Source organism: Pseudomonas sp. G2-4, assembly GCF_030064125.1.
Taxonomy (GTDB): Bacteria; Pseudomonadota; Gammaproteobacteria; order Pseudomonadales; family Pseudomonadaceae; genus Aquipseudomonas.
Map to the genome: position 1 here is coordinate 2054596 of NZ_CP125957.1, position 57047 is coordinate 2111642.

51 protein-coding genes (2 of these 51 only partly in view) are annotated in these 57047 nt (G+C 60.5%); 25 read left to right on the forward strand and 26 right to left on the reverse strand.

Features of this window, described 5'->3' with window-relative positions:
- Nucleotides 1–843 carry the 5' portion of an MATE family efflux transporter gene (locus tag QNH97_RS09140; RefSeq protein ID WP_283556533.1) on the reverse strand. Its footprint begins 555 nt before the window's first position, so the window shows 843 of its 1398 coding nt (coding positions 1–843); it begins with the start codon at nucleotides 841–843; its stop codon lies off the left edge, out of view.
- Nucleotides 844–1192: 349 nt separating this feature from the next.
- On the opposite strand from QNH97_RS09140, the gene pdxB reads away from it, so the two are divergent.
- Entirely contained in the window at nucleotides 1193–2335 is a 1143-nt protein-coding gene (gene pdxB / locus QNH97_RS09145) for a 4-phosphoerythronate dehydrogenase PdxB (protein WP_283556534.1), read from the forward strand.
- A gap of 183 nt (nucleotides 2336–2518) precedes the next feature.
- On the opposite strand, the gene QNH97_RS09150 is transcribed toward pdxB, so the two are convergent.
- Nucleotides 2519–2698, reverse strand: coding sequence for a PA1571 family protein (locus QNH97_RS09150; RefSeq protein WP_283556535.1), 180 nt, complete (start codon nucleotides 2696–2698; stop codon nucleotides 2519–2521).
- 251 nt (nucleotides 2699–2949) lie between these two features.
- Here QNH97_RS09150 and QNH97_RS09155 point away from each other — a divergent pair, with 251 nt between their 5' ends.
- Nucleotides 2950–4731 (forward strand): ABC transporter transmembrane domain-containing protein, encoded by a 1782-nt coding sequence (locus tag QNH97_RS09155; protein WP_283556536.1) that lies wholly within the window; start codon nucleotides 2950–2952, stop codon nucleotides 4729–4731.
- A 173-nt stretch (nucleotides 4732–4904) separates the two neighbouring features.
- Here QNH97_RS09155 and QNH97_RS09160 read toward each other — a convergent pair whose 3' ends face one another.
- Nucleotides 4905–6833 carry a transglycosylase SLT domain-containing protein gene (locus QNH97_RS09160; protein WP_283556537.1) on the reverse strand — a complete coding sequence of 643 codons (1929 nt, stop codon included), beginning with the start codon at nucleotides 6831–6833 and terminating at the stop codon, nucleotides 4905–4907.
- 214 nt (nucleotides 6834–7047) lie between these two features.
- Between QNH97_RS09160 and QNH97_RS09165 the strand changes: the two genes are divergently transcribed.
- The gene (locus QNH97_RS09165) at nucleotides 7048–8961 is read left to right on the forward strand and encodes an ATP-binding cassette domain-containing protein (protein WP_283556538.1); all 1914 of its coding nucleotides are present in this window, start codon (nucleotides 7048–7050) and stop codon (nucleotides 8959–8961) included.
- A gap of 74 nt (nucleotides 8962–9035) precedes the next feature.
- Here QNH97_RS09165 and QNH97_RS09170 read toward each other — a convergent pair whose 3' ends face one another.
- Nucleotides 9036–9476 (reverse strand): universal stress protein, encoded by a 441-nt coding sequence (locus QNH97_RS09170; protein ID WP_283556539.1) that lies wholly within the window; start codon nucleotides 9474–9476, stop codon nucleotides 9036–9038.
- A gap of 102 nt (nucleotides 9477–9578) precedes the next feature.
- Between QNH97_RS09170 and QNH97_RS09175 the strand changes: the two genes are divergently transcribed.
- From QNH97_RS09175 to QNH97_RS09205, 7 genes are all read left to right on the forward strand, one after another.
- Nucleotides 9579–10016 (forward strand): hypothetical protein, encoded by a 438-nt coding sequence (locus QNH97_RS09175; protein WP_283556540.1) that lies wholly within the window; start codon nucleotides 9579–9581, stop codon nucleotides 10014–10016.
- A 488-nt stretch (nucleotides 10017–10504) separates the two neighbouring features.
- Nucleotides 10505–12652, forward strand: a complete 2148-nt coding sequence (gene fadB, locus QNH97_RS09180) for a fatty acid oxidation complex subunit alpha FadB (RefSeq protein ID WP_283556541.1) — start codon at nucleotides 10505–10507, stop codon at nucleotides 12650–12652.
- A 30-nt stretch (nucleotides 12653–12682) separates the two neighbouring features.
- Nucleotides 12683–13858, forward strand: a complete 1176-nt coding sequence (gene fadA / locus QNH97_RS09185; RefSeq protein ID WP_025212747.1) for an acetyl-CoA C-acyltransferase FadA — start codon at nucleotides 12683–12685, stop codon at nucleotides 13856–13858.
- A gap of 108 nt (nucleotides 13859–13966) precedes the next feature.
- The gene (locus tag QNH97_RS09190) at nucleotides 13967–14203 is read left to right on the forward strand and encodes a DUF1653 domain-containing protein (protein ID WP_003199644.1); all 237 of its coding nucleotides are present in this window, start codon (nucleotides 13967–13969) and stop codon (nucleotides 14201–14203) included.
- Nucleotides 14204–14318: 115 nt separating this feature from the next.
- Nucleotides 14319–16931 (forward strand): type I DNA topoisomerase, encoded by a 2613-nt coding sequence (gene topA, locus QNH97_RS09195; protein ID WP_283556542.1) that lies wholly within the window; start codon nucleotides 14319–14321, stop codon nucleotides 16929–16931.
- Between the two features lie 236 nt (nucleotides 16932–17167).
- On the forward strand, nucleotides 17168–17692 hold the full coding sequence (locus QNH97_RS09200; protein WP_283556543.1) for a DUF6586 family protein: 525 nt from the start codon (nucleotides 17168–17170) through the stop codon (nucleotides 17690–17692).
- A gap of 106 nt (nucleotides 17693–17798) precedes the next feature.
- On the forward strand, nucleotides 17799–18032 hold the full coding sequence (locus QNH97_RS09205; RefSeq protein WP_003183419.1) for a hypothetical protein: 234 nt from the start codon (nucleotides 17799–17801) through the stop codon (nucleotides 18030–18032).
- Between the two features lie 70 nt (nucleotides 18033–18102).
- Here the strand turns inward: QNH97_RS09205 and sulA are convergent, their stop codons facing one another.
- Complete coding sequence (gene sulA, locus QNH97_RS09210) at nucleotides 18103–18576, reverse strand: SOS-induced cell division inhibitor SulA (protein WP_283556544.1); 474 nt, start codon at nucleotides 18574–18576, stop codon at nucleotides 18103–18105.
- Between the two features lie 10 nt (nucleotides 18577–18586).
- Nucleotides 18587–19195, reverse strand: coding sequence for a transcriptional repressor LexA (lexA, locus tag QNH97_RS09215; RefSeq protein WP_003199651.1), 609 nt, complete (start codon nucleotides 19193–19195; stop codon nucleotides 18587–18589).
- Between the two features lie 241 nt (nucleotides 19196–19436).
- Between lexA and QNH97_RS09220 the strand changes: the two genes are divergently transcribed.
- From QNH97_RS09220 to QNH97_RS09230, 3 genes are all read left to right on the forward strand, one after another.
- The gene (locus QNH97_RS09220) at nucleotides 19437–20144 is read left to right on the forward strand and encodes a TetR/AcrR family transcriptional regulator (protein ID WP_025212751.1); all 708 of its coding nucleotides are present in this window, start codon (nucleotides 19437–19439) and stop codon (nucleotides 20142–20144) included.
- 174 nt (nucleotides 20145–20318) lie between these two features.
- Nucleotides 20319–21317: a beta-N-acetylhexosaminidase gene (gene nagZ / locus QNH97_RS09225; RefSeq protein WP_283557449.1), complete on the forward strand. Its 999-nt coding sequence runs from the start codon at nucleotides 20319–20321 to the stop codon at nucleotides 21315–21317.
- A gap of 11 nt (nucleotides 21318–21328) precedes the next feature.
- Nucleotides 21329–22069 carry an S-methyl-5'-thioinosine phosphorylase gene (locus QNH97_RS09230; RefSeq protein ID WP_283556545.1) on the forward strand — a complete coding sequence of 247 codons (741 nt, stop codon included), beginning with the start codon at nucleotides 21329–21331 and terminating at the stop codon, nucleotides 22067–22069.
- 338 nt (nucleotides 22070–22407) lie between these two features.
- On the opposite strand, the gene QNH97_RS09235 is transcribed toward QNH97_RS09230, so the two are convergent.
- From QNH97_RS09235 to mfd, 3 genes are read right to left on the reverse strand one after another with little or no spacing between them, the layout of a single operon-like run.
- On the reverse strand, nucleotides 22408–25101 hold the full coding sequence (locus QNH97_RS09235; RefSeq protein ID WP_283556546.1) for a DEAD/DEAH box helicase: 2694 nt from the start codon (nucleotides 25099–25101) through the stop codon (nucleotides 22408–22410).
- 11 nt (nucleotides 25102–25112) lie between these two features.
- The gene (locus QNH97_RS09240; protein WP_283556547.1) at nucleotides 25113–25679 is read right to left on the reverse strand and encodes a CsiV family protein; all 567 of its coding nucleotides are present in this window, start codon (nucleotides 25677–25679) and stop codon (nucleotides 25113–25115) included.
- A 10-nt stretch (nucleotides 25680–25689) separates the two neighbouring features.
- The gene (gene mfd, locus QNH97_RS09245) at nucleotides 25690–29139 is read right to left on the reverse strand and encodes a transcription-repair coupling factor (RefSeq protein WP_283556548.1); all 3450 of its coding nucleotides are present in this window, start codon (nucleotides 29137–29139) and stop codon (nucleotides 25690–25692) included.
- A gap of 168 nt (nucleotides 29140–29307) precedes the next feature.
- Between mfd and QNH97_RS09250 the strand changes: the two genes are divergently transcribed.
- Nucleotides 29308–30771: a glyceraldehyde-3-phosphate dehydrogenase gene (locus tag QNH97_RS09250; protein WP_283556549.1), complete on the forward strand. Its 1464-nt coding sequence runs from the start codon at nucleotides 29308–29310 to the stop codon at nucleotides 30769–30771.
- Nucleotides 30772–30937: 166 nt separating this feature from the next.
- On the opposite strand, the gene QNH97_RS09255 is transcribed toward QNH97_RS09250, so the two are convergent.
- Nucleotides 30938–32236: an MFS transporter gene (locus QNH97_RS09255; RefSeq protein ID WP_283556550.1), complete on the reverse strand. Its 1299-nt coding sequence runs from the start codon at nucleotides 32234–32236 to the stop codon at nucleotides 30938–30940.
- Between the two features lie 160 nt (nucleotides 32237–32396).
- Here QNH97_RS09255 and QNH97_RS09260 point away from each other — a divergent pair, with 160 nt between their 5' ends.
- Complete coding sequence (locus QNH97_RS09260; RefSeq protein WP_283557450.1) at nucleotides 32397–33386, forward strand: FAD:protein FMN transferase; 990 nt, start codon at nucleotides 32397–32399, stop codon at nucleotides 33384–33386.
- 358 nt (nucleotides 33387–33744) lie between these two features.
- Nucleotides 33745–35139 carry a Si-specific NAD(P)(+) transhydrogenase gene (gene sthA, locus QNH97_RS09265; protein ID WP_283556551.1) on the forward strand — a complete coding sequence of 465 codons (1395 nt, stop codon included), beginning with the start codon at nucleotides 33745–33747 and terminating at the stop codon, nucleotides 35137–35139.
- Between the two features lie 42 nt (nucleotides 35140–35181).
- Here the strand turns inward: sthA and QNH97_RS09270 are convergent, their stop codons facing one another.
- Together QNH97_RS09270 and QNH97_RS09275 are read right to left on the reverse strand one after the other, a co-directional pair.
- Complete coding sequence (locus QNH97_RS09270) at nucleotides 35182–35904, reverse strand: glycerophosphodiester phosphodiesterase (RefSeq protein WP_283556552.1); 723 nt, start codon at nucleotides 35902–35904, stop codon at nucleotides 35182–35184.
- Nucleotides 35901–36497 (reverse strand): PilZ domain-containing protein, encoded by a 597-nt coding sequence (locus tag QNH97_RS09275; protein WP_283556553.1) that lies wholly within the window; start codon nucleotides 36495–36497, stop codon nucleotides 35901–35903. The genes QNH97_RS09270 and QNH97_RS09275 overlap by 4 nt, the downstream gene beginning before the upstream one ends.
- A gap of 94 nt (nucleotides 36498–36591) precedes the next feature.
- On the opposite strand from QNH97_RS09275, the gene QNH97_RS09280 reads away from it, so the two are divergent.
- The 3 genes from QNH97_RS09280 to QNH97_RS09290 all read left to right on the forward strand — a co-directional run bounded on the left by QNH97_RS09280 (nucleotide 36592) and on the right by QNH97_RS09290 (nucleotide 39841).
- Nucleotides 36592–37842: a lipoprotein-releasing ABC transporter permease subunit gene (locus tag QNH97_RS09280; RefSeq protein ID WP_283556554.1), complete on the forward strand. Its 1251-nt coding sequence runs from the start codon at nucleotides 36592–36594 to the stop codon at nucleotides 37840–37842.
- Nucleotides 37843–37849: 7 nt separating this feature from the next.
- Nucleotides 37850–38533: a lipoprotein-releasing ABC transporter ATP-binding protein LolD gene (gene lolD / locus QNH97_RS09285; protein ID WP_185045809.1), complete on the forward strand. Its 684-nt coding sequence runs from the start codon at nucleotides 37850–37852 to the stop codon at nucleotides 38531–38533.
- A gap of 63 nt (nucleotides 38534–38596) precedes the next feature.
- Nucleotides 38597–39841: a lipoprotein-releasing ABC transporter permease subunit gene (locus tag QNH97_RS09290; RefSeq protein WP_283556555.1), complete on the forward strand. Its 1245-nt coding sequence runs from the start codon at nucleotides 38597–38599 to the stop codon at nucleotides 39839–39841.
- Nucleotides 39842–40004: 163 nt separating this feature from the next.
- On the opposite strand, the gene QNH97_RS09295 is transcribed toward QNH97_RS09290, so the two are convergent.
- Both QNH97_RS09295 and QNH97_RS09300 read right to left on the reverse strand, forming a co-directional pair.
- Nucleotides 40005–41363, reverse strand: coding sequence for a heavy metal sensor histidine kinase (locus QNH97_RS09295; protein WP_283556556.1), 1359 nt, complete (start codon nucleotides 41361–41363; stop codon nucleotides 40005–40007).
- Entirely contained in the window at nucleotides 41360–42040 is a 681-nt protein-coding gene (locus QNH97_RS09300) for a heavy metal response regulator transcription factor (RefSeq protein ID WP_025212766.1), read from the reverse strand. The genes QNH97_RS09295 and QNH97_RS09300 overlap by 4 nt, the downstream gene beginning before the upstream one ends.
- A gap of 152 nt (nucleotides 42041–42192) precedes the next feature.
- On the opposite strand from QNH97_RS09300, the gene copI reads away from it, so the two are divergent.
- Nucleotides 42193–42714, forward strand: a complete 522-nt coding sequence (gene copI, locus QNH97_RS09305) for a copper-resistant cuproprotein CopI (RefSeq protein WP_283556557.1) — start codon at nucleotides 42193–42195, stop codon at nucleotides 42712–42714.
- 61 nt (nucleotides 42715–42775) lie between these two features.
- Nucleotides 42776–43606, forward strand: a complete 831-nt coding sequence (gene queF / locus QNH97_RS09310; protein ID WP_283556558.1) for an NADPH-dependent 7-cyano-7-deazaguanine reductase QueF — start codon at nucleotides 42776–42778, stop codon at nucleotides 43604–43606.
- Nucleotides 43607–43747: 141 nt separating this feature from the next.
- On the opposite strand, the gene QNH97_RS09315 is transcribed toward queF, so the two are convergent.
- Nucleotides 43748–44011, reverse strand: a complete 264-nt coding sequence (locus QNH97_RS09315; RefSeq protein WP_283556559.1) for a DUF4404 family protein — start codon at nucleotides 44009–44011, stop codon at nucleotides 43748–43750.
- A gap of 109 nt (nucleotides 44012–44120) precedes the next feature.
- On the reverse strand, nucleotides 44121–44741 hold the full coding sequence (gene pcrP, locus QNH97_RS09320) for an HAD superfamily inactivated hydrolase PcrP (RefSeq protein ID WP_283556560.1): 621 nt from the start codon (nucleotides 44739–44741) through the stop codon (nucleotides 44121–44123).
- A 204-nt stretch (nucleotides 44742–44945) separates the two neighbouring features.
- Between pcrP and QNH97_RS09325 the strand changes: the two genes are divergently transcribed.
- The 3 genes from QNH97_RS09325 (at nucleotide 44946) to rssC (ending at nucleotide 47643) form a co-directional block, all read left to right on the forward strand.
- Nucleotides 44946–45635, forward strand: a complete 690-nt coding sequence (locus QNH97_RS09325) for an MlaA family lipoprotein (RefSeq protein WP_283556561.1) — start codon at nucleotides 44946–44948, stop codon at nucleotides 45633–45635.
- Nucleotides 45636–45979: 344 nt separating this feature from the next.
- Nucleotides 45980–47161 (forward strand): two-component system response regulator RssB, encoded by a 1182-nt coding sequence (rssB, locus tag QNH97_RS09330; RefSeq protein ID WP_283556562.1) that lies wholly within the window; start codon nucleotides 45980–45982, stop codon nucleotides 47159–47161.
- A complete protein-coding gene (gene rssC, locus QNH97_RS09335; RefSeq protein ID WP_025212773.1) occupies nucleotides 47161–47643 on the forward strand; it encodes an anti-sigma factor antagonist RssC in 483 nt (160 codons plus the stop codon). Before rssB ends, rssC begins: the two co-directional genes overlap by 1 nt.
- Nucleotides 47644–47860: 217 nt before the next feature.
- Here rssC and tal read toward each other — a convergent pair whose 3' ends face one another.
- Nucleotides 47861–48787 carry a transaldolase gene (gene tal / locus QNH97_RS09340; protein ID WP_283556563.1) on the reverse strand — a complete coding sequence of 309 codons (927 nt, stop codon included), beginning with the start codon at nucleotides 48785–48787 and terminating at the stop codon, nucleotides 47861–47863.
- Between the two features lie 178 nt (nucleotides 48788–48965).
- On the reverse strand, nucleotides 48966–49976 hold the full coding sequence (gene dusA, locus QNH97_RS09345; protein WP_283557451.1) for a tRNA dihydrouridine(20/20a) synthase DusA: 1011 nt from the start codon (nucleotides 49974–49976) through the stop codon (nucleotides 48966–48968).
- Between the two features lie 103 nt (nucleotides 49977–50079).
- Here dusA and QNH97_RS09350 point away from each other — a divergent pair, with 103 nt between their 5' ends.
- Nucleotides 50080–51231 (forward strand): site-specific integrase, encoded by a 1152-nt coding sequence (locus QNH97_RS09350; protein ID WP_283556564.1) that lies wholly within the window; start codon nucleotides 50080–50082, stop codon nucleotides 51229–51231.
- Here the strand turns inward: QNH97_RS09350 and QNH97_RS09355 are convergent.
- From QNH97_RS09355 to QNH97_RS09395, 8 genes are all read right to left on the reverse strand, one after another.
- Nucleotides 51206–51481, reverse strand: a complete 276-nt coding sequence (locus QNH97_RS09355) for a pyocin activator PrtN family protein (RefSeq protein ID WP_024778225.1) — start codon at nucleotides 51479–51481, stop codon at nucleotides 51206–51208. The two genes, QNH97_RS09350 and QNH97_RS09355, sit on opposite strands and share 26 nt — an antisense overlap.
- Nucleotides 51482–51736: 255 nt before the next feature.
- On the reverse strand, nucleotides 51737–53728 hold the full coding sequence (locus QNH97_RS09360) for a DNA cytosine methyltransferase (protein ID WP_283556565.1): 1992 nt from the start codon (nucleotides 53726–53728) through the stop codon (nucleotides 51737–51739).
- Nucleotides 53721–54110, reverse strand: a complete 390-nt coding sequence (locus QNH97_RS09365) for a hypothetical protein (protein ID WP_283556566.1) — start codon at nucleotides 54108–54110, stop codon at nucleotides 53721–53723. Before QNH97_RS09365 ends, QNH97_RS09360 begins: the two co-directional genes overlap by 8 nt.
- A 272-nt stretch (nucleotides 54111–54382) precedes the next feature.
- A complete protein-coding gene (locus QNH97_RS09375; RefSeq protein WP_283556568.1) occupies nucleotides 54383–54985 on the reverse strand; it encodes a Mu-Gp12 family protein in 603 nt (200 codons plus the stop codon).
- A 2-nt stretch (nucleotides 54986–54987) separates the two neighbouring features.
- Nucleotides 54988–55251: a hypothetical protein gene (locus tag QNH97_RS09380; RefSeq protein ID WP_283556569.1), complete on the reverse strand. Its 264-nt coding sequence runs from the start codon at nucleotides 55249–55251 to the stop codon at nucleotides 54988–54990.
- Between the two features lie 58 nt (nucleotides 55252–55309).
- Nucleotides 55310–55621 carry a hypothetical protein gene (locus tag QNH97_RS09385; protein ID WP_283556570.1) on the reverse strand — a complete coding sequence of 104 codons (312 nt, stop codon included), beginning with the start codon at nucleotides 55619–55621 and terminating at the stop codon, nucleotides 55310–55312.
- 57 nt (nucleotides 55622–55678) lie between these two features.
- Nucleotides 55679–55885 (reverse strand): hypothetical protein, encoded by a 207-nt coding sequence (locus QNH97_RS09390; protein ID WP_283556571.1) that lies wholly within the window; start codon nucleotides 55883–55885, stop codon nucleotides 55679–55681.
- Nucleotides 55886–55915: 30 nt separating this feature from the next.
- On the reverse strand, nucleotides 55916–57047 hold the 3' end of the coding sequence (locus QNH97_RS09395; protein WP_283556572.1) for a toprim domain-containing protein. The gene runs 1583 nt beyond the window's last position; 1132 of the gene's 2715 nt are visible here — the last part of the coding sequence; its start codon lies beyond the right edge, outside the window; the stop codon is at nucleotides 55916–55918.

Sequence of the window (57047 nt, forward strand, 5' to 3'; positions counted from 1 at the left end):
CACGACCGTGGCGCCGAGGCTGCCGATCAGCAGGGCAATTACCGCAAAAATACTCGACTCGGCGAACACCGCGATGCCAATCGGCAGGCCGATGCCCAGCAGGCGCTTGATGACGGTCCAGTGTGGCCAGTCGAAACGGCTGAACAACCGGCTCGATTGATAGACCGGTGCCCAACAGGCCCAACCCGCCATGCCCAGGGCCATGAACCACATCACGATGGCCGTGGCCCAGCCGCAACCGACGCCGCCCATGGCCGGCACGCCGAGGTGGCCGTAGATGAAGATGTAATTGAGTGGAATGTTCAGTGCCAATCCGCACAAGCCCAGGACCATGGCCGGTCGCGTACGACCCAGGCCGTCGCTGAAGCAGCGCAGCACGTGATACAGCGCCACCGCCGGCAGGCCGGTGCCGATACCTCGCAGGTATTCCATGCACGGACCGATCAGTTCCGGGTCGACCTTCATGATGTGCAGGATCGGCTCGGCACTGAACAGTGCCAGCGTTGCGATCAATCCGACCACCAGCGCCAGCCACAGTGCCTGGCGCACCAACGGACCGATCTGGTCGAACGTACCGGCGCCGAAGCGCTGGGCGACTTTCGGAGTCGTGGCCAGCAACGTGCCAGTCATCAACAGGAACACCGGCACCCAGATCGAGTTGCCCAACGCCACTGCCGCCAGATCCCGTGGGCCGACGCGCCCCGCCATCACGGCGTCGACAAAACCCATGGCAGTAGTCGCCAGTTGCGCCACCATGATTGGCAACGCCAAGGCCAGCAGCGTCCTGAGCTCCAGACGAACCCGAGCCGGGCGGGAGAGGGGGGTGTCGATAACAGGATTCACAGGCGAAACGTCCAAAAAAATAAGCGCGAGGCGGCGGATTCTACCCCTTGACGCAGCGGTCAGGAAAAAACCTCTGTTGTGGATTTGTAATCGAGCTCTCCGTGTGTTCAGCCTGGACTGTTTGGACTGTTTGGACTGTTTGGACTGTTTGGGCCGGAGACAGGGTGACCTGTGGCGAGGGAGCTTGCTCCCGCTCGGCTGCGCAGCAGTCGTCGCTCTTTGGATTGGGGTTGCTTCGCAACCCAGCGGGAGCAAGCTCCCTCGCCACAACATCGTTCACTGAAGTAATGCGCTGGCCCATCGAGGCGCGTAGCGCCTACACTGCCTACCCCGCCAAAGGAGCTCTGCCATGCTGATCGTCGCTGACGAAAACATCCCCCTGCTTGATGCGTTTTTCCAAGGTTTCGGCGAAATCCGCCGGGTGCCCGGGCGGGGTATCGACCGGGCGATGGTCGAGCAGGCCGACGTGCTGCTGGTGCGCTCGGTGAGCCAGGTCAATCGGGCGCTGCTGGAAGGCAGCAAGGTGCGCTTCGTCGGCACCTGCACCATTGGCACCGATCACCTGGACCTCGATTATTTCGCCGAGGCCGGCATCCGCTGGGCCAGTGCGCCGGGCTGCAATGCCCGTGGCGTGGTGGACTATGTGCTGGGCAGCCTGATGACCCTGGCTGAAATCGAAGGCGCGGACCTCCAGCAGCGGACCTTCGGCGTGGTGGGGGCCGGTCAGGTGGGCGGGCGGTTGATCGAGGTGCTCAAGGGGCTTGGCTGGACCGTGAAGGTCTGCGATCCGCCACGCCAGGTCGCCGAGGGTGGCGAGTATGTGAGCCTGGAGCAGATCATCGAGCAGTGCGATGTGATCAGCCTGCACACACCGTTGACCCGCGACGGTGAACACCCGACCTGGCACCTGTTCGATGAAGAACGCCTGAACCAGCTCAAGCCCGGCTCCTGGTTGATCAACGCGGCCCGAGGCCCGGTGATCGATAATGCCGCGCTGCGCGAGGTGCTGCTGGAGCGAGAGGACTTGCAAGCGGTGCTGGATGTCTGGGAGCAGGAGCCCACCGTGGATGTGGACCTGGCCGACCTGTGTGTGGTCGCCACGCCGCACATTGCCGGCTACAGCCTTGATGGTCGCCAGCGCGGCACGGCGCAGATCTACGAGGCCTTGTGCGCTTTCCTGGAACGACCGGTTGAAGTACGCCTGAGTGACCTGCTGCCCCGGCCCTGGCTGGCGGGCATCACCCTGGACGCCGAAACCGACCCGGCCTGGGCCCTGGCGGCGCTGTGCCGGAGCGTGTACGACCCACGTCGCGACGACGCGGATTTTCGTCGCAGCCTGGTGGGAACGGTCAGTGAGCAACGCAGTGCGTTTGATGCCCTGCGCAAGCACTATCCGCCGCGCCGGGAAATCGACAGCTTGAAGGTGCGTATCGAAGGGGCGTCCGCGACCTTGCAACAGATCGTGACGGCGCTCGGTGCCACCGCGGTTTAGGCAAGGCTGTTGTGGCGAGGGAGCTTGCTCCCGCTCGGCTGCGCAGCAGTCGTCGCTTCTGCGCCCTCAGGAATAGGGGTTGCTTCGCAACCCAGCGGGAGCAAGCTCCCTCGCCACAGGTTTCTGTCTGGCAGGCATAAAAAACCCGACATCAACGTCGGGTCCAATTGAAGACGGGCTGTATCACTTTTGTTCGACAGGTTTGACCAGGCGTTTCTCCAGCTCGCTGCACGCCTTCTGGATCATGTCTTCAGTGATCGGGACTTCGCGCCCTTGGGCATCGATAAACGAGCAGCCCAGGGATTGGTCCGGTTGCGTGCGGATCACTTGAATCTTGTCGTCGCTGCTGTGTTGCAAGGACATGGCCTGTCTCCTCATCAGGTTGTGCGCCTACTTTAATGTCGCCAGGTGACCGAGCCATGACACTCCTTGTAGGTTCATGGCGACACCTCCACTCAATCAGAAACACAGTTGCGTTTCCAGCCAGACTTTAGACCGATAACATCTATACGCTAGTCGCTGCGGTCATATTTAACCTGACTCATTCTGATTCAACCCTGGTTGCGTTGCGTTTCGGTGCCGCTGGCCGGTCTTTTTTCCTGTTGTTCTATCGGATGCTCCTGATGCTTTCTTCCCAGCAACGCCGTGCCATACGCCTGGCCAGCGGTTTCATCGCCCCTTATCGCAAGCAGGTCATCGGCGCTTTACTGGCCCTGATTGTTACCGCTGGCATTACCTTGTCCATGGGGCAAGGCATCCGATTGTTGGTGGACCAGGGGTTCATGACCCGCTCACCGCACCTGCTCAATCAATCCATCGGCCTGTTCATGGTGCTGGTGGTGGGACTGGCGATCGGTACGTTTGCCCGTTTCTACCTGGTGTCGTGGATCGGCGAACGGGTGGTGGCCGATATCCGACGGCAGGTCTTCAACCATTTGGTGTACTTGCATCCCGGCTTCTACGAAAACAACCGCAGTTCGGAAATACAGTCGCGGCTGACCACCGATACAACCCTGTTGCAGTCGGTGATCGGTTCGTCGTTGTCGCTGTTTCTGCGTAATGCCTTGATGGTCGTTGGCGGCATCGTGTTGCTATTCATCACCAACCCCAAGCTGACCAGCATCGTTGTGATTGCATTGCCGTTGGTGCTGGCGCCGATCCTGATCTTCGGCCGGAGGGTGCGCAGCCTGTCGCGACAGAGCCAGGACCGCATCGCCGACGTTGGCAGCTACGTCTCCGAAACCCTCGGCCAGATCAAGACCGTGCAGGCCTACAATCATCAGGTTCAGGATGAACAGCGTTTTTCCGTGACGGTGGAGCAGGCCTTCGACACTGCCCGCAAGCGTATCGCTCAAAGGGCCTGGCTGATCACGCTGGTGATCGTGCTGGTGCTGGGAGCGGTGGGGGTCATGCTCTGGGTCGGCGGTATGGATGTGATCGCCGGGCGGATCTCCGGCGGTGAACTGGCGGCTTTTGTTTTCTACAGCCTGATCGTTGGCAGTGCCTTTGGCACCCTGAGCGAAGTGATCGGTGAGTTGCAACGCGCGGCTGGTGCGGCGGAGCGCATCGCCGAGTTGCTGCGTTCGGAGAACATCATCCAACCGCCGCTTTCAGGCCTGGTGACGTTGCCGGAGCGGGTTCGCGGCGATTTGCGCCTTGAAGGCGTGCGTTTCTCCTATCCGTCCCGACCGGAAAGCTATGCGGTCGACGGTCTTGACCTGACCATTCGCGCCGGTGAAACCCTCGCCCTGGTCGGACCTTCCGGCGCCGGCAAATCAACGGTGTATGACCTGCTGCTGCGTTTCTACGATCCGGCGCAAGGGCAGATTCTCATCGACGACGTGCCGCTGACCCAACTCGATCCGCTGGACCTGCGCCGCCATTTCGCCCTGGTCTCGCAAAACCCCGCGCTGTTTTTCGGTACGGTCGAAGAGAACATTCGCTATGGCAATCCTGACGCGACTTCCGAGCAGGTGCGCGAAGCCGCGCAGATCGCCCACGCCCACGACTTCATCGAAAAAATGCCCGATGGCTACCAGACCCACCTGGGCGATGGCGGCCTGGGGCTATCCGGCGGCCAGCGCCAACGCCTGGCCATCGCCCGGGCTTTGTTGGTGGACGCGCCGATCCTGCTGCTGGACGAAGCCACCAGTGCCCTCGATGCGCAAAGCGAACACCTGATCCAGCAGGCCCTGCCCAGCCTGATGAAAAACCGCACCACCCTGGTCATCGCCCATCGCCTGGCCACGGTGAAAAACGCCGACCGGATCGCAGTGATGGACCAGGGCAAAGTGGTCGCCGTGGGCACCCACCAGGAACTGGTCGCCAGCAATGCGCTGTATGCGCGGTTGGCGGCGTTGCAGTTCAATGTGGGGCTGGAGGCGACAACTGACTAATACAGCGTCCACATGGGATGTTCAGTGGATAAGGATTTTGTGTTTGATGCAGGCCCCTGTGGGAGCGAGCTTGCTCGCGATAGCGGTGAGTCAGTTTGCATTCATGTTGCAGGTTCCGACGCCATCGCGCGCAAGCTCGCTCCCACAGGAAGAGGGCTTTGTGGGAGAGTTAATCACTGATCATCAAAGTACCGCTCATGCCAGTCCACCAGCGGCTGTGGCGAGTTGAGCTTCTGGCCGTAGATCACCGAGTATGACAACACGTTCTGTACGTATTGGCGGGTTTCGTCGAAGGGAATGCTCTCGACCCAGACGTCGAAGCTCAAATGATCGGCGCCCCGCAGCCACTGGCGCACGCGACCGGGGCCGGCGTTGTAGGCAGCGGAGGCCAGGACGCGGTTGCCGTTGAACTGACTGTGGACCTGGCTCAGGTAGGCCGCGCCGAGCTGGATGTTCTTGTCCGGGTTCAACACTTGCTGCGGCGATGCCAGGGGAATGCTGAACTTGCGCGCGGTTTCCTTGGCGGTGCCGGGCATCAGTTGCATCAGGCCGGTGGCGCCGACGCCGGAGCGGGCGTCGTCCATGAAGGCGCTTTCCTGGCGGGTGATGGCGAACACCCAGCTTGAATGCAGGCCACGAACCTTGGCTTCGCGCACCAGGGTGTCGCGGTGGGCCATCGGGAAACGGATGTCCAGGTCATCCCAGTACTTGGCCTGGCTGATGGTGCGGATCGCCGGGAAATACCACTTCAGGTCGTAGGCCAATTTCGCCTGGGCGACCATTTCGTCCCGGTTGAAATGCCGGCTGACGTGATACCACTCGCGGCGTCCGTCAACAATCTCCCCACGGGCGTGAAACTCCAGCGCGCGGCGGATACCGGGCGTGTTGCGTACTTTGTTGATCAGCGCCTGGCTCATCACCAGCGGCTTGTTGACGAGCGAGTACGGCGACTGGGAGCGGTCGGCGGCCAGGAATCCATAGAAGTCCCGCTCACGGGCCAGATGCTTGTAGAGCGTCAGTGCCTCGGGGTTTTGCGGCTGAGCCAGTTCCAGCGTACGGGCCTGCCAGTAACGCCAACGGTTGGTGCTGGCCAGCGTCTCGGGCAGGCGGCGGGTCAGTTGGTAGGCGTCGTCCCAGCGGGCCAGGCGCAGCAACAGGCGCAAACGCCATTCAGAAACAGTGTCGTCCCGCAGTTCCGGATCGTATTTGGTCATCACGTCCAAGGCGCGACTGTCGAAGCGCTTGGCCAGGGTCAGGCCGATTTCCCGGGCAATCGCGACTTTTTCATCCCGGGAGAAATGCATGGTGCTAGCGTAGCCGTCCAGCAGCGCCATGGCTTTTTCTGGATCCTGGCGCGCCAGGCGGCGCAGGCCGAGGCTGACGATATCGGACATAGGTTCATCGGCGGGGGTGAAGCGCGAAGGCTGGTTGAGCAGTTCGGGCTTCTGCGCCACGTCCACCAGTAATTTGCCACGAGGAGCGAGGGTGGTCAGGCCGCTGGCCAGACTGTTGGCCAACGGGTAATTGCGCGCCTGGGCAGCCAGTTTGGCGCGCTCCCAGCGTTTTTGTTCGGTCAACTGGCCTTGGGAGGCCCACAGGCCGAACAGCGCGTCACACGCTGTCGGCTGGGACTTGCCGGTAAGCCAGAGTTTTTCGGTGTTGGCGTAGCCTTCGGCCTTAAGACCATGGCTGAGCTGGTACTGGGCGTTGAGGCAGTCCAGTTCGGTGAAATTGAGCTTGGGGTCGTAGTACTTGACGAACGTCGCCCAGTCGCCGCGCTCGGCCAACCACCGCAGCCAGCGTAGTTTCATCCAGTTGGCCTGGGGCAGGTCACCGTGTTCGGCGAGGAACTTCTCGATTTCGGCGTTGCTGGCGCTCTTGAGGCGAGCGGTCAGTTCGTCGTAGGCCAGATAGGGCTCCAGAGGATAATCGCGCAAGGCCTGGCTGTAGCGAAAATAGGGGCCGGAATCACCCTTGGCCAAGGCACGCTTGGCCTCATTGTAATACTGACGTTGGGTGGAGATGTCCACCGCCTGAGCGGATTGAACGGCAGTGGCACACACGAAAAGACAAGATAAAACACTAAAAAGGCGACTGCGCATGATACGTCCGGGCAGAAAAAAACATGACAAGCCCAAGGGTTAACCCAGGGTAACTGTCTGTAGCTTAGCCTTTTGCCAGCAACCGGCGAAAGCTTTGCGGGTCCACCGGTGCAAGTTCGCAACATTTGTTGTGCAGAGTGCTTCCTTGGCGAAATTGGCGGACTCTTGAAGCCTCATCTCAGGTAGAATGCGCGCCCGGTTTTTGGAGAAGCTCATGACCCTGCTCAAATTCAGCGATGTGTCCCTTGCTTTCGGCGCTATGCCGTTGTTGGACAAGGTGTCCTGGCAGATCGCCCGTGGTGAGCGGGTGTGCATCATCGGCCGTAACGGCACTGGCAAGTCGAGCATGATGAAGCTGGTCAAGGGCGATCAGAAGCCCGATGACGGCTCGGTCTGGCGCGCACCAGGCCTGAAAATCGGCGAGTTGCCCCAGGAACTGCCGGTGGCCGACGAGCGGACCGTGTTCGACGTGGTTGCCGAAGGCCTGGACGGTGTCGGCGCGCTGCTGGCCGAGTATCACCACCTGAGCCAGAACATCGTCACCGACGCTGACCTGGACAAGTTGATGCACGTGCAGCACGACCTTGAAGCCCGTGATGGCTGGCGGTTGCAGCAACTGGTCGACAGCACCCTGAGCCGCCTGCAACTGCCGGCCGACAAGACCCTCGCCGAGTTGTCCGGCGGCTGGCGTCGTCGCGTCCTGCTGGCCCAGGCCCTGGTGTCCGAGCCGGACCTTTTGCTGCTCGACGAACCGACCAACCACTTGGACATTGGCGCTATCGCCTGGCTTGAAGAGGCCTTGAAGGATTTCCAGGGCGCAGTACTGTTCATCACCCACGACCGTTCTTTCCTGCAGAACCTGGCAACGCGCATCCTCGAACTGGACCGCGGCGGCCTGATCGACTGGAACGGCGACTACGCCAGCTTCCTGGTGCACAAGGAAGCGGCGCTGGCTGCGGAAGAAACCGCTAACGCGCTGTTCGATAAGAAGCTGGCCCAGGAAGAAGTCTGGATTCGCCAGGGCATCAAGGCTCGTCGCACCCGTAACGAAGGCCGCGTGCGGGCGCTCAAGGCCTTGCGCATGGAACGCAGCGAGCGTCGCGAGCGCACCGGCAAGGCCAACATTCAGTTGGATACTGCTGACAAGTCCGGCAAGCAGGTGATGGTTCTTGAAAACGTGAGTTTCGCGCACCCTGGCGGCCCGTTCCTGATCAAGGACTTTTCCATGGTGCTGCAGCGTGGTGATCGCATTGGTCTGTTGGGTGCCAACGGTACCGGCAAGACCACCTTGCTCAAGCTGATGCTCGGCGGCCTGGTGCCGACCAACGGCAAGGTGGAAGAGGGCACGAAGATCGACGTTGCCTACTTCGACCAGTTGCGCCATCAGTTGGACCTGGAAAAGACCGTGATCGACAACGTGGCTGAAGGCCGCGACTTTATCGATATCGATGGTCAGAGCCGCCACGTACTGAGCTATCTGGGCGATTTCCTGTTCAGCCCCCAGCGCGCTCGTACGCCAGTCAAGGCGCTGTCCGGCGGCGAGCGTGCCCGCCTGTTGCTGGCCAAGCTGTTCAGCAAACCGGCGAACCTGCTGGTGCTCGACGAACCGACCAACGACCTGGACGTGGAAACCCTCGAATTGCTGGAAGAGGTGTTGTTGACGTTCAACGGCACCGTGCTGATGGTCAGTCACGACCGGGCATTCCTCGATAACGTGGTCACCAGTACCCTGGTGTTCGAAGGCGAAGGCCTGGTGCGCGAATACGTCGGTGGCTATCAGGACTGGCTGCGCCAGGGCGGTTCGCCGCGTCTACTGGGCGTGACCGAGAGCAAGTCTGGCAAGGCCGACCTGAATTCGGCGGTGGTCAAGGCCGAGCCGGCCCCGGTTGTCGCAGCAGCGGCGCCGGCGAAGAAAAAGCTCAGCTACAAGCTGCAACGCGAACTGGAAGCGCTGCCGGGCGATATCGACGCCAAGGAAAAGCAGATCGCAGCGGTAGAAGCCGAAATGGCCGACGCCGGGTTCTACCAGCGGCCTGCTGCCGAAACTGCCAAGGTCATCGCGCAGTTGGAGCAGTTGCAAGCCGAGCTGGATGCACTGGTTGAGCGCTGGGCTGAACTGGACGCTTGAACCCGCACGCTCACTGAACCTGTGGCGAGGGAGCAAGCTCCCTCGCCACAGGTTCAGTGAGCTCCTTCGGTGAATTAGCTGCGCTTGACCAGGTGCACCGCCAGTACATCGCAAGGCGCGCCATGCAGCACGTCGTTGGCGGTCGAGCCCAGTAGCAACGCCAGGCCATGGCGGCCATGACTGCCGACGACGATCAGGTCACAACCCTGTTCCTTGGCCAAGTGATGGATCTCCTGGCGCGGTTGACCGTAGGTCAGATGGCAGTTCTCCTTTTTCAGGTCCGGGTACTTCACGATCAATCGGTCAAGGCGTTCCTTGGCTTGATCGAATTGCTGTTGCTGCAGCTGGGAAAGGTCCATCGGCACATCACCACCAAAGGCCATGGCCATCGGCTCGACGATATGCACCAGCGACAGCTTGGTGTCTCTGCCGTCGCACAGGGCGCGAGCGCGTTTGACGACGGGATCGCATTCTTCGGTGAGGTCTACGGCGACCAGGACGTTTGTGTAGTACATGGAAAGCACTCCAGAGAATTGCGATACGGTAAGTATGGCTGGTTTCAAGCGCATTGATGGCAGGGTGGCTCAATGGGCTCATCAGAATTCGGGAGTACAGATATGACGGTCTGGATAGTGGTGTCAATCCTGTTAGTGGTGTTAAGCCCTTTGGCATGGTTGCGGCCGTCCCGTGTTCAGAGTGGTCGCATGGCCCTGCGCATGGAGGCGCGACGCCTGGGGCTGGCCATGCAACTGGCGCCGCAGGAGTGGCCACACTGGCTCGGCCAGCAGCCGCCAAACCCCTGTGCCCAGTACCACCGGCCTCGCCGTGGCAAGCAACCGGCCGTGTGGAGTTACTGGCAAACTGCGCCGGGGGTGTGGGTCAACCAGTGGCGGGAAGTCTGCCAGGATGAGTCCCTGCTCAATCATTTCGAAAAATTGCCGGCCAACGTCTACAAAATCGAAGCCGACCGGCAAATGATCGCCTTGTACTGGGGCGAAAAGGGCGAAGCCAGTGTTTTGCAGGACATTACCAATGTGCTGAAGGCGTTGGCCTGAGGCGTAAAAAAGCCCGACAGTCTCATCGGGCGGGTTGGCCAGGCAGGCCGGTAATCAATCTCATGTCAGGGCGTGCGTTCGTAACGTCCTCTGTTCCCGAATATTCAATCGCGCTCCCGACAGCGTAGTCGGCTGGATCCGGTGTGTCTGGAATTAGGGCGATTTTTCTAATTATTGATTCTATGAATAGCTGCTCATGCGGTGCCGTGTTGCGGATCCGTACGGTACGGAAATGACCGTAAAGTCGCGTTCAAGCCCCTGTTTAGGGCGATTGACAATTGTCGGAAATTCCGTGAAGGTGACGTACCCAAATCAAACGGGCGTATGAATTGAGCGTTTGTATTTTCAGAATGCTCCTACAGAACCCGACTATCGCGTTGACGGGTGTGCCTGGCGGATTGGCGTAGCATCGACGGTAACGTCAATGCCGAACCAGCAGCCAGCGTCCAACGTGTACTGTTCAGCTTCCATATCGTGGAGATCAGTTGATGATTTACGAAGGTAAAGCCATCACGGTTAAGGCTCTTGAAAGTGGCATCGTCGAACTGAAGTTCGATCTCAAGGGTGAGTCCGTCAACAAGTTCAACCGTCTAACCCTGAATGAATTGCGTCAGGCAGTGGACACTATCAAGGCAGATGCTTCGATCAAGGGTGTGATCGTCAGCAGCGGCAAGGACGTCTTCATCGTCGGCGCCGACATCACCGAATTCGTCGATAACTTCAAGCTGCCCGATGCCGAACTGATCGCTGGCAACCTCGAAGCCAACCGTATTTTCAGCGACTTCGAAGACCTCAACGTACCGACCGTCGCGGCCATCAACGGTATCGCCCTGGGCGGCGGCCTGGAAATGTGCCTGGCGGCGGACTACCGCGTCATGTCCACCGTCGCCAAGATCGGCCTGCCGGAAGTCAAGCTGGGCATCTACCCAGGCTTCGGCGGTACCGTGCGCCTGCCGCGCCTGATCGGTGCCGACAACGCTATCGAGTGGATTGCCGCCGGCAAGGAAAACCGCGCTGAAGATGCGCTGAAAGTCGGCGCGGTGGATGCCGTGGTCGAGCCTGGCAAACTCCAGGAAGCGGCCCTTGAAATGATCAAGCGCGCCATCAGCGGCGAGTTTGACTACAAGGCCAAGCGTCAGCCGAAGCTGGAGAAGCTCAAGCTCAACGCGATTGAGCAAATGATGGCCTTCGAGACCGCCAAGGGTTTCGTCGCCGGTCAGGCAGGCCCGAACTACCCGGCACCGGTCGAAGCGATCAAGACCATCCAGAAAGCCGCGAACTTCGGTCGCGACAAGGCACTGGAAGTCGAGGCCACCGGCTTCGTCAAGCTGGCCAAGACCTCGGCAGCACAAAGCCTGATCGGTCTGTTCCTCAATGACCAGGAACTGAAGAAAAAGGCCAAGGCCTACGACGAAATCGCCCGTGACGTGAAGCAGGCCGCCGTGCTCGGTGCCGGCATCATGGGTGGCGGTATCGCCTACCAGTCGGCGTCCAAGGGCACGCCGATCCTGATGAAAGACATCAACGAACACGGCATCGAGCAGGGCCTGGCCGAAGCCGCCAAGCTGCTGGTTGGTCGCGTCGATAAAGGTCGCATGACCGCGGCGAAGATGGCCGAAGTGCTCAACGGCATCCGTCCGACCCTGTCCTACGGCGATTTCGGCCATGTCGACCTGGTGGTCGAAGCTGTGGTCGAGAACCCTAAGGTCAAGCAAGCGGTGCTGGCTGAAGTCGAAGATAAGGTCAAAGAGGACACCATCCTCGCCTCGAACACCTCGACCATCTCCATTTCGCTGCTGGCCAAGGCCCTCAAGCGTCCGGAAAACTTCGTCGGCATGCACTTCTTCAACCCGGTGCACATGATGCCGTTGGTGGAAGTGATCCGTGGCGAGAAGTCCAGCGAACTGGCCGTAGCCACCACCGTTGCCTACGCCAAGAAAATGGGCAAGAACCCAATTGTCGTCAACGACTGCCCGGGCTTTTTGGTCAACCGTGTGCTGTTCCCATACTTCGGCGGTTTCGCCAAGCTGGTCAGCGCTGGCGTCGACTTCGTGCGCATCGACAAGATCATGGAAAAATTCGGCTGGCCGATGGGCCCGGCGTACCTGATGGACGTGGTCGGCATCGACACCGGCCACCACGGTCGCGACGTCATGGCTGAAGGCTTCCCGGACCGCATGAAAGACGACCGCCGTTCGGCTGTCGACGTGCTCTACGAAGCCAAGCGCCTGGGCCAGAAGAACGGCAAGGGCTTCTACGCCTACGAGACCGACAAACGCGGCAAGCAGAAGAAAGTCGCCGATTCGTCGGTGCTGGAAGTGCTCAAGCCGATCGTCTACGAACAGCGCGAAGTCACCGACGAGGACATCATCAACTGGATGATGATCCCACTGTGCCTCGAGACCGTGCGTTGCCTGGAAGACGGCATTGTCGAAACCGCCGCCGAAGCCGACATGGGTCTGGTCTACGGTATCGGTTTCCCTCCATTCCGTGGCGGTGCGCTGCGCTACATCGATTCGATCGGTGTGGCCGAGTTCGTTGCCCTGGCTGACCAGTACGCTGATTTGGGCGCGCTGTACCACCCGACCGCGAAGCTGCGTGAAATGGCCAAGAACGGCCAGAGCTTCTTCGGTTAAGCGCCCAACGACTAGAGCGAGAGAACATTTATGAGCTTGAATCCTAGAGACGTCGTGATTGTCGACTTCGGTCGTACGCCGATGGGCCGCTCCAAGGGCGGCATGCACCGCAACACCCGCGCCGAAGACATGTCGGCGCACCTGATCAGCAAGCTGCTGGAACGCAACGTCAAGGTCGACCCAAACGAAGTCGAGGACGTGATCTGGGGCTGTGTGAACCAGACCCTGGAGCAGGGCTGGAACATCGCCCGCATGGCCTCGCTGATGACCCAGATTCCCCACACGGCGGCCGGCCAGACCGTCAGCCGCCTGTGCGGTTCGTCCATGAGCGCGCTGCACACCGCCGCCCAGGCGATCATGACTGGCAACGGTGACGTGTTTGTCGTCGGCGGTGTCGAGCACATGGGCCACGTGAGCATGATGCACGGTGTCGATCCGAACCCGCACATGTCGCTGTACGCGGCGAAAGCCTCGGGCATGATGGGCCTGACCGCGGAAATGCTCGGCAAAATGCACGGCATCACCCGCGAACAGCAGGACGCCTTCGGCGTGCGCTCCCACCAGCTCGCCCACAAGGCGACCGTGGAGGGTAAGTTCAAGGATGAGATCATCCCGATGCAGGGCTACGACGAGAACGGCTTCCTGAAGCTGTTCGACTACGACGAAACCATTCGTCCGGAAACCACCCTGGAAAGCCTGGCGGCCCTCAAGCCGGCCTTCAATCCGAAGGGCGGCACCGTGACAGCCGGGACTTCGTCGCAGATCACCGACGGTGCCTCGTGCATGATCGTGATGTCGGCCCAGCGTGCCCAGGACCTGGGCATCCAGCCGATGGCGGTGATTCGTTCGATGGCGGTGGCGGGTGTGGACCCGGCGATCATGGGCTATGGTCCAGTACCGGCCACGCAGAAAGCCTTGAAGCGTGCAGGCCTGAGCATTTCCGATATCGACTTCTTCGAGCTCAACGAAGCTTTCGCCGCACAGGCCCTGCCCGTGCTGAAAGATTTGAAAGTGCTCGACAAGATGAACGAGAAGGTTAACCTGCACGGCGGCGCGATCGCCCTGGGTCACCCGTTCGGTTGCTCCGGTGCGCGTATCTCTGGCACCCTGCTCAACGTCATGAAGCAGAACGGCGGCACTTTTGGGGTGTCCACCATGTGCATTGGTCTCGGCCAAGGCATCGCCACTGTCTTCGAACGCGTCTAAGCGTTACGTCGATGGAAGCCGGGGCCAAGTGCCCCGGTTTTTGTTTTTCTGGGTTTAGTAAGAAAAATTTTGTTTTTATTTTGGAAAGATTTCAGTGAGGGCCAAAGCATGCCGATACAACCTGGGCTCTACCAACATTACAAAGGTCCGCAGTACCGTGTATTCAGCATTGCACGGCACTCCGAGACCGAGGAAGAAGTGGTCTTCTATCAAGCCCTGTATGGCGATTACGGCTTTTGGGTGCGTCCCTTGAGCATGTTCGAGGAGTCCGTCGAGGTTGACGGAGAACAGGTGCCACGCTTTGCTTTGGTGCAGGCCGAGGAGAGCATTTTTTCCAAGCCTTGAGGCCAACATGCGGGTAACCCTGCGCTTGACCTCACCCTGCAGCCACTATATATAGCGGTGCCGCGTCAGGCGCCAACCGCCTTTCACTTTTTAGAATTCAGGAATTTTCTGATCCATGGGCAAATCGCTGGTCATTGTGGAATCCCCGGCTAAGGCCAAGACCATCAACAAGTATCTGGGCAACCAATACGTGGTGAAGTCGAGTATCGGCCATATCCGAGACCTGCCCACCAGCGGTTCGGCTAGCGCCAGCAAGGAGCCAGCCGCCAAGCGCGGCAAGGCTGCTGCCGGTGAAGCGCCGGCGCTGTCGCCGAAAGACAAGGCGCGCAAGCAGCTGGTCTCACGCATGGGGGTCGATCCGGAACACGGCTGGAAGGCCAAGTACGAGATCCTTCCAGGCAAGGAAAAGGTCATCGAAGAGCTGCGCCGGCTCGCCAAGGATGCCGACACCATCTATCTCGCGACGGACTTGGACCGCGAAGGGGAAGCCATTGCCTGGCACCTGCGCGAAGCCATTGGTGGGGATGACAGCCGCTACAAGCGCGTGGTGTTCAACGAAATCACCAAAAAGGCCATCCAGGAAGCCTTTTCCCAACCAGGCGAGCTGGACATCGATCGGGTCAACGCCCAACAGGCGCGTCGTTTCCTTGACCGCGTGGTGGGCTACATGGTCTCGCCACTGCTGTGGGCCAAGATCGCCCGCGGCCTGTCGGCTGGTCGTGTGCAGTCGGTTGCGGTGAAGTTGGTGGTGGAGCGTGAGCGGGAGATCCGCGCGTTCATCCCTGAAGAGTACTGGGAAGTCCACGCCGACCTCGGCACCGCGAAGGGCGCCACCGTGCGCTTCGACGTGGCCCGGGAGAAGGGCGAGGCCTTCAAGCCGCTCAACGAAGCCCAGGCCATGGCCGCGCTGGAGAAGCTCAAGGCTTCCAGCTACAGCATCGTCAAGCGCGAAGATAAACCGACCAGCAGCAAACCGTCGGCGCCGTTCATTACTTCTACCTTGCAACAGGCTGCGAGCAACCGCCTGGGCTTTGGCGTGAAGAAAACCATGATGATGGCCCAGCGTCTGTACGAAGCCGGCTACATCACTTATATGCGTACCGACTCGACCAATCTCTCGGTCGATGCCGTGGCGATGGCGCGCAGTTATATAGAAAGCGAGTTCGGCAAGAAATACCTGCCGGAAACGCCGAACGTCTACAGCAGTAAAGCCGGCGCGCAAGAGGCGCACGAAGCGATTCGTCCGTCCGACGCCAACACCGAGCCAAGTAAATTGTCTGGCATGGAGCGCGATGCCGAGCGTCTCTATGAACTGATCTGGCGCCAGTTCCTGGCTTGCCAGATGCTGCCGGCGCAATACCTGTCGACCACGGTCAGCGTCGGTGCCGGCGACTTCGAGCTGCGTGCCAAGGGCCGCATCCTGAAGTTCGACGGCTACACTCGCGTCATGCCGCAAATCACTAAGCCTGGGGACGACGACGTCCTGCCGGACATGGCCCAGGGCGACGTGATGAAGCTGATCAAGCTTGATCCGACGCAGCACTTCACCAAGCCGCCGGCTCGTTATTCGGAAGCCAGCCTGGTCAAGGAAATGGAAAAGCGTGGCATCGGTCGTCCTTCGACCTACGCGGCGATCATTTCCACCATCCAGGATCGCGGCTACGTGGCGCTGCACAACCGTCGGTTCTATTCGGAAAAGATGGGTGACATTGTTACCGAGCGTTTGTCCGAGAGCTTCTCGAACCTGATGGACTACGGCTTCACCGCCGGTATGGAAGAGAACCTCGACGATGTGGCCCAGGGTGAGCGGGACTGGAAAAACGTCCTCGACGAGTTCTACGGCGACTTCAAGAAAAAACTCGAAGTGGCCGAAAGCCCGGACAACGGCATGCGGGCCAACCAGCCGGTCATGACCGACATTCCGTGCTTGACCTGCGGGCGTCCAATGCAGATCCGTACCGCCTCGACCGGTGTATTCCTCGGTTGCTCGGGCTACAGCCTGCCACCCAAGGAGCGCTGCAAGGCGACGGTCAACCTGGTGCCCGGCGATGAAATCGCAGCCGACGACGAGGGCGAATCGGAATCCCTGGTTTTGCGCGGCAAGCATCGCTGCCCGATCTGCAGCACGGCGATGGATGCTTACCTGTTGGATGAAAAGCGCAAGCTGCACATCTGCGGTAACAACCCAGATTGTGCCGGTTACGAGATCGAAGAGGGCACCTACCGCATCAAGGGCTATGAAGGCCCGAGCCTGGAATGCGACAAGTGTGGCAGCGAGATGCAGCTCAAGACCGGTCGTTTCGGCAAGTTCTTCGGTTGCACCAATCCAACCTGCAAGAACACCCGCAAACTGCTCAAGAGCGGTGATGCGGCGCCGCCGAAGATGGATCCGGTGAAGATGCCGGAGCTCAAGTGCGAGAAGGTCAATGACACCTACATCTTGCGCGACGGTGCGTCTGGCCTGTTCCTGGCGGCCAGTCAGTTCCCGAAAAACCGCGAGACCCGTGCACCATTGGTGATGGAAATCCTTCCGCATAAGAGCGAGATCGATCCGAAGTACCATTTCCTCTGTGAGGCACCGCAAAAAGACCCGGAAGGTCGCCCAGCGGTGATTCGCTACAGCCGCAAGACCAAGGAGCAGTACGTGCAGACCGAAGTCGACGGCAAGCCTACCGGCTGGAAGGCGTACTACGATGGCGGTAAATGGACGGTCGAGGACAAGCGCTGATCGCCAGGGCTTGTCTGGAGGGCGGGGTTGAGGCTCTTGTGGCGAGGGAGCTTGCTCCCGCTGGCGGCGCAGCCGCCCTCTACAATCGCTAAATCCGCATAGACCTAACAAAAGGCCGCATGACAACCCAAGGGTTTTCATGCGGCCTTTTTGTTTTTGGCTTGCAGTGGCCTCGGTTGATCCACGACACTGTCGCCCTTGCGTGAAGCTTTTATTTCGTTGGGGAGAATGCCGTCATGGCCCACGAACTCTACACCCGCACCAATCAGAAAATCTATTTCGCCGGCCTGTCGCTCGAAGCGCTCGCCAGGGCGGAGGATGGGCGTGCGATGAATTCCCCGGCGCTGATCCAGGCAGGGCGCGAATCAGCGCTGTTTCATCTGTACGGTGCGTTGTTGGGGCTGTGCCATGAAATTGCGGGCTTCTATCGTCTGCCACAAGCGAATGCGCCACGGGCCGAGCTGCTGTTGACCCGCGAAGTGCTGGATACCATTGCCATTCCTGAGTTGGCCGAGATGGTCGAACTGGCCCACAACCCGGAAACCTGGCTGGCCCAGTTGCTGGCAGCCCACGCGGCGCTGTTCCAACCGCCACGGGCTCCTCGAAAGCCTAAGGGCGACGTGACTCAACCGTTGATCGTTGCGGTCAACCTGGATGAGCAAGACCCCGAGCAGGAGCTGAGCCAGGAAGAGCTGGAGAGCTGGCGTCAGAACCTGAAAAGTCTGGCGATTCGCTTTCGCGAAGGTTTGAACGAGTGCTGAATTTTCCTTCAGTCCGGTCTGTTTGTTGATAACGCTTGGTCAAGATCCCGAGCGAAGCCTGGCCGATGACTATATAATCCTCGCCTTTCGTGGAGAACAGACTTTTATGCCTACGTCCTTTCTAGAAATTGTCGAACTTCCTGATGGCCGCATCGAGCTGCGCAGGGCTGAGGACGAAGGTTCTCTGGTTACCCTGAACTTCTCCGAAGATGCCAAGGTATTCCTCCAGGGCCAACACGTCGAAGTCGCGAAGGCGATGCTGAGCGTGGGCGTTCAGATGGCGGGTCGCCTGGTTGAAGGCGAATTCAACAAGGAAGAGGGGCCGCGGGTTCTTCATTGATTCCGTCTGTCGCTTTTTTGGAAGATAGTGTGAATGGCCGGCTTCTCTGCCCTGGAGAAGCCCTGCGTTTTTAGCCCAATCGAATATTCAGGCTTTGTGCGTCCCCGGTGCGAGCGGCGCTGATCAATTGTTGCCGTGCGGTCGCGGTTAACGGATTGAGCCAGCTGACCACCGTATGACTGCGGCCCAGACGCAAGGCTTCACAAGTCAGTTGTTGGGCGCTTTGGCTGCCCCGTGGTTGCAGCAGCAGGATGCGCTCACGGTTCAGGCCGGCGTCCCGCAGCCAGGCCTGGGTAACGCTGGCCGGCGGTGCGATCAGGGTCAACCAGCGAGCGTCCTGGTCCTGGCTGAGCTCTCGCAGAATCGGCGCCAGCAGGTTCAGGCAGTTCCCGGCCGCACCACGTAACGACAGTTCACTGAACGCCTCGGGTTCGATGCCCCAGGGTGACTCGATCACTTCTTTCAGGACAGGAGCCAGCGGTTGGGCCATAAACGCCTCGAACAGCGGAAGTTGCGTGTGCTGTGGTGTGTGTGGGAACTGCATAAAGCCTCCTTTAGCGGCGAATGACGCCAACGCTCAAGCCTTCGATGACCAGGTCCTGATCTTTCAGGTTCACTTCAATGGGGGCGAACTCGGGGTTCTCGGCGATCAGCCAGACCTTGCTGCCGTCGCGCTTGAAGCGTTTGACGGTCACTTCATCGCCGATTCGCGCCACCACGATCTGGCCGTTGCGAGCCTCGCGAGTGGTATGGACCGCCAGCAGGTCACCGTCGAAGATGCCGATGTCCTTCATGCTCATGCCATGCACACGAAGCAGGTAATCAGCTCGTGGATGGAAGAATGAAGGGTTGATGTTGCAAGACTCCTCGACGTGCTGCTGGGCGAGGATCGGAGCGCCTGCTGCTACCCGGCCGATGATCGGAAGGGTGGTCTCGTCGGCCTTGGCTTCGAAGCCAGGGATACGAATGCCGCGGGACGCGCCTGGGGTCATTTCGATCGCGCCCTTGCGGGCCAGTGCCTTGAGGTGTTCTTCAGCGGCGTTGGGCGATTTGAAACCCAGTTCCTGCGCGATTTCCGCGCGGGTCGGCGGGTAGCCGTTGTCTTCGAGGCAGCGTTTGATGAAGGCCAGAATCTCTGCTTGGCGTGGCGTCAGCTTTAGCATAATGATCGCTCTGTCTTTTTATACAGTGACTGGGATTATATACAGTAGCCGCTGCTTGGCAATCCTCCTTTTTCCCCTGGCCGCTGGACGGTCGGTCGGCTGCTGGAAACGGGCATGGCTACAGCCTGTTTAAAGGTGTGGTTAAATAGCTGACCGGGCGTTCGCAAAACGTCCTGGCAGGCTTGACAACCCCAAGGCTGAAACGTATGTTTCAAACAAGTGTTTGTCAGGCGGAGTAGCCATGGCCCAGTCGGAAACCGTTGAACGCATTCTCGATGCTGCCGAGCAGTTGTTCGCGGAAAAAGGTTTCGCCGAAACCTCGTTGCGTCTGATCACCAGCAAGGCCGGGGTCAACCTGGCGGCGGTGAACTATCACTTCGGTTCGAAAAAAGCCCTGATCCAGGCGGTTTTCTCGCGCTTCCTCGGGCCTTTCTGCCTCAGTCTCGATCGCGAGCTGGAACGTCGCCAGGCCAAGCCCGACGTCAAGCCAACCCTGGAAGAACTGCTGGAAATGCTGGTTGAGCAAGCGCTTGCCGTGCAGCCACGCAGTGGTAACGATCTTTCCATTTTCATGCGCCTGCTAGGCTTGGCATTCAGCCAGAGCCAGGGTCACTTGCGGCGTTACCTGGAAGACATGTACGGCAAGGTGTTCCGCCGCTACATGCTGCTGGTCAATGAGGCCGCGCCGCGCATCCCACCGATCGAGCTGTTCTGGCGCGTGCACTTCATGCTCGGCGCCGCTGCGTTCAGCATGTCCGGTATCAAGGCGCTGCGAGCCATCGCAGAAACCGATTTCGGTGTGAACACCTCGATTGAGCAAGTGATGCGCCTGATGGTGCCGTTCCTGGCAGCCGGCATGCGTGCCGAAAGCGGTGTCACTGATGAGGCCATGGCCGCCGCGCAGTTGCGTCCGCGCAGCAAATCAGCCCCGGCGCTCGCCAAGGCTTGAGTACACGGGTGGGCGCGGCTGTTCACATCCGCTAAGCTAGCCGCCCATGCCGACTCTCGTTTCGAACCCGCTTTATATTTCATCGCATGACCGTGACCTGCCGGGCCTGGAGCCCGGCGGTGAGGTTGTGCATGCGGGGTTCATCGTTATTAAGGAAATGCTATGACTGCTGGCCTGCAAGGCTCGTTGATGGTGGACGTCGCCGGTACTTGGCTGACGGCCGAAGATCGCCACCTGTTGCGCCAGCCCGAAGTGGGCGGCCTGATTATTTTTGCGCGCAACATTGAGCATCCACGGCAGGTGCGCGAGTTGAGTGCCTCGATCCGTGCCATCCGTCCCGACCTTTTGCTAGCGGTGGATCAGGAAGGGGGGAGAGTGCAGCGCTTGCGCCAGGGGTTTGTGCGTTTGCCGGCGATGCGGGCGATTGCGGACAATCCGAATGCAGAGTATCTGGCCGAGCAGTGTGGCTGGATCATGGCCACGGAAGTGCTGGCGGTCGGCCTCGACTTGAGCTTTGCTCCGGTGCTGGACCTCGATTACCAGCGCAGCGCGGTGGTTGGCAGTCGTGCCTTCGAGGGCGACCCTGAGCGTGCGGCGACGTTGGCTGGTGCATTCATTCGTGGCATGAGCGCCGCCGGAATGGCCGCTACCGGCAAGCATTTTCCTGGGCATGGCTGGGCTGAGGCTGATTCCCACGTGGCCATTCCCAACGATGAACGCAGTCTCGAGCAAATCCGCGCCAACGACTTGGTACCGTTTGCCAAGCTGAGCAAGCAACTGGCGGCAGTGATGCCCGCCCATGTCATTTATCCGCAGGTTGACGCCAACCCGGCGGGCTTTTCCCGGCGCTGGTTGCAGGACATCCTGCGAGGCGAGCTGCAATTCGATGGCGTGATTTTCAGCGACGATTTGTCGATGGCCGGTGCCCACGTGGTCGGTGATGCGGCCAGTCGGATCGAGGCGGCATTGTCGGCGGGTTGTGATATGGGGTTGGTGTGCAATGACCGCGCTGCTGCAGAGCTGGCCTTGAGCGCTGCCCAGCGCCTGAAGGTCAAGCCATCGACGCGGATTGCCCGCATGCGCGGCCAGGCCTTCGCCTCCACTGAATACCGCCAGGATCCCCGTTGGCTGACGGCGATCGGCGCGCTGAAAGCCGCCCAACTGATCGATTAAGGACCCCTTTCATGACCGTTTACGCAATTATCGGCGGCACCGGCCTGACCCAGCTCGAAGGCCTGACGATTCGTCAGTCTCTGGCGGTAGATACACCTTATGGCGCGCCATCGGCCGAAGTGCAGATCGGCGACTACGCCGGGCGCGAAGTGCTGTTCCTGGCTCGCCATGGTCATCCTCATCGCTTGCCGCCCCACCAAGTGAATTATCGGGCCAACATTTGGGCGCTCAAACAGGCCGGCGCCGAGGCGATCCTGGCGGTCAACGCCGTGGGCGGGATTCACGCCGGGATGGGAACCGGGCATTTCTGCGTGCCCCATCAGTTGATCGATTACACCAGCGGTCGCCAGCACACTTATTTTGCCGATGACCTGGAAGCGGTGACTCACATCGATTTCAGCTACCCCTATAGCGAGAGGCTGCGTCAGCAGTTGATCGCCGCCCTGGCCGCCGAAGGCTGCGGCTACAGCAGCCACGGCGTGTACGCCTGCACCCAGGGGCCACGCCTGGAAACCGTCGCCGAAATCGCCCGTCTGGAGCGCGACGGCTGCGACATCGTCGGCATGACCGGCATGCCGGAAGCGGCGCTGGCCCGTGAACTGGAGCTGGATTACGCCTGCCTGGCCCTGGTGGTGAATCCGGCGGCGGGCAAGTCCACGGCGGTGATCACCATGGCCGAGATCGAGCAGGCATTGCATGACGGGATGGGGAAGGTGAAGTCGACGTTGGCGCGGGTGTTGATGGCGGGCTAGTGGATGGTTAAGTCTGTTGCCTGATCGTCAGCTATCGCGAGCAAGCTCGCTCCCACAGGGGATTTTTGCAGAGTGCCCGTCCTGCGGCCACCTCGGAACAATGTGGGAGCGAGCTTGCTCGCGATGACGGCGGCAGCCAGCATCTCCGACAACTGAACCACCGCTATCGCGAGCAAGCTCGGCTCCCACAGGATCTGCGGCGTTTGCGAATATTGCGGCCACCTCGGAAAACAATGTGGGAGCGAGCCTGCTCGCGATGACGGCGGCACAGTCAACCTCTCCATGAACTGAACCACCGCTATCGCGAGCAAGCTCGCTCCCACAGGGATCGGTGTTGATCAGCGCTTCTCCAGCTTATCCGGCAGCGGCGCAAACAATGCCTCGATATCGTCGCTCTGCAGTTTCCAGTCTCCGGCCACGCGCCCATCCAGCACGCCGGCCGCCAGATCGGATTTTTCCTTCTGCAGCAGCTGAATTTTCTCTTCCACCGTGCCCCGGGCAATCAGTTTGTAGACGAATACCGGCTTCTCCTGGCCGATCCGATAGGCGCGGTCGGTCGCTTGGTTTTCGGTGGCCGGGTTCCACCACGGGTCGTAGTGAATCACCGTGTCGGCTTCGGTCAGGTTCAGACCTACGCCGCCGGCCTTCAAACTGATCAGAAAGATCTGACGCTTGCCGCTCTGGAATTCCTTGACGGGCGTGCGTCGGTCCCGGGTTTGGCCGGTCAGGATCGCATACTCGACGCCGCGCTTTTTCAGCTCATCTTCGATCAGCGCGAGCATGGAGGTGAACTGGGAAAACAGCAGCACCCGGCGGCCTTCTTCAAACAGCTCCTCGAGCATTTCCATCAGGCTGTCGAGCTTGCCGGAGGTGCTGCCGCGGCTGGGGAGGGTGGCGTCGTTGATCAGGCGCAAGTCGCAACATACCTGGCGGAGCTTGAGCAGCGCGTCGAGGATGATGATCTGGCTGCGGGCCACGCCTTTGCGGGTGATCTCATCGCGGACTTTCTTGTCCATGGCCAGGCGCATGGTTTCGTAAACGTCGCGCTGGGCATCGCTGAGTTCGACCCAATGGATGATCTCGGTCTTGGGCGGCAATTCTGTCGCCACTTGTTCCTTGGTCCTGCGCAGCAGGAAGGGTTTTATCCGACCGTTGAGATGCTGCAGCCGTACGTCGCTGCCGCGCTTTTCAATCGGTACGCGGTAATCGCGGTTGAAGCTCTTGACGTCCCCGAGCCACCCCGGCAGCAGGAAGTGGAACAGCGACCACAGTTCGCCCAGGTGGTTTTCCAGGGGCGTACCGGACAGGCACAGCCGCTGCCGGGCGTTAAGTTCACGAGCAGCCTGGGCGGCTTTGCTGGTGGGGTTCTTGATGTACTGGGCTTCGTCGAGGATCAGCACATGCAACGGCTGCGCGGCCAAACGCTCGACATCCTTGGGCAGCAGCGCATAAGTGGTGAGGACCAGGTCGTATTCGGCCAGCCGGTCGAAATGTTTCTTGCGCCCGGCGCCATACAGGGCCAGTACCTTGAGCTGCGGCGTGAAGTGGGCCGCTTCGTCGAGCCAGTTGGGGATCAGGCTGGTGGGCATGACCACCATGCATGGCCGGTCGAGGCGCCCGGCGTTTTTTTCGCTAAGAATGTGCGCCAGGGTCTGTAGGGTCTTGCCCAGGCCCATGTCGTCCGCGAGGATGCCGCCGACTTCCAGCTGTCGCAGCGATTGCATCCAGCTCAGGCCATCGAGTTGATAAGGCCGCAGTGTCGCGTTCAGGCCCTCTGGCGCGGTGGCGGTGTAATCCTTGATGTCCCGCAGGCGTTGGGCCAGGCCGCGAATGTGTTCGCCACCCTCCCAGGTCAAAGGCATGTCTTGCAGCGGGTTCAGGCGCAAAGCGTCTGCGCTGTTCAGGCGCAGCTTGGTGGTGCCCGGCTCTTGCAGGTAAAACTCGCCCAGGGTCGCCAGTACCGGTTTCAGGCGGCCATAGGGAAGGGCCACTTGCTGCGGACCGAATTCGGAGTTCGGGCGGTTGGGCAAGTTGACCAGGATGAGCTCATCGTCACGGCGCCTGGCCAGGCGTTCCGGGTTGAACAATTCTATGTGCGAACGCATCAGGTTCAGCAGGATCGGCAGCAGGCTCAGGCGTTCGCCATTGACGATGATCCCCAGTTCCAGGTCGAACCAGTCCCGCTCCGGTGTTTCCTCCACCGTGGCGTACCACTCGTCCACGGCCGTCAGGTCGAAACCGAAATCCTCATCGATCTGCAATTCCCAGCCTTGGCCTCGCAGTTTTGGCAGGTCGTTGAGGGTGAACGTCAGCCAGGCACTGTCGTTGACCATTTCGTACAGTTCGCCGGCACTTTCCGGCAGGGCCTTGCTTTGCCGGGTCGCGATCTTGAAACCGAGGATTCGCAACTGTTCGCGGTAGGACTGTTCCACATCGGTATGGCGTTTGATCCGCAGCGTCTGCGTTTCCTGGCGAATCAGCACGTCTGTATTGCGCTGGCCGCTGACGTATTCGTCCAGGTAGCTGAAGGACAGGGCGGCGCGGTGCTGAATGTAGCGCTGCATCTTGCCGTTGCGCGGTTCGAAGGCGCTGAACTCGATGCTGGCCAGCCATAGGCGCGGCACTGGCTGCACGTTATCCACCAGCACTTGCGGCGGGGCTTTGGGGCTGCGGTTGTCCAGCACTGCCTGGAGTTTTTCCAGCAGATGCGCGTCTTTCTCGGCGGCCGGGTACGCCAGGGTTTCCTGGACTTGCAGCAATACTGCCGCGCAGTGCTTGCAGTTGATGCGCACCGGGCAGGTACAAGCCGCTTCGAGCAGGATCAACGCACCCTTGGCTGACTCTTTAAGGCGAATGGTCTGACGATAGACGTTGCCGCCAGAGCCTTCGCAACTGGCGGTGATGGTGCTGTCGCCGGCCTCGACGATCCTGACGCGGTTTTCCAGGGCGTAACGGCGCCCGCGCTCCAGGCTTTGTTCCTTGAATCGATTGACCCAGGAAGGTGCCAGGGGTTTGCTCAGGGGCAAGGGCATAGGCGCGCCGATCAGTCCGGAATGGCTTCAGGCGCCTGCCGTGGCGCAGGTGCGGTCAGCGAGGTGAGCTTGATCAGCAGGCCAAGGTGGCCGTTGTCGAGGAAGTTCAACTGGTCATTCTTGGTATGGCTTTGCTGCTTTAGGCGTTCGCTGGACGTCACCAGGCCATTGGCGTCGATCTGGTTGATCCAGAAATCGGCATCCACATCGGTAAAGCGCCCCAGTTTCAGTTCCAGGGTGCCTTCGATAGGGAATTGACCGAACTGTTCAGCGCCGTCGCTGATGGCGACTTTGCTGCCCTGTTCGCCCACCTTTTGCTGCCAGGCCTTGTGCATCAATACCGTGTATTGGCCGCTGGCATTGAGTTTTTCCACGATGCCCCCCAACGCTGGTGTGCGCTGGTTAGTCGCGTCCAGGCGTTGCGCGCCGGCGTCCCAGTCCTCCGGCGCGGCGCGGCTGACAATCGCCGGCTCCGCGTTTTGTCGGACCAGAATCATTTCAACCTGATACAGGTCGTCGGCAAACGCCAGGGGAGCGACCAAGGTCATCAGCAAGGTCAGTGAGCGAAACAGGCGCATGTGGCGTCCTTCAAGCAGTGGTCGGAGTGAGGCGCTCGAACAGCGCTTCTACGGTATTGAAACGCTCTTCCGGGCGTTCCATGGGCACCATGAATTTGAACATCGTGGCACCTTCGAACTTGTAGCGTTTGGGCTGGCCCTGGATCAGCTTGATCAGCACCAGCGGATCGACCGGCGTCTGGGCCTCGAACTCGATACGACCGCCGTTGGGGCCGCCGTCGACTTTCTTGATGCCCAGTTGTTCGGCCTTGAGTTTGAGCAGTGTCGTGCGCACCAGGTTCTTGGTCGGTTCCGGCAGCAGACCGAACCGGTCGATCATCTCCACTTGCAGGTCCTTGAGGCCGTCCTCGTCGCTGGCCGAGGCGATGCGCTTGTAGAGGATCAACCGCGCATGAACATCCGGCAGATAGTCTTCCGGGATCAGTGCCGGCACCCGCAGGTTGATTTCCGGTCCGCCGCCGAGGGGCTGGTCAAGGTTCGGCTGCTCGCCCTTGCGAATCGACTTGACCGCCCGCTCGAGCATTTCCATGTACAGGGTGAAGCCGACGGCCTGGATCTGGCCGCTCTGGCCATCGCCCAGCAATTCGCCAGCGCCACGGATTTCCAGGTCATTGGTGGCCAGCACGAACCCGGCACCGAGGTCCTGGGTATTGGCGATGGCCTCCAGGCGCTTCTCCGCATCCGGGGTGATCTGCTGGCGCGGCGGCGTCAGCAGGTAGGCATAGGCCTGGTGGTGACTGCGCCCGACCCGGCCGCGCAACTGGTGCAACTGGGCCAGGCCGAACTTGTCGGCACGCTCGATGATGATGGTGTTGGCGCTGGGCACGTCGATGCCGGTCTCGATGATGGTCGAGGCAATCAGCACGTTGAAGCGCTTGTGGTAGAAGTCGCTCATCACCTGTTCGAGTTCACGCTCGCGCATCTGCCCATGGCCGATGCCAATGCGGGCCTCCGGCACCAGTTCGGCCAGGTCGGCGGCACACTTGTCGATGGTCTTCACGTCGTTGTGCAGATAATAGACCTGGCCGCCACGCAGCAGCTCGCGCAGCAAGGCTTCCTTGATCGTGCTTTTGTTCTGCTCCATGACGAACGTGCGCACCGACAGGCGACGGGCTGGCGGCGTGGCGATGATCGACAGATCGCGCATGCCCGACACCGCCATGTTCAGCGTGCGCGGGATTGGCGTGGCCGTCAGGGTCAGGATATCGACTTCGCTGCGCAGGGCCTTGAGCTGTTCTTTCTGGCGCACACCAAAGCGGTGTTCTTCGTCGATGATCACCAGGCCCAGGTTTTTGATCTTCACGTCGTCCTGCAGCAACTTGTGCGTACCGATGACGATGTCGATCTTGCCCTCGGCCAGATCGGCCACGGCGGCGTTCACTTCCTTGGTGGACTTGAAGCGGCTCATCACTTCCACGGTCACCGGCCAGTCGGCGAAACGGTCGCGGAAACTGTTGTAGTGTTGCTGGGCGAGCAGGGTGGTGGGCACCAGGATCGCCACTTGCTTGCCCCCGTGCACGGCAATGAAGGCGGCGCGCATCGCCACTTCGGTCTTGCCGAAGCCGACGTCGCCGCACACCAGCCGGTCCATCGGCTTGGGCGCGAGCATGTCGGCGCGCACGGCTTCGATGGTGGTCTGTTGGTCGACGGTTTCTTCGAAAGGGAAACCGGCGCTGAAGGTTTCATAATCGGCTTTCGGGTCGGCGAAGGCATAACCTTCACGCGCGGCGCGGCGGGCATAGATGTCCAACAACTCGGCAGCCACGTCGCGCACCTGTTCGGCGGCTTTGCGCTTGGCTTTCTGCCAGGTTTCCGAGCCCAGGCGGTGCAGCGGCGCCAGGGCGTCGTCGCTGCCGGTGTAGCGGGCAATCAGGTGCAGGTTCGCCACCGGCACGTAGAGCTTGGCGCCCTCGGCGTATTCCAGGGTCAGGAATTCGGCAGCCTGACTGTCGATTTCCAGGGTCGCCAGGCCCAGGTAACGGCCCACGCCGTGATCGATATGCACCACCGGCGCGCCTTCACGCAGCTCGGTGAGGTTCTTGATGACTGCGTCGTTGGCGGCGTCGGCGCGCTTCTCGCGCCGGCGCCGCTGCATGACGCGCTGGCCGAACAGCGGGCTTTCGGCAACCAGCGCCAGGGCCGGGTCATCCAGCACCAGGCCATCATTCAGTGGCGCGATGGTAATCGCCAGCCGATCCTTGCCCGCGACGAAATCCGGCCAGCTGTCGACTGTCTTGGGGCGCAGTTTCAGGCGTTCGAGCAGCTCCAACAGCACTTCGCGACGGCCGGCGGATTCGGCGGTGAACAGTACGCGGCCGGGGAACGCGTCGAGGAAGCCGGCAAGCGCCGCCAAGGGTTGCGTAGCCTTGGCTTCGATCGCCAGGTCCGGTAATGCCTTGGCCGGGAAGCGCTCACGGCCGACGCCGGTTTCCACGTCCTGCTGGCTCGCCACCACCCGTGGCCAACTCTTGAGACGGGCAAAGCAGTCTTCCACCGGCAGGAACAGCTCGGCCGGTGGCAATAAAGGACGGGCAGGATCGACGCGCCGCTCTTCGTAGCGATTGCGCACGTCGTTCCAGAAATTTTCCGCCGCCTGTTCAATGCCCGGCAGGGAAAACACCTGGGTGTCCTGGGGCAGGTAATCGAACAGGGTGGAGGTTTCTTCAAAAAACAGCGGCAGGTAGTACTCGATACCGGCGGGGGTAATCCCGCTGCTCAGGTCCTGGAAGATCGGGCAGCGGCGGAAATCCACATCGAAGCGCTCGCGAAACCGCGCCTTGAAGCGGGTCACGGCGTCTTTTTGCAGGGGAAATTCCTTGGCCGGCAACAGGCGGATCGACTGCACCTTATCGATGGAGCGCTGGTTGTCCGGGTCGAAGGTGCGCAGCGTCTCGATTTCGTCATCGAACAGGTCGATGCGATAAGGCAGTTTGCTGCCCATCGGGAACAGGTCGATCAGTGCGCCGCGTACGGCAAACTCGCCATGCTCGTACACCGTGTCGACGCAGCGATAGCCACTGGCCTCCAGACGGCTGCGCATTTGCTCGACGTCGAGCTTCTGGCCGATGTCCAGCACCAGGCTGCTGCCGAGCAGGAACTGGGTTGGAGCCAGGCGATGTAGGGCTGTGGTGATCGGCACTACCAAAACGCCATGACTGAGCTCCGGCAGCCGATAAAGGCTGGCGATTCGCTGGGAAATGATGTCCTGGTGGGGCGAAAACAGATCGTAGGGCAGGGTTTCCCAGTCCGGGAAATGCAGCACGGGCAAGTCCGGGGCGAAGAAACTCAGCTCCTGTTCCAACCGTTCAGCGCTTTGGCTGTCGGCGGTCAGTAGCAGGGTGAAACGCTTGGCAGCGCTGGCAGCCTCGGCGATAGCCAGGCTCAGGGCGGCACCGGGCAGGTTGCCCCAGTGCTGTTTACCTGCCGCGGCAGGGAGTAGCGGAAGACGCAGAACGGGCACGGAAGATTGAGCTCCAGCGTTGCGACAAAGTCGACAAGTGTAGCGGGGGAAGGGGGCGGCTGTCAGTCGCAGACTACCTTGGCAGACAGGAAAACCACGGTGCGACGGGCGCGCATTGCTCCGCGATGGACTCGGCGGCATAATGTAGCCCCTTTTTTCAGCCCCTACATGTGGAAGGTTACCGTGACTCAGAAGCCCGACCAGTGTCTTGGTGAATGGATTGATCGTGAAGCTCTCGCAGAAGCGATGATCCCTCTCATCGGTCAGCTCTACCGCAATAACAACGTGGTGAGCTCGATCTATGGCCGCAGCCTGATCAACCAGTCTGTCATCGCGATCCTCAAAGCTCACCGCTTTGCTCGCCACCGTTCTTCCGACGACAGCGAACTCTCCGTCCACGAAACATTCCCCCTGCTTAAAGCCATGAGCGAGCTCAAGCTCGGCGCGGCTTCGGTGGACCTGGGCAAGTTGGCGTTCAAGTTCCGCAACGAAGGCAATGGCCGTAGCGCCGAGCAGTTCGTGCGTGAAGAGATGGCCGATGTGGTTGGCCAGCAGAATGCTTCGCCTCGCAAAGGCACTGATGTGGTCCTGTACGGCTTCGGTCGTATCGGCCGTCTGCTGGCGCGCATCCTGATCGAAAAAACCGGTGGCGGCGACGGCCTGCGCCTGCGGGCGATCGTGGTGCGTAAAGGCGCCGAGAACGACCTGACCAAGCGCGCCAGCCTGCTGCGTCGCGATTCGGTCCATGGTTCGTTCAACGGCACCATCATCATCGATGAAGAAAACAACACCATTCTCGCCAACGGCAACCTGATCCAGGTGATCTACGCGAAGAGCCCGACCGAGGTGGACTACACCCAGTACGGCATCAAGGACGCACTGCTGGTGGACAACACCGGCGTATGGCGTGATGCCGAGGGCCTGGGCCAGCACCTGGCCTGCCCGGGCATCGACCGCGTCGTGCTGACTGCGCCTGGCAAGGGCAAGCTGAAGAACATCGTTCACGGCATCAACCACGGCGAAATCACCGCTGACGACAAGATCGTCTCCGCTGCCTCTTGCACCACCAACGCCATCGTGCCGGTGCTCAAGGCGGTGAACGACAAGTTCGGCATCATCAACGGTCACGTTGAAACGGTTCACTCGTACACCAACGACCAGAACCTGATCGACAACTTCCACAAGGGCGATCGCCGTGGCCGCAGCGCCGCGCTGAACATGGTCATCACCGAGACCGGTGCTGCCACCGCCGCTGCCAAGGCCCTGCCTGAGCTGGCTGGCAAGCTGACCGGTAACGCGATCCGTGTGCCGACGCCGAACGTGTCGATGGCCATTCTCAACCTGAACCTTGAGAAAGCCGCCACCCGTGAAGAGATGAACGAGTACCTGCGCTACATGGCGCTGCACTCCGACCTGCACAAGCAGATCGACTTCGTTAACTCGCAGGAAGTGGTGTCCACCGACTTCGTGGGCTCGCGTCACGCCGGTGTCGTGGATGCCGAGGCCACCATCAGCCAAGACAACCGCGTTGTTCTGTACGTCTGGTACGACAACGAGTTCGGTTACAGCTGCCAGGTGGTTCGCGTGATGGAAGACATGGCTGGGGTAAACCCGCCAGCATTCCCGCGCTAAGCTTTAGCCGCACATGAAAACGCCCCGACTTGTCGGGGCGTTTTTTTGTCCGGGTTTTGTGGTGCCTGGGCTGGCCTCATCGCGAGCAAGCTCGCTCCCACCGTTGACCATGCTGCTGATGCATGCGGTCCAATGTGGGAGCGAGCCTGCTCGCGAAGGCAATCTATCAGGCGCCGCTCGCCATCGAAGCTTGCGCAGTCCGCAGTTCATGCCGATTGCCCTTGAACAACACCAAGGTCGCAACCAACCCCAGCACCGCCGCACCACTGAGCCAGATCCCAGGCGCGGCCTTGTTATCCAGCACGTGGATCAGATAGGTGCACGCCGCCGGGGTAAACCCACCAAACGTTGCTGTCGCCAGGCTGTAGGCCAGGGAAAAACCGGTGGTGCGCACTTCAACCGGCATGATTTCCGTCAAGGCCACCACCATGGCGCCGTTGTACGATCCATACAGGAACGACAACCACAGCTCGACGATCAGCAAATGGCTAAAGCTGGGGTTTGCCACCAACCAGGATAGCGCCGGATACGCCGTCAGGATCGCCAGGATAGTCGCGCCGAGCAGCAGGGGCTTGCGTCCGATCTTGTCGGAAAACGCACCCATCACGGGCAGCCAGAAAAAATTCGACAAGCCGATGCACACGGTGACCAGTAGTGCGTCCAGATCCGACAGGTTCAGTTCGGCCTTGCCGAAGGTCGGCGTGTAAGCGGTGATCAGGTAGAACGACACTGTAGTCATCACCACCAGCGCCATGCCAGCCAAGACGATGCCAAAGTTCTGACCGATTGAGCGGATGACTTCCGACAAGGTCGGGCGATGCTTTCTCGCTTGGAATTCAGGTGTTTCTTCCAGTGAGCGACGGATGAAAAATATCGCCGGCACGATCATGCAGCCTACGAGGAACGGCACGCGCCAGCCCCAATCGCCCATCTCCTGGGGACTCAGCCAGTGATTGAGGCCAACCCCCAACAGACCGGCAAACACAACGGCAGCCTGTTGGCTGGCGGACTGCCAACTGACGAAGAAGCCTTTGCGCCCCGGCGTAGAAATTTCCGCCAGGTATACCGATACGCCGCCCAGCTCCACGCCGGCGGAAAAACCTTGCAGCAGTCGGCCCAGCAGCACCAGCAGAGGCGCCGCCACGCCCAGGACAGCGTAGCCCGGCACGCAGGCGATCAGTATGGTGCCCATGGCCATCATCGCCAGGGTGATGATCAAGCCTTTGCGGCGGCCGTGGCGGTCGATGTAGGCGCCCAGAAAAATCGCCCCCAGGGGACGCATCAGGAACCCGGCACCGAACGTGGCCAGGGACAGCATCAGCGAGGCGAAAGCACTGTCGGTAGGGAAGAATGTCTTGGCAATGGCCGTGGCGTAAAAGCCGTAGACCATGAAGTCGAACATCTCCAGGAAGTTACCGCTGACAACGCGAAATATCGCCTTGCCGTTGCTCGTGGTGGAAGGCATGGGTAGGTACTCACTCTGACATCTTGTTGGAATCGCAGTACCTGTGGGGGCGAGCAAATTCGCTTCCACAGGTTCGCGCATGCACGCGCTGAAGCCCATAATGGCCGGCGCGGTTTTGAGGGGAGATGAAGATTTGTTAACTGGACGGTGGGGAAAGCTTGTGGTGCTGGCCGGTGTTTTGTCCGGCTGCGGCAATGGCGACACCCTGGAGCGCTTCGACGGCCCGACCATGGGCAGTCACTATTCCGTTCAATACGTCAGGCGTTCCGTCACGCCCGGTCCGAAAGCGGTGCAGGCCGAGGTGGAAAACATCCTTGCCGAAGTAGATCGGCAATTCTCGACCTATCGCAGCGACTCGGACATCGAGCGTTTCAATGCATTGCCGGCCAATAGCTGCCAGGTCATGCCGGGGCCGGTCCTCGAGTTGATCCAAATCGGTGAGCAGTTATCCATTCAAAGCGACGGCTCGTTCGACCTGACGGTGGAGCCGCTGCTGAACCTGTGGGGCTTCGGTCCGCAATCCCGAGAAGAGCAAGTGCCGAGCGCTGAAGCCCTGGCCCTGGTGCGCCAGCGCGTCGGGCAGGGTCATTTGCGCATCGACGGCGACCGGTTGTGCAAGGACGCCGCAGTAGAAGTCGACTTCAACAGCATCGCCGCCGGTTATGCCGTCGACCGGATCGCCGCCAGGCTCCAGGCCCTGGGCATCGACAGTTACCTGGCCGAAGCCACCGGCGAGCTCAAGGCTGCGGGGCGAAAACCCGATGGTTCGGCCTGGCGAGTTGCCCTGGAAGAGCCTCGGGACGACCGGCAAGTGGCCGAGCGTGTCATCGAAGTCAATGGCTACGGCGTTTCGACCTCCGGTGACTACCGGCGTTACTTCGAGCAGGACGGGGCGCGTTATTCCCACACCTTTGATGCGCGCACCGGTGCACCGGTCCTACACAACTTGGCGTCCGTCACGGTGATTCATCCTTCGGCGTTGATGGCCGATGGACTATCGACGCTGTTGCTGATTCTCGGTCCTGAACGGGGTTGGGACTATGCCGAAAAACACGGCATCGGCGTATTTTTTGTGATGCGCGATGGCGATCGTTTTGTCACCCGGACCAACGATGCGTTTGAACGGATCAGCGGCGGGAAAACCCAATGATGACAACCTTCAGGATGTAGGTGACCTGTGGCGAGGGAGCTTGCTCCCGCTGGGCTGCGCAGCAGACCCACTTGTGAGCGCTTCGCACTCAAGCGGGAGCAAGCTCCCTCGCCACATTGATTAAGGCAAACCTTGAGTAACAGCGATGACAGGCTGGCGAAAGCGTAGGTGTGGCGAAATAGCGCAGGCAAAACTAGCCTATGACGCGACCAAGGGGTAATGTGCGCGGCGTTGACGCTTCTATAGACTGTGGCCGGGCTCGTGAGCCGGCCTGAAAATTGTTCCTTCATGCCGCAGGCCGGCATGATTTAGCCGTCGGTGCCAAATGAGGTGCTGCGGCCTGTTCTGAGGAGTACGCATGGCTGTCTATAACTACGACGTGGTGGTACTGGGTTCCGGCCCGGCGGGGGAAGGCGCGGCAATGAACGCCGCCAAGGCGGGGCGCAAGGTGGCGATGGTCGACAGCCGTCGGCAAGTCGGCGGCAACTGCACCCACTTGGGCACCATCCCGTCCAAGGCCTTGCGTCACTCTGTGCGGCAGATCATGCAGTTCAACACCAACCCGATGTTCCGGGCCATCGGTGAACCGCGCTGGTTCTCCTTCCCGGACGTGCTCAAGAGCGCCGAGAAGGTGATCTCCAAGCAAGTGGCCTCGCGCACCGGCTACTACGCCCGCAATCGGGTCGATGTGTTCTTCGGCACCGGCAGCTTTGCCGACGAGCAGACTGTTGAAGTGGTCTGCGGCAATGGCGTGGTCGAGAAATTGGTGGCCAAGCACATCATCATCGCCACCGGTTCGCGCCCGTATCGCCCGGCTGACATCGATTTCAGCCACGCGCGTATCTACGATAGCGACACCATCCTGAGCCTGGGTCACACCCCGCGCAAACTCATTGTCTACGGCGCCGGGGTCATCGGTTGCGAATACGCTTCGATCTTCAGCGGCCTGGGTGTGCTGGTGGAGCTGGTGGATAACCGCGGGCAGTTGCTGAGCTTCCTGGACTCGGAAATCTCCCAGGCCCTGAGCTATCACTTCAGCAACAACAACATCACGGTTCGTCACAACGAAGACTACGACCGCGTCGAAGGCGTGGACAACGGCGTGATCCTGCACCTCAAGTCCGGCAAGAAGATCAAGGCCGACGCCTTGCTCTGGTGCAACGGCCGTACCGGCAACACCGACACCCTGGGCCTGGAAAACATCGGCGTGAAGGTCAACGGCCGCGGCCAGATCGAAGTCGACGAGAACTACCGCACCTGCGTGCCGAACATCTACGGTGCCGGTGACGTGATCGGCTGGCCAAGCCTGGCCAGTGCCGCCCACGACCAAGGGCGTTCGGCCGCCGGCAGCATCGTCGACAACGGCAGCTGGCGCTTCGTCAACGACGTGCCGACCGGCATCTACACCATTCCGGAGATCAGCTCCATCGGCAAGAATGAACAAGAGCTGACCCAGGCCAAGGTGCCCTATGAAGTCGGCAAGGCCTTCTTCAAGAGCATGGCGCGGGCGCAGATCGCCGGTGAGCCGCAGGGCATGCTGAAGATCCTGTTCCATCGCGAGACCCTGGAAGTGCTGGGCGTGCATTGCTTCGGCTACCAGGCCTCCGAGATCGTGCACATCGGCCAGGCGATCATGAACCAGCCGGGCGAACTGAACACGCTGAAGTACTTCGTCAACACCACCTTCAACTACCCGACCATGGCTGAAGCCTATCGGGTAGCGGCCTATGACGGGCTCAACCGGCTTTTTTGAGCGGCTCCGGCCGGTGGCCTGAGCCGGCCGGGGAGACCGATTTCAGCAATTCCCAAGGGTGGCAGTGGCCAAACCGGGAAAGTCTGTAATCAGGCTGTCAGCGCCAAAGTCGGCGAGCCTGCGCATCAACGCAGGTTCGTTGACGGTCCACACCGACACATGCAGGCCTTGACGCTGCGCCTTGATCAGGCGTTCCGGCGTGCACAAGGTCCAGTTCAGCGCCAGAATCTCACAGCCATAACTCTGGGCGACCTTTAGCGGGTCGAGCCAGGCGTATTCGGCCACCAGGCCGCGGGAGATATCTGGGGTCAGGTCGAGGGCGGCCTTGAGCACTTCCCGGGAACTGGAGGTGATGGTGATCTTGTCCAGCAGGCCGAAACGCTGGGCCATTTCGCGGATTCCCAGCACCGTGGCGGCGGCCCGGGTGCGCGAAGCGCTTTTGACTTCCAGTTGCCAGTGCTCGAAATCGCACTTTTCGAACAGCTCTTCGAGGCGCGGAATCGGGCACGGCTTGATCCAGCCTGGACCGCCCTTGCGCGCGTCGTAGGTCACCAGTTCGGCGGCGGTATGTTCGACCACCTTGCCCCGGCGATCGGTGGTGCGCTTGAGGGACGGGTCGTGGATCACCATCAACTCGCCGTCCATGGACAGGTGCAGGTCCAGCTCGCAACGGCGCACGCCGTGCTTGAGGCACTCCTGAAAGCCGGTCAGGGTGTTTTCCGGTGCTTCGCCCTTGGCGCCGCGGTGGCCATAAATGAGGGTCACGGTTCTTCCTTATTGATACCTGATTCGTTCAGTTCCCGGGCCTGGCGACGTTCTTGCGCCTGTTTCTGCAGGATGTAGCGGGCGAGCAACTGACGCTGGGCGTCGGTGGGGCGCTCGAACTCGGTGCCGACGTCGTAGCCGTCGCCCTTTGGGTCGCAGTGTGTGACCCGTGCCCGAAGCAGCAAGCCCAGGGCCTGCGGCATCAGCACCAGCTTGACCGACAGGTGCGCGCCAACGGCGATGGCGCTGGGGTACTGGAAGTCGATGCCGCCTTCGGAAATGATCACCGGTTGCGGTTCGCCGATTTCGCCGAGCACGGTCAGGGCAATGACCTGGCTGAGCAGGTCCATGCGTTTGTTCATCGCTTTGAGGTACGCGGCGACGCTGCGTTCGCGCTCGCTGATCTGGCGCAGCAGGTGCTGTGATTCGAATTCGCTCAGGTGCAGTTCACTGAGCAGGTTGAACAGTGGAGAAGCATCCTGCAACACTTCCTGGTCAGCAGCTTCAGGAATGGAGAGGGGCCGAATTTCCAGTGCGATCGTGTCCTCGATACGGTAGTATTCGCGGCGATCTTCTTCATCTAATGTCGACATGGCGAACCCATGGTAGCGGCGGTGGTCTGAGTGTAAAGCTGGTTTGTGACCCCCGCCACAAGGACGTTCCTTTTCCCTCCGAACAAGCCCCGACATGTTCAGACCTCTCTTCGTATTTATCGGCACGCGTTATACCCGTGCAAAGCGTCGCAATCATTTTGTATCGTTCATTTCCCTGACGTCCATCATCGGACTGGCCCTTGGCGTGGTCGTGATGATTGTCGTGCTGTCTGTGATGAACGGCTTCGATCATGAAATGCGCACCCGCGTGCTGGGCATGGTGCCCCACGCGACTCTTGAGTCCGGCGAAGCCATCAGCGATTGGCCGAGCCTGGCCGCCAAGGTCAAGCAAAACCCGCAGGTGCTGGCCGTTGCGCCCTTCACCCAGATGCAGGGGCTGCTGACCAACAACGGCAAGGTTTCGAAGGTATTGCTCAATGGCATCGATCCCGGGCTTGAGCGGCAGGTGTCGATCATCGACAACTTCATGCAGCAGGGAAAGCTCGATGACCTGGCGCCAGGCAGCTTCGGCATCGTCATTGGGGACAAGGCCGCGGCCAAGCTCGGCGTGGCCATCGGCGACAAGCTGACCTTCGTCGCGCCGGAAGTCACCGTGACACCCGGTGGCATGTTCCCGCGCATGAAGCGCTTTACCGTGGTCGGCATCTTCCATGTTGGCGCCGGAGAACTGGACGGTTACCTGGGCGTCACCAACCTTCAGGACCTGGCGCGCCTGCATCGCTGGAAACCGGATCAGGTCCAGGGCTTGCGGTTGAAGTTCGACGACTTGTTCCAGGCACCGCGCGTCGCATGGACCATTGCCCAGCAGCTCGGTGAAGACCGTTACTACGCCCGGGACTGGACCCGTACCCATGGCAACCTGTACCAGGCGATCCGCATGGAAAAAGCCATGATCGGCCTGCTGCTGTTGCTGATTGTCGCTGTGGCGGCGTTCAACATCATTTCCACGCTGGTGATGGTGGTGAACGACAAGAAGGGTGATATCGCCATCCTGCGCACCCTGGGTGCCACGCCGGGACAGATCATGCGCATCTTCATGGTCCAGGGCACCGTCATCGGCGTGATTGGCACGGTTGTCGGCGCCTTGGTCGGGATGTTCGCCGCGTTGAACGTCAGCGCCGCGATTGCCGCCCTCGAAGGCCTGATCGGGCACAAGTTTCTCAACGCCGACGTGTACTTCATCGACTACTTGCCGTCGCAATTGCAGGCAGATGACGTGTTGATGGTCTGCGGCGCCGCGTTGGTCCTGAGTTTCCTCGCCACCCTGTATCCAGCCTGGCGTGCCGCGCGCACCCAGCCTGCGGAGGCGTTACGTTATGAGTGAGTCGGGCATGAGTGAAAAAGCAATCTTGAGCTGCCGCAACCTGGGTAAATCCTACGAGGAAGGCCCGGAGTCGGTGGTGGTGTTGTCGGGCCTGCAGCTGGAGCTGCACCCTGGCGAGCGCGTGGCGATTGTCGGCACCTCCGGGTCGGGCAAAAGTACTTTGCTCAACCTGCTGGGCGGCCTCGATACGCCGTCCGCCGGCAGCGTCTGGCTGGCAGGCGAAGAGCTCTCGGCGCTGAACGAAAAGGCCCGCGGCCTGCTGCGCAACCGTTCCCTGGGTTTCGTCTACCAGTTCCACCATTTGCTGCCCGAGTTCACCGCGCTGGAAAACGTCTGCATGCCGCTGTTGATCGGTCGGACCGCGATTCCCGAAGCCCGCCAGCGCGCTACGGCTTTGCTGGAACGGGTCGGGCTGGGTCATCGCCTGGAGCACAAGCCGGCCGAACTGTCCGGTGGCGAGCGCCAGCGCGTGGCGATTGCCCGGGCGCTCGTCAACAAGCCTGGCCTGGTGATGCTCGACGAGCCGACCGGCAACCTCGATTCCCACACCGCCCAAGGCATTCAGGACTTGATGCTGGAACTCAGTACGTCGATGCGCACCGCGTTCCTGGTGGTGACCCACGACATGAACCTGGCCCGGCAGATGGACCGCGTCCTGCATTTGCAGGAAGGTTGCCTGACGCCCATCTGACCGCCCGAAGCCCGGCGTTTGTGACAAACGCCGGGTCTTTTATTTTTATACGGTGCCCCGCGAATGTTCAGACCGTTATCGATCTTTATCGGCACGCGCTATACCCGCGCCAAGCGCCGCAATCGCTTTGTTTCGTTCATCTCCATGACCTCGATGATCGGCCTCGCCCTGGGTGTGCTGGCGATGATCGTGGTGTTGTCGGTGATGAACGGCTTTCAGCGCGAAATGAGCTCGCGCATCCTCGGCATGGTGCCCCACGCCACCATCGTCGGTGTCAATCCGATCGACGACTGGCAACCGGTGGCCGCCGCGGCGCTGAAAAATCCCGAAGTTACTGCTGCCGTGCCGTTCACCGAGATGGAAGGCATGCTCAGCCACAAGGGTTCGATGCAACCGATCCAGATCAGCGGCATTGATCCGGCCCAGGAAGGCAAGGTATCCATCGTGGCCCAGCATATCGTCCAGGGCCGTCTCGACGCCTTGAAACCGGGCGAGTATGGCGTGGTGATCGGCGAAATCACCGCCCGACGCTTTCGCCTGAACGTCGGCGACAAAGTCACCCTGATCGTGCCGGAAATCAGCACTGCTCCCGGTGGTATTACCCCGCGGATGCAGCGGCTGAACGTGGTAGGCGTGTTCAAGGTCGGTGCCGAACTTGACGGCTCCATGGCCCTGATCCACCTGGCCGACGCCGCGCAGATGCAGCATTGGCAGCCGAACCAGGTGCAGAGCGTACGCCTGGCGGTGAAAGACCTGTATGCCGCGCCGCAAGTCTCTGGCGACATCGCGGCGGGGCTCGGCGCGAGCTATAAAGCCGATGACTGGACCCACACCCAGGGCAGCCTGTTCAGTGCCATGAAAATGGAAAAAACCATGATTGGCTTGCTGTTGCTGATGATCGTCGCGGTGGCGGCGTTCAACATCATTGCCACTCTGATCATGGTGGTGAACGACAAGGGCGCGGATATCGCGATCCTGCGCACCATCGGCGCCACGCCGCGGCAGATCATGGCGATCTTCATGGTCCAGGGCACGGTGATCGGTGTGGTCGGCACCCTGATCGGTGGCGTGCTGGGGGTGATTGCGGCGTTGAACGTCAGCGCCCTGGTGGGTTGGCTGGAACGGGTCAGTGGGCAGCACATCTTCAGTTCCGATGTGTACTTCGTCAGCAACCTGCCGTCGGAGCTGCAGCGTGGCGATGTGCTGCTGATCTGTTCCGCTGGGTTCATCCTGAGCTTTCTCGCCACCGTGTACCCGGCGTGGCGTGCGGCGAAGATCGAGCCGGCGCAGGCGTTGCGGTATTCCTGATACGCCGCAGCCAGCCCCCCCGTGGCGAGGGAGCTTGCTCCCGCTGGGCTGCGCAGCAGCCCCAAAAGCGGCGGGCTTATTCTGGATGATGTGCAGGCTTTCAGATTTTTTGGGAGCGCTTCGCACTCCAGCGGGAGCAAGCTCCCTCGCCACAGGGGTTGTGTCAGGGCTGGCCGGCTTTGGGCAACTCAATCAAGAACCGCGTCCAGCCATCGGCTGATTCACAGCGGATCTGCCCGCCATGGGCGCGAATGATCGAGCGCGTTATCGCCAGTCCCAGCCCCGCATGTTCGCTGCTACCTTCCTGACGAGCCGGATCGGCACGGTAGAAACGGTCGAACAGGCGCGGCAGCAAGTCCGCCGCAATCCCCTCGCCACTGTTCTCCACGCTGACGCACACCCGGTGAGCCTCATCGACCATCCGCACCCGCACTTCACCGTCTCTGGGGGTGAAGCGTAGGGCGTTGTCCAGCAGGTTGGACAGGGCCCGGCGCAACATGCTGCGGTCACCCTCGATGCAGCCTTCGCCCTCACGGCTCAAGTGGACGTTGGCGTCTTCGGCCAGGGGCGCGAAGAACTCCAGCAGCACGTCGACTTCCGCTGCCAGCTCCAGCGGTTCGCGGTTGGGTGCCAGCAGGCCGTGGTCGGCCTTGGCCAGGTACAGCATGTCGTTGACCAGCTGCGCCATCCATTGCAGTTCTTCGAGGTTACTGTGCAAGGCCTCGCGGTAATCCTCCAGCGGTCGCTCGCGGGTGAGGGTGACCTGGGTGTGGGTCAGCAGGTTCGACAGCGGCGTGCGCAACTCATGGGCGATGTCGGCTGAGAACGCCGAGAGTCGTTGAAAGGCGTCGTCGAGTCGTCCGAGCATGGCATTGATGCTGTGGGCCAGTTCCGCCAGTTCGGCAGGCATCTGCTCTTCAGGCAGTCGGGCGTTGAGGGAGCGGGCCGAGACGCTCCCGGCGATGGCGCCCATGCGTCGCAACGGGCGCAAGGCCCGTCGGGCGGCCCACGCGCCGAGCAGGGCGGTGGCCAGGGCCGAGAGGCCCACGGTCAGCCAGATCAGGTGCTGCATGCGTTGCAGGAAGTGCTGGTGATGGGTGATGTCCAGCAACAGCGTCAGTTGCGGCGAATTGGGTCGGTCGGGGTACAGCGGTGCGTTCAACACGCGGTAAGCGCTGTCGCCATCGCTGAGGGTGGACAGGCCGGGACGCTCCGGCAGTTGAGCAGGAATCCGGATCGAGCTGTCGTACCAGCGCACGCCATCGCTGCCATTGATGCGCAGCGCCAGGTCGCCCTGACGACTCAATTCATCTTCCAGGCGGGTTTGGGTCTGCTCGGCGTCGAGGTCTTGCAGGGTGCGGCGCAGGCCGATCAGCTTGCCTTCCAGCAGTTGCTGGTCCAATTCGATGAAGTGCGCCTCGCTGCCGCGGCTGAACAGTACTCCGGCAAACAACGACACCACCGCCGTGCAGGCGGCGAACAGCAGGGCCAGGCGGCTGCTCAGCGACCACTGACCCCTCACAGGCTGCGCTCTTCAAGCACATAGCCCATGCCGCGCACGGTGTGGATGAGTTTGCTGGGGAAGTCATCGTCAATCTTGATGCGCAGGCGCCGGATCGCGACTTCGATGACATTGGTGTCGCTGTCGAAATTCATGTCCCAGACTTGGGACGCGATCAGGGATTTGGGCAGCACCTCGCCCTGGCGGCGCAGGAGCATTTCCAGCAAGGCGAACTCCTTGGCGGTGAGGTCGATGCGCCGACCGCTGCGTTCGACGCGGCGGCGGATCAGGTCCAGACGCAGGTCCGCCAGTTGCAGGCTGGTTTCCTGGGGTGTCGAGCTGCCCCGGCGCAACAGGCTGCGCACCCGCGCCAGCAGTTCGGAAAAAGCAAAAGGTTTGACCAGGTAATCATCGGCGCCCAACTCCAGGCCGTGCACCCGATCCTGTACTGCATCCCGCGCCGTGAGGAACAGCACGGGTGTATCCAGCCCGGCCCCGCGGACGGCTTGCAGAATCTGCCAGCCATCGCGACCGGGCAACATCACGTCGAGGATCAGCAAGGCGTATTCACCACTCAAGGCCAATTGCTGGCCGGTGATGCCATCGGCCACCAGGTCGGCGTTAAACCCGGCTTCGCTCAAGCCCTGGCGCAGGTATTGGCCGGTTTTCGTTTGGTCTTCGACGATCAGCAGTTTCATGGGCGGCTCAAGGCAGGGTTTGAACGTAGGCGTTATACCGTGACGGGCAGGGTCATGGCGCAAGCTGACAAAGTTGTAATCAAGGTGTCAGCCGACTGGCAGTTGCACACGGATAGAGTTTCCCACAAGCCGAATCTGATAGGAGTATGGACATGTTGATGGGAAACCGCTTGATCCTGGCTGCTTTTACACTGGTGCTGAGTACGCCCACGTGGGCGTCGCCGGGCCATTTCGATTTCGGCCAGCCAGCACCGGCGGCCAAAGCCAATCGCAATATTGATGTGGTAATGGGGGACATGACGTTCGATCCCGGTGCGCTTGATATCAAGGCTGGGGAGACTGTCCGGTTCGTGCTGATCAACAAAGGACAGTTGCTCCACGAATTCAACCTGGGCAACGCCGCGATGCACGTCGAACATCAGCAGGAAATGCTCAAGATGCAGCAGAGCGGACAGATGACGCCGACCGCGATGAAGCCGGGGATGGATCATGGCGCCATGAACCACGATCAGGCCAGCATGAAACACGACGACCCCAATAGCGTACTGGTGGAGCCGGGTAAAACCGCCGAGCTGACCTGGACATTCACCCAGGCTACACGCCTTGAATTTGCCTGCAATGTCCCCGGTCATTACCAGGCCGGGATGAAGGGCGACCTGACTGTCAGTCAGTAAGCACTCAAAGGCTGCGGCAAAGGCTGATAGAATCCGCTGATTCTTCAGTCAGGTTTCCGTCATGCATCCCGCAGCCGAACATTCGCCGCTGGGTAAATCCAGCGAATACATCGCCACGTACACGCCGTCACTGCTGTTTCCGATCCCGCGCGCCGCGAAATGGGCGGAATTGGGCCTGACGGCCGAGACCTTGCCGTACAAGGGCGTGGATTTCTGGAACTGTTTCGAACTGTCGTGGCTGTTGCCGTCGGGTAAGCCAGTGGTGGCCATCGGTGAGTTTGCGATTCCTGCGGATTCGCCGAATATCATCGAATCCAAATCCTTCAAGCTGTACCTCAACTCCCTGAACCAGACCCAGTTCACCGATACCGCAAGCCTGGAAGCCACCCTGCGCCAGGACCTGTCGGCGGCGGCCGGGAAGCCGGTGGGCGTGCGGATTCGCAGCCTCAAGGATGTGGAAAGCGAAGGCATCGTGGCGCTGCCCGGTGCATGCATCGACGACCTGGACATCAGTGTCGACTCGTACGAGCACCCGCGTCCGGAACTGCTGCGTTGCGATGATTCACGCATCGTCGAGGAAAGTTTGCACAGCCATCTGCTCAAGTCCAACTGCCCGGTGACCAGCCAACCAGATTGGGGCAGCGTAGCGGTGGAGTATCGCGGCGCGGCCCTGGACCACGCCAGCCTGTTGGCCTACATCGTCAGCTTTCGCCAGCATTCGGATTTCCATGAGCAATGCGTGGAGCGGATCTTTCTCGATCTGCAACGCTTGCTCAAGCCGGAGAAGTTGACGGTGTATGCGCGGTATGTGCGTCGGGGTGGGCTGGATATCAATCCGTATCGCAGTACCGAAGCGGTGCAATTGCCGAATCACCGATTGGTCCGGCAATAAAGAGCGTTTGTGGGAGCGAGCTTGCTCGCGATGAGGCCAGTCCATTCAACATTGATGTTGCTTGAAACTCCGCTATCGCGAGCAAGCTCGCTCCCAAAAAGCCCTGCTATCGATAGCGGGGCTTTTTGCGTTTGGCGGGGGTCAGATTCCCATATTGCCCAAGGCTTGCACGATGTTGCGCAAGGTCCCGGCAAGGGTGGGGTGTTCCAGCTCGAAGCGTTCGACGGCCAGGTTCACATTGTCGGCGAGGTTGGTGTCCGGTGTTTTGGTTTCCAGTTCAAGCTCAAATTCGATCTGTTCCATCAGCGCCTGCAGGTCGGCGCGTTCGGCTTCGGACAGGGGTGGATTCTGTTCCAATTGCTCGCGCAGTGTGTTGAGCTGTTCTTGCAATTCGCGGGCAGGCATTGGCGTACTCCCTTTATTGATAGGCACAGCCATGGACCGCGACGGCACGTCAAAAGTCCATGGCTTGCCTTAAGAGTAATCCACCCTCACGCACCCTGCATGATCCCGGTCATGGCTTCTCGCCTTTGAGTCGGCGCAGGCTGATATCGGCCAGGCAGGTGTCGAGTTCGCCCAGATGATCGATGACCGAATGCACGCCCAGGCCGAACAGTTGCACGGTGGCCTTGGCGCGTTTGGTTTCCCGTTGCTGTTGGTTCAACGCCTGCCATTCGGCAGGCGCCAGGCCGCACAGCGAACCACAGGACGCCAGGCCAATGGTCCATAAACCCGCGTTGAGCCCTGACTGCAACAGCCTGGGTTCGCCACTGACCAATACACAACCGTCCAATTGCTGGACGTTCAGTGCCATCAAGGCCTGCCAACAGGCATGAGGCGCCGGCCATGGATTATTTGTTGCTGGAAGTTGCGGCGGTTGGATCCAGCCCGGTAACGAGGCGGCCAGGGCATGGCCGGTGGCGGGTGGCAGTTCGTCGAGCCAGGCGCAGGGAATTTCCTGACGCTGCAAGTGATGCAAACATTCGAGGGCGCCAAGCGTCGGTTGCGCATGCTCGACCGGCGTTGCCCCTGGCTGACGAATGCGCGCCCCGAAATCCACCAGGCATCCACTCAGGCCAAACAGTACGGCGGTCAGGCTGGGAGCGGGGAGGGGCAGGGCTTCGGCGCGGGGCATGGGAACATCCTTGAAATAACCAGCAGCCTAACGGTCCTCCATGACAGCCCGGTGACAGTGAGGTGTCGGCCCCCAACTGACAGAGGGGGCCTAGAATCGGCTTCTTTTTTTGGATGCTGCCAGTAGGACTTTTCCGCCTTATACTAGCCAGCTTACCGCCTGGGCTCGGCGCCCTTGCCTGAACAATCCAAGGAGTTTTCCCTTATGCGCTGGAGCCATCGTCTAGCTCAGCTGTGTCTTTCCGCCGGCGTCCTGCTGGTTCCGTTCGCTGCCCAGGCCGCTACGGAAGAAGATCCTTGGGAAAGCATCAACCGTCCGATCTTCACCTTCAACGACACCCTCGATACCTATGCGCTCAAGCCATTGGCCCAGGGTTATCAGTATGTGACGCCGCAGTTTCTCGAAGACGGCATCCATAACATGTTCCGCAACATCGGTGACGTGGGCAACCTGGCCAACAACGTGCTGCAGGCCAAGCCGGCCGCTGCCGGGGTCGACACGGCCCGTTTGATCTTCAACACCACCTTTGGCCTGCTGGGCTTCTTCGACGTCGGCACCCAGATGGGCCTGCAGCGCAGCGATGAAGACTTTGGCCAGACTCTGGGCTACTGGGGGGTGGGCAGCGGTCCCTATGTGATGCTGCCGGTGCTGGGTCCAAGCACCTTGCGTGACGCGCCGGCCAAGCTGGTCGATGACTACACGGCCCCGTATCGTTATATCGATAACGTGTCGGTGCGTAACTCCATTCGAGGCCTGAACGTCATCGACACCCGCGCCAGCCTGCTGTCGGCCGAGAAGATGGTGACCGGCGACAAATATGTATTCCTGCGCAACGCCTTCCTGCAAAACCGCGAATTCAAGGTAAAGGATGGCCAGGTCGAAGACGATTTCTGATTTCGACTCATACACCCGGAAGGCGGCCAAAAAGGCCGCCTTCTTTGCTTTGAGGCGGTGTTTGCGCCGGTTTGATCCTTCCATTGAGTTACGCTTCGCTCGGTTCTTATAACTCTCTGTGCTTTGACAAATAAAGACGGCGAGCGGCTATCTGCCTGAGCTTGAAACGCCCCGCGGATGGGAGTACCGTCTGCGCCTTAGAAGGGCACCTTTGATGTAACTGTGCGTAGGGCAAAAGCCTGAAGCCGGTACGACAGAGAGGCTAGAAAGCGAATCCAGTAGTGCGTGCCAGGTCAATTGCCTCAGCCCGCTACGCCAACCTAATTCTGGCGCCGTTTGCCCACATGCCAAAAACCAGTGCCACGCTGCTGATAATCGATGATGACGAGGTGGTGCGAGCCAGCCTCGCGGCCTACTTGGAAGACAGTGGTTTCAGCGTCCTGCAGGCCAGTAATGGCCAACAGGGTCTTCAGGTATTCGAGCAAGACAAGCCCGACCTGGTCATCTGCGACCTGCGCATGCCGCAGATGGGCGGACTCGAACTCATTCGCCAGGTCACCGAGATCTCCTCGCAGACCCCGGTGATCGTGGTTTCGGGCGCGGGCGTGATGAACGACGCGGTCGAGGCGTTGCGCCTGGGCGCGGCGGATTACCTGATCAAGCCCCTCGAAGACCTGGCTGTGCTCGAGCACTCGGTGCGCCGGGCCCTGGACCGTTCGCGCCTGTTGGTGGAAAACCAGCGCTACCGCGAAAAGCTGGAAACCGCCAATCGCGAGCTGGAAGCCAGCTTGAACCTGTTGCAGGAAGACCAGAACGCCGGGCGTCAGGTGCAGATGAACATGCTGCCGGTCAGCCCTTGGACCGTCGACGATTTCCGCTTTGCCCACCAGATCATCCCGTCGTTGTACCTGTCGGGGGATTTCGTGGACTATTTCCGGGTCGATGAGCGACGAGTGGCGTTCTATCTGGCGGACGTTTCCGGCCATGGCGCTTCCTCGGCATTCGTGACGGTTCTGTTGAAGTTCATGACCACGCGCCTGTTGTTCGAATCCAAGCGCAACGGCACGTTGCCAGAATTCAAGCCGTCAGAAGTCCTTGGGCATATCAACCGAGGCCTGATCAGTTGTAAGCTGGGCAAACACGTCACAATGGTCGGTGGGGTCATCGACGAGGAGACTGGTTTGTTGACCTATAGCATCGGCGGTCACCTGCCGTTGCCTGTGTTGTATACACCAGACAGTGTTCGTTATCTGGAAGGGCGTGGTTTGCCGGTGGGCCTGTTCAATGAGGCTGTCTACGAAGACCACGTACTGGAATTGCCGCCAGTATTCAGCCTGACGCTGATGTCTGATGGCATTTTGGACCTTTTGACAGAACCTACACTCAAAGAGAAAGAAGCGGCCTTGCCTGAACGGGTGAGAGCAGCGGGCGGCAGCCTGGAAGGCTTGCGTCAAGTGTTTGGATTAGCCACGCTAGGGGAGATGCCGGATGATATCGCCCTGTTAGTGTTGAGCAGGAATCTTTGATGAGTACCGGTAGAATCCAGTTCGCCGAGCAGGACGGCACCTTCGTCCTGAAGTTTGTCGGTGAAGTGCGCCTGACCCTGTGTTCGGCGCTGGATGCGACTATTGAGCGGATCTTCACTGCGCTGAACTTCAGCGCCATCGTGATCGACCTGACCGAAACCCGCAGCATCGACAGCACCACCCTGGGCCTGCTGGCCAAACTGTCGATCCTGTCGCGGCAAAAGGTCGGCCTGCTGCCGACCGTGGTCACCACCCACAACGACATCACTCGCCTGCTGCAGTCCATGGGCTTTGATCAGGTGTTCAACATCGTTGGCGATCCCGTGCCATGCCCTGAATGCCTGGACGACCTGCCTGATCAGGACCAGTCTGAAGAAGAAGTGCGGATCAAGGTGCTTGAAGCCCACAAGATCCTCATGGGGCTCAACGACTCCAATCGTGAAGCGTTCCATGACCTGGTGAATGCGCTGGAGCGGCCTTGAGCCTTGGGCTTTGTGTAGGCTGCACCGGCTTCATCGCGAGCAAGCTCGCTCCCACAGGTGTTGTGGCATTCTCTTAATCGAGCCCAACCGACATCCCCTGTGGGAGCGAGCTTGCTCGCGATGGCGTTTGTCGACTCGCCACATCTCTTAAGCCAAGCGGCATAAAAAAGGGCGAACCCAACCAGGTTCGCCCTTTTTGCATGCCGGCTGAATCAGCTCAAAGCTTGGCTTGCAGCAACGCCTCCAGTTTCTCCTGGTCTCGGGCAAACTGACGAATACCTTCCGCCAGTTTTTCAGTCGCCATGGCATCCTCGTTGGACAACCAACGGAATTGGGCTTCATTGAGGATCAAACGTGCTTCCCCGGCTTGCCCTGGCGCCAGTTTGCGCTCCAGCTTGCCTTCGTCGGCGGCCAGTTTCTCCAGCAGCTCCGGGCTGACGGTCAAGCGGTCGCAGCCGGCCAGTTGCTCGATCTGATTGAGGTTACGGAAGCTCGCGCCCATGACCACGGTCTTGTAGTCATTGGCCTTGTAGTAGTTGTAGATGCGCGTCACCGACTGCACGCCTGGATCATCGGCACCGGTGTAGTCGTTGCCATTGGTCTTCTTGTACCAGTCGTAGATACGGCCCACGAACGGAGAAATCAGGAACACCCCAGCATCGGCACAGGCTGCGGCCTGGGCGAAGGAGAACAGCAAGGTCAGGTTGCACTGGATGCCTTCACGCTCCAACTGCTCGGCGGCGCGAATCCCTTCCCAGGTGGAAGCGATCTTGATCAGCACGCGATCCCGGCCAACGCCGGCTTTTTCGTACAGGTCGATCAGACGATGCGCACGCTTCAACACGGCCTCGGTGTCGAACGACAGGCGCGCATCCACTTCAGTGGAGATGCGTCCCGGAATCACCTTCAGAATCTCTTGCCCAACCGCTACGCCAAAACGGTCGCTGGCCAGGCCGACGTCACCCTTGCAGTCCGCGACGCAGGCGTTCAGCAACTCGGCGTAGCCCTGGATGGCCGAAGCCTTGAGCAGCAGGGAAGGGTTGGTGGTGGCATCCACGGGTTTAACGCGGGCGATGGCTTCGAAGTCGCCGGTATCGGCCACGACGGTAGTGAATTGTTTGAGTTGTTCCAGCTTGGAAGTCATGAGCGTGCTCTGTCCTATGGGTCTGTTGACATTACCCGAGGGCCGGCAGCCACTCAAGGGCGTGAAGAGGTATCAACGGTTCCGGCGGCAACAACCTGAAAACGGCTGTTTGAAAGGCCGGGGCGGGTAGCGGTAGATACGATGCCAAAACCGGCCGCAGGTTCAAAGCAAGTGACGGTTAACGTCCTTCCAGCAATTGCCCGGCCTGATCCAGCAACGCCAACGGATCCTTGGTCTTGTGAATATCCACCGACAACAACTGCCGAAACCGTCGTGCTCCCGGGAAGCCAGTGCCCAACCCGAGTACATGACGGGTGATGTGATGCATCGCGCCACCAGCGGCCAGATGATTAGCGATATAAGGCCGCAACTGCGCCAACGCCTCGGCCCGCGTGATCACCGGCGCCGTGCTGCCGAACAGCTGCTGATCCACCTCGGCCAGCAAATATGGGTTGTGATAGGCCTCGCGCCCCAGCATCACGCCGTCGAACGTCTCCAAATGCTCATGGCACGCCTCCAGCGTCTTGATCCCGCCGTTGAGCACAATCTCCAGCTCGGGAAAGTCCGCTTTCAACCGCGCGGCCACGTCATACCGCAAGGGCGGGATGTCGCGATTCTCCTTCGGCGACAACCCCTCCAGGATCGCAATCCGCGCATGCACGGTGAAACTCGTGCAACCGGCCTCGCGCACCGTCCCGACGAACTCACACAATTGCTCGTAACTGTCCCTTCCATTGATCCCGATCCGATGCTTGACCGTCACCGGAATCGACACCGCATCGCGCATCGCCTTAACACAATCGGCCACCAAGTCCGGATGCCCCATCAGGCACGCGCCGATCATATTGTTCTGCACCCGGTCGCTGGGGCAGCCGACGTTGAGGTTGACCTCGTCGTAGCCGTGCTCTTGAGCCATCCGTGCACAGGCGGCCAGGTCGGCAGGGACACTGCCGCCCAGTTGCAGGGCCAGTGGGTGTTCGGCTTCGTGATGCCGGAGGAAGCGTTCGTGGTCGCCGTTGAGTAGCGCGCCGGTGGTGACCATTTCGGTGTAGAGCAGGGCGTGTTTGGAGAGGATGCGTAGGAAGAACCGGCAGTGGGGGTCGGTCCAATCCATCATGGGTGCAACACTAAAGCGCCGAGACAGCGTAGGCCTTGCATTTACTGGGCTAAAGCTCTGTTTATCTAGCATTTTCTTCAACGTGTTCTGGGCGTGATTTCGGGCGTTTTCAGGCGTTTTTGAGGGCTCGGTGGTACGATGTACCACTTCAAAACTGACGCGTACCACTTTTGACATGGCGACTATCAGGGCAAGAAAACTGGCGGATGGGTCTGTTAGCTACACGGCTCAGATCCGCATCAAGCGCGACGGAGTGCAAGTCTATCAAGAGAGCCAGACCTTCGCCCGAAAACAGGCGGCGCAGGCCTGGGCGCGCAAGCGTGAATCCGAACTGGATGAACCTGGTGCGATTGAGCGAGCGAGTCGCGAAGGCGTCACGCTCAAAGAGATGATTGACCGGTATTTGATCGAGGTTGAGAAAGCCCGGCCGCTGGGCAAGACGAAACGAGCAACGCTCACGGCAATTGGCGAAACGTACATGGGCAAGCTGGACGATACCCAGGTCAACACGCAATGCCTGGTCGATTACGCGCTATGGCGGATGAGTCCCGAGGGGGGAGGCGTCCAGCCGCAGACCGCCGGCAACGACTTGGCCCACCTCGGCGCAGTGCTTTCCATCGGCAAGGACGCTTGGGGTTACCAGCTTGATCCTCTGGCGATGGGGGGCGCACGGCGCGTACTGCGCAAGCTCGGCTACAACTTGAAAAGCCGCGAGCGTGACCGGCGCCCTACGCTGGACGAGCTGGGCAAGCTCATGAAGCATTACCAGGACATGCAGGCTCGGCGTCGAAGCATCATCAACATGATGAAAGTGGTGGGCTTCGCCCTGTTCTCGACTCGCCGTCTCGACGAAATAACCCGGATTCGCTGGGACGACCTCGACGAGCCCGGCCAGCGCGTGTTGGTTCGCGACATGAAGAACCCAGGCCAGAAGATCGGCAACGACGTGTGGTGTTACCTGCCAGACGAGGCCTGGAAGATCCTCCAGACTATGCCCCGTGCCGGGGAAGATATTTTCCCCTACAGCCCTGAATCAATCTCCACGTCCTGGGCGAAGGCCTGCAAGCTATTGAATATCCAAGATCTGCACTTCCATGACCTCCGTCACGAAGGTGTAAGCCGTCTGTTCGAAATGGACTGGGATATCCCCCGGGTGGCGAGCGTTTCGGGGCATCGGGACTGGAATTCGTTGAGGCGCTACACACACCTACGCGGCAAAGGTGACCGCTACATAGGGTGGGAATGGCACGAAGAGATATTGAGGGCGCCCGTCCAACTGGGCGCCGCATCAATGAAGTGGCTTAAAAGGCGTGTTTTAACCCGTTGAGCTGGCTGTTCTCTTTAACCGCGGCTGCGCGCTGTAGATCGAGATACGCAGCCAAGTCGGTGATATGAATTCCCTTTGCCGACTTCTGGCTACGTTCCAGGCGGGTGATGGGGATCTTGATCTGCCCGCTCATCACCTTGCGTTGAAACATGTCAGGCGTCAGGTGCGTGAAGTAGTCCCGGCAAACCTGCTCCAGCGAGATAATCGCCTGGCCGTCGTACTGGGCCATCAGGATAAATGCTGTGTTCATGATGTCCCTCACATCCGAAACGATTGAAGAATGAGCGTCTGCCGGCCGGCACTTCCTGCCGGCTGTGCGCTGTCGGTCTGAATCTCGCAAACAAACCGATGTCGCTCCCGGTTCGGTGCGCTCAATGCCCGAGTAATCCCTGGCACCGCGCCGAGGCATTGCTCATAGGCGTCTGGGCCGGCCCAGCGCTGGGCGGGTATCACCTGGCAATCCGTACGTGTTGCGTCTGAGCATAGGTAAAGCAGAAGAAAACGGTCATATACCGGCCTCCAGCTGAGCCACACTCAACGCAACCGCCACCGGCCGCACCCAAATCGACACATTACTGAGCATGAACGTCTCCCCAGCCTCGGCGAGCAGCAGCGTCATGCCGAACACGTCGCCCATCGCCTTCGCCGCCGCCCGTGGCACCGCATTACCGATCCGCTCCCGGTGGAGGCCGTCATTGACACCGTCCAGTTGGAAGAACCGCGCCTCCTCGATCTTGCGAACCCGCTGCATCACGCGGATTTCATGCGCGGTCTGCGGATCTGCTGACCAGTGCTCCTCCGGATCGAACAGCGATTGCAGCGCGGCCAGCTCCAGCGTGGTGAAGGGCCGGTGCCAGGTGCCGTCAAGGCTGGTGATCATGCAGGTGAGCCTGTCGTTGGGCGCTGGCATACGCTGGTCCGCAACCGACCACCGGCCGTTGTCGTGGCAGGCACTGGCAGAAACCGCGCCTGCCGGATCCTTCCAGTTGACCACCCCGTAATGACCCCCGGTCAAATAGGCGTCGCCCTTGGTGCGGAACATGCCCGGGCGCGGATCAGCGATGGATAAGGCACCGCTGGCAACCTGTTGTGAACCGGTCACGGTCCTGGCGTTGTCATCCCAGGGGGTGATGCGCAACTTTTGCGAGCTGGCCCCTGGGTGCCAGTTCTTATAAGCAGGGTCCGCCACGGCAAAAGCGCCTTGCCCGGTGGTGCTGCCGGCGATGACGGTACCGGCCGGCTTGCTGTAGTCGGTTACCAGGTACTTGCCGAAGCCCTTGGAGGGTTGCCGAGGGTCGGCCACGGCCTGGCCTCCAGAGCTTGGCCCGTGCCCTGCGGTGACGGTGCCGGCGGCCTGGTCGTTGTGAACCACGCGAAACACATTGTTATGCCGCTCGCCGCTCATACGCGGGTCTGCCACGCTGAACGTTCCTTGCCCAGGGCTTCGTTGGCCTGTGACAACACCACAGTGGCGGTCGTAGGGCAGCACGCCGTATTGGGTGTATTCGAATTTGCTCGCCGGCCGTGGGTCCGCTACTGAGAATTTTCCATTGGTAGGGCTCGACCGGCCGGCCACGGTTCCGGCGGTATCCTGCCAATCATGTACGCCGAGATAACCGGCGCGGTACTCCGGCACGATTACAAAATCGCGCAGATGGCCATCCTCGATCGCGAACCGACTCAGGCTGCGCCAATCCTTACCTGCCTCAACCAGGGCCAGGCGTACCCATGTCTTCCACTGCAATGCTGGAACCCGATGCATTGGTCCTGCCTGCTCCACGTCACCTGCCAGTGGCATACGGCTCAGCACGTCGCCCACGGCCCGCAGGCTTCGTTTTTCTGGTTCGTACAGGAATGCCGGTACCTTTTCGGCGTGCCTGGCGACCAGCAGGAAACGCTTGCGGCTTTGGGCCAGTCCGCCGATTTCGCCACAGTCATGGGTGGTCTCGGCTACGGCGTATCCATAGTGGCGCAGCAGCTTATTGATCTGGTCCAGCAAATGACGGCCACGGGTAGCCAGGCGGGGCACGTTTTCGAACACGATCAGCGACACGGGGTTGTGCTTCCAAGCCTCACACATCAGCCAAACACAACGCAGGGTCAGCTCGTTGAGCGCCTGATACTTCGGCGTCTGGCTCATAGTTTCCGACAGTAAGCCTGATGCGCCTTTGCACGGGCTGCTGATGAACACGGCGTCAGGGTCTTCATTGCCGGCGGCGCGGCGCAGATCCTCGGCGGTAGCCTCTTTCCACCCGGCGGGCGGCTGTTGCCCATGGAAGGCGATGTACTGCTGCCGGGTGAACAAGTCCATCAGCGTGCCGGGTACGCCGGTCATCATCTGGAAGTCGCGTAACCCGGCCGGATCAACGTCAACGCCTCCCAGGCAGCGCCATTCGGCTTGAATCGCGCCGAGAGTGGGCTTGGAGTCGCTGAAGCCGGCGGCACCGCTACCGAGCCCGCAGCAGAGATGGAAATGGGTGAAGGTGCGCTTAAGCATCAGAAGCACCCCGCGCGGTGAAGCATTCATCGCATGGGCTAAAGGGCTCGTCGGCGCATTTGGGGAATTCTTGCTCGACTGCACGCACCGTCGCCGCCTCTGCATACCAGCCATGGACGCGCCGTAGTTTCATCAGGTCTAGGACTTTTTGCGCTCGCTCAGTGATGGAAGCCGGATACAAGCAGCCATCAGCGGCCAGGTCTTCAACGAACTCTTCCAAGGCTTCCATGGCTGCCAGTTCATGGCCGCGACTCCAAGAGATAACTTCACCGCCATCTACCTTTTTCGGGATAACAGATCCGAGGGCGCCACGGAAAACTAGGGTGTGATAGCACGTAACAGCAGCCTCTTCGGTGCTGTCTTGAGATTGATCGATTTGCATGGTGCTTCTCCTTTGAGGCGAAGGGGGAGTTGCAGCTCCCCGTGTTTCGCCTGTACTGATATCAGTGCGCGTATCGACGCGGTTTGTTTTGTTTGGCCGCTGCACGTTCAGCCATGAAAGCCGCCCACTCTTCAGATTTGCGCTTCTGGCGGATACGGCTACATGCCTGGTGCTTGCGGGTGGAGCGTGCGTTGCCGCAGATATCGCAGCGGTTTGGCAGGTCAAGTCGATGACTCGCCATGGTTGGACGCTCGCGCTCGGGGCCAGCTGACTCAGGCATTCGCCACCTCGATAGCTTTTAACTTCGCCAACCGTGCGGTTCCGTACTCACTGGCCAGGATCTCAACTGCGCCGTCGATCCATCCGCAGGTTGGTTGCCCCGCCGCGACTTTCGCCTGGTGTTCGGCTTTGTTGATTTGGAAACCTAGGTGGAAATAAGCGATTCCGTCGAGTTCGAACTTGATACCGCCACACAACCAAAGATTGCCGGTGTTAACGCCGAGTCGATCCCAGTAGTCGCTGCCGCTCAGGCGTTTGGGGCAGTACTCTTTCCACACTGCTACCAGGCGTTCGTGTTCCGCCCGAATCGCTGCTCGATCCTCCTTTGAAACGTCTTTGCCAGGCTTTGCAGCCGCACGCAGTGAGCGATATCCGTGGTCATCAGGGCGACACCAGTGCACATCAAGCTCCGCTCCGCCGCTGAGTTTCACACCGCCGGCGAAGTTGGAATCAACGTCACGCATTGGGGCGACCTTGCCACCTAACATTGAACCGAGCACGGCCAGTTGGGCGATGAAAATGTCCTTCTGGACGTAGAAGTCGCGAACAGTGGCGACGGTGGCTGGCTCGCTGGACTTGTAGAAAAAGCCGGCCATGATCACCGTCCTCCCGCAAGCATGCGGATCAGCTCATTTGGTTGGCCCTCCGGGGTGAGCTTTGTCAGCGGTAGAGTGATCCGGTGGCCGTTTCCAGCCCGAACTACTGCGAGCGAGCCGTTGATCTCAACTATTACGCCATTGCGGGCACTGAGGCGGTAGCCGTGACCCTGGGCTTTGATTGCCGTGTAGCTGACCTTGCCGCCGACAGTCAGCGGTGTTGTGGTAGCCTCTGCGGTGCCGCCTTGGGGTTGATTCACTTGCATGGTGCTTCTCCTTTGGGTGGTCGGTGTCGAGGGGTTGCAGCCCCTCGGCACCACCTTCTTACTGGCTTTCGCCGGTTGTGTTTTGCCTGCGCACCAGGTGCACAAGGACATTTTCAAGCGCGGCAACTTCTTCAGTTTCGGATTGCCACAGCAGAACTGCCTCTATCTGTGCCCGGTTGCATTCCAGCACCAGAATTTCAAAATCGGTTGCAGCGCGAACTTCCAGAATCTTGATCAGACCGTCAGGTGCATAGGCTTCGGCATGAATGACTTTTGAGGTTTCGCCAAACCAAGCCTTCAACTCTGTCAAATGCCTGAGCCGGTTCGTTGCGCCGTTTTGGCCCTCGCTTGTAACGATTTGTACATGCATGGTGCTTCTCCTTTGGGTGGTTTATGCCTAGGGGTTGCAGCCCCTAGGCACCATCTTTCAGGCCGTTGTGGCCAGGTCTTGCTTGATGATCGCTACGACCTCGTCCCGGTCCTTCGCATATGCGAAAGGCAGTTCGCCGCCTGGGCGAGTGATGGGGTAGCGGGACTCGGGCAATCGGCACTCGGCCACGGTGTAGCCGCTGTCGGTAATCCAGCAGTTCTGCTGAATCTGCCCATCTCGATTTCGTTTCGCTGCCCATTTCATGCCGACACCCTCATTAATTCGTCCCTATGGTTACGCGCTCTGGAACACCCAGCAGCGCACGGTTAACGGTTTGTTGAACATGGAATTGCCGGCACTTTGAGAGGCGCGGACTGCGCTATACGTGGCCTTGTTGGTTTCCATCAGCTTGCGGCTACGGCTCTCGGTCAGCAGGGAACGCAAGGTCTTGAGGTCGGCCAAATTCTGGCGGTGGATGCTGGCTAACTCGGCGAATTCGTTGAGGTTGATGGCGATCAGCTTGGGGTCAGTGCTGTGGTTGACCTGCGGGCCATCGCCCAGGCTCTCCAGGTACTCGTAGACTTCCCAGAATTCAGCAACCAGCGGGTGGTCGGCGCTAATCGCGGACTGCCGTTCCAAGGCCATGACGGTCAGGGCCTGGTGGGTAGTGACTCGCTGGTTTTCGTTCAGTGGGCAGATCAGGCAGAGGCAGTCGACCAGGGCCATGATCTGGCTGTGATTTTTGATGATCCGTTCGACGCGAATGTCCTTGAGTTTGCGCAGATGCTGTTCGTGCACCAGGACGCGTTCGGCAAATTTCGCCATGATCTGAGCTTCGGCGCGCACGGCCATTAACAAGAAGTGGCTGAGCTGTTCCACCGGGATCAGGTTGAGATTGTCTGCCGCTGCACGGCTCTCAGTAGTCACTTCCGGGCGCGCAAAGTGAGTTTTGATAATCCGGGTCAGGATGGCTTCCGAGGCGCTGACGTCGGCGTTCTGGCTGATCGCAATCGCACCGCGAAACGGCGGTTCGTAGGTCTCGTTACCGCTGGTTTTCATCCCCTTGGTGCCCAGCGTGCCGCCGCCAAAGAAGTCTTTCAGCTCGTCCCAGTCGAAACCCTTGGCATGTGCTTTGTCTGGCTCGTTGCGGTCACCCTCGATCAGCACCACCGGCATGTTGGAAACCTGGCCCATGGCCCGCTGACGGCCCGCACGGGTTGACTTCGATGGGTCAAAGCCTTCGTGTTCACGGCCCAGTAGTTTCCACAGGAACATGAGTAGGGTGGTTTTACCGGCGCCGGCCTCGCCCGTGACTTCCAGGAAAGGAAACGACTTGTACTGTGCGCGGATCTGCTCGGCGAACAGCGAGCCGAACCAGAAGGCCAGGGCGACAATGCCCTTGGCGCCGAAACACAGCCAAAGCATC

Coding starts and splice junctions, on each gene's coding strand:
- QNH97_RS09240 (WP_283556547.1), bottom strand. CDS start 25,679: ATGCGCCTGTTTCGCTCACTGACCTTGCTGATGACCTTGGTCGCTCCC.
- pcrP (WP_283556560.1), bottom strand. CDS start 44,741: ATGCCCCGCGCCGAAGCCCTGCCCCTCCCCGCTCCCAGCCTGACCGCC.
- QNH97_RS09315 (WP_283556559.1), bottom strand. CDS start 44,011: ATGCCTGCCCGCGAATTGCAAGAACAGCTCAACACACTGCGCGAGCAA.
- copI (WP_283556557.1), top strand. CDS start 42,193: ATGTTGATGGGAAACCGCTTGATCCTGGCTGCTTTTACACTGGTGCTG.
- QNH97_RS09165 (WP_283556538.1), top strand. CDS start 7,048: ATGACCCTGCTCAAATTCAGCGATGTGTCCCTTGCTTTCGGCGCTATG.
- fadB (WP_283556541.1), top strand. CDS start 10,505: ATGATTTACGAAGGTAAAGCCATCACGGTTAAGGCTCTTGAAAGTGGC.
- pdxB (WP_283556534.1), top strand. CDS start 1,193: ATGCTGATCGTCGCTGACGAAAACATCCCCCTGCTTGATGCGTTTTTC.
- QNH97_RS09275 (WP_283556553.1), bottom strand. CDS start 36,497: ATGTCGACATTAGATGAAGAAGATCGCCGCGAATACTACCGTATCGAG.
- QNH97_RS09230 (WP_283556545.1), top strand. CDS start 21,329: ATGACCGTTTACGCAATTATCGGCGGCACCGGCCTGACCCAGCTCGAA.
- QNH97_RS09380 (WP_283556569.1), bottom strand. CDS start 55,251: ATGCAAGTGAATCAACCCCAAGGCGGCACCGCAGAGGCTACCACAACA.
- lolD (WP_185045809.1), top strand. CDS start 37,850: ATGAGTGAAAAAGCAATCTTGAGCTGCCGCAACCTGGGTAAATCCTAC.
- sulA (WP_283556544.1), bottom strand. CDS start 18,576: ATGCAGTTCCCACACACACCACAGCACACGCAACTTCCGCTGTTCGAG.
- QNH97_RS09375 (WP_283556568.1), bottom strand. CDS start 54,985: ATGGCCGGCTTTTTCTACAAGTCCAGCGAGCCAGCCACCGTCGCCACT.
- QNH97_RS09205 (WP_003183419.1), top strand. CDS start 17,799: ATGCCTACGTCCTTTCTAGAAATTGTCGAACTTCCTGATGGCCGCATC.
- tal (WP_283556563.1), bottom strand. CDS start 48,787: ATGACTTCCAAGCTGGAACAACTCAAACAATTCACTACCGTCGTGGCC.
- QNH97_RS09160 (WP_283556537.1), bottom strand. CDS start 6,833: ATGCGCAGTCGCCTTTTTAGTGTTTTATCTTGTCTTTTCGTGTGTGCC.
- rssB (WP_283556562.1), top strand. CDS start 45,980: ATGCCAAAAACCAGTGCCACGCTGCTGATAATCGATGATGACGAGGTG.
- QNH97_RS09325 (WP_283556561.1), top strand. CDS start 44,946: ATGCGCTGGAGCCATCGTCTAGCTCAGCTGTGTCTTTCCGCCGGCGTC.
- QNH97_RS09200 (WP_283556543.1), top strand. CDS start 17,168: ATGGCCCACGAACTCTACACCCGCACCAATCAGAAAATCTATTTCGCC.
- QNH97_RS09175 (WP_283556540.1), top strand. CDS start 9,579: ATGACGGTCTGGATAGTGGTGTCAATCCTGTTAGTGGTGTTAAGCCCT.
- QNH97_RS09255 (WP_283556550.1), bottom strand. CDS start 32,236: ATGCCTTCCACCACGAGCAACGGCAAGGCGATATTTCGCGTTGTCAGC.
- QNH97_RS09250 (WP_283556549.1), top strand. CDS start 29,308: ATGTGGAAGGTTACCGTGACTCAGAAGCCCGACCAGTGTCTTGGTGAA.
- QNH97_RS09155 (WP_283556536.1), top strand. CDS start 2,950: ATGCTCCTGATGCTTTCTTCCCAGCAACGCCGTGCCATACGCCTGGCC.
- QNH97_RS09290 (WP_283556555.1), top strand. CDS start 38,597: ATGTTCAGACCGTTATCGATCTTTATCGGCACGCGCTATACCCGCGCC.
- QNH97_RS09300 (WP_025212766.1), bottom strand. CDS start 42,040: ATGAAACTGCTGATCGTCGAAGACCAAACGAAAACCGGCCAATACCTG.
- dusA (WP_283557451.1), bottom strand. CDS start 49,976: ATGCTAGATAAACAGAGCTTTAGCCCAGTAAATGCAAGGCCTACGCTG.
- QNH97_RS09170 (WP_283556539.1), bottom strand. CDS start 9,476: ATGTACTACACAAACGTCCTGGTCGCCGTAGACCTCACCGAAGAATGC.
- fadA (WP_025212747.1), top strand. CDS start 12,683: ATGAGCTTGAATCCTAGAGACGTCGTGATTGTCGACTTCGGTCGTACG.
- rssC (WP_025212773.1), top strand. CDS start 47,161: ATGAGTACCGGTAGAATCCAGTTCGCCGAGCAGGACGGCACCTTCGTC.
- QNH97_RS09280 (WP_283556554.1), top strand. CDS start 36,592: ATGTTCAGACCTCTCTTCGTATTTATCGGCACGCGTTATACCCGTGCA.
- QNH97_RS09220 (WP_025212751.1), top strand. CDS start 19,437: ATGGCCCAGTCGGAAACCGTTGAACGCATTCTCGATGCTGCCGAGCAG.
- QNH97_RS09385 (WP_283556570.1), bottom strand. CDS start 55,621: ATGCATGTACAAATCGTTACAAGCGAGGGCCAAAACGGCGCAACGAAC.
- queF (WP_283556558.1), top strand. CDS start 42,776: ATGCATCCCGCAGCCGAACATTCGCCGCTGGGTAAATCCAGCGAATAC.
- QNH97_RS09190 (WP_003199644.1), top strand. CDS start 13,967: ATGCCGATACAACCTGGGCTCTACCAACATTACAAAGGTCCGCAGTAC.
- QNH97_RS09360 (WP_283556565.1), bottom strand. CDS start 53,728: ATGCTTAAGCGCACCTTCACCCATTTCCATCTCTGCTGCGGGCTCGGT.
- QNH97_RS09365 (WP_283556566.1), bottom strand. CDS start 54,110: ATGCAAATCGATCAATCTCAAGACAGCACCGAAGAGGCTGCTGTTACG.
- sthA (WP_283556551.1), top strand. CDS start 33,745: ATGGCTGTCTATAACTACGACGTGGTGGTACTGGGTTCCGGCCCGGCG.
- QNH97_RS09150 (WP_283556535.1), bottom strand. CDS start 2,698: ATGTCCTTGCAACACAGCAGCGACGACAAGATTCAAGTGATCCGCACG.
- QNH97_RS09350 (WP_283556564.1), top strand. CDS start 50,080: ATGGCGACTATCAGGGCAAGAAAACTGGCGGATGGGTCTGTTAGCTAC.
- QNH97_RS09355 (WP_024778225.1), bottom strand. CDS start 51,481: ATGAACACAGCATTTATCCTGATGGCCCAGTACGACGGCCAGGCGATT.
- lexA (WP_003199651.1), bottom strand. CDS start 19,195: ATGCTAAAGCTGACGCCACGCCAAGCAGAGATTCTGGCCTTCATCAAA.
- QNH97_RS09390 (WP_283556571.1), bottom strand. CDS start 55,885: ATGAAATGGGCAGCGAAACGAAATCGAGATGGGCAGATTCAGCAGAAC.
- QNH97_RS09235 (WP_283556546.1), bottom strand. CDS start 25,101: ATGCCCTTGCCCCTGAGCAAACCCCTGGCACCTTCCTGGGTCAATCGA.
- topA (WP_283556542.1), top strand. CDS start 14,319: ATGGGCAAATCGCTGGTCATTGTGGAATCCCCGGCTAAGGCCAAGACC.